The organism is Pseudomonas sp. AFG_SD02_1510_Pfu_092 (assembly GCF_003331055.1).
Taxonomy (GTDB): Bacteria; Pseudomonadota; Gammaproteobacteria; order Pseudomonadales; family Pseudomonadaceae; genus Aquipseudomonas.
In genome coordinates this window covers 57,672-115,342 of record NZ_PUQD01000006.1, presented here as the reverse complement: position 1 = coordinate 115,342, position 57,671 = coordinate 57,672, and the positions used below count along the sequence as shown (strand labels likewise).

At 60.2% G+C, this 57,671-nt stretch carries 45 protein-coding genes, 1 tRNA gene and 2 pseudogenes (1 of these 48 only partly in view); 12 read left to right on the top strand and 36 right to left on the bottom strand.

Going from position 1 to position 57,671, the window contains the following annotated elements:
* Together treS and C6A77_RS04830 are read right to left on the bottom strand one after the other, a co-directional pair.
* A protein-coding gene (treS, locus tag C6A77_RS04835) for a maltose alpha-D-glucosyltransferase (protein ID WP_114168253.1) crosses the window boundary here: on the bottom strand, positions 1-916 show its beginning. It extends 2,405 nt beyond the left edge of the window; 916 of the gene's 3,321 nt are visible here — the first part of the coding sequence; it begins with the start codon at positions 914-916; its stop codon lies beyond the left edge, outside the window.
* Positions 917-1,061: 145 nt separating this feature from the next.
* Entirely contained in the window at positions 1,062-3,080 is a 2,019-nt protein-coding gene (locus C6A77_RS04830) for an alpha-1,4-glucan--maltose-1-phosphate maltosyltransferase (protein ID WP_114168252.1), read from the bottom strand.
* 141 nt (positions 3,081-3,221) lie between these two features.
* Here C6A77_RS04830 and C6A77_RS25655 point away from each other — a divergent pair, with 141 nt between their 5' ends.
* Positions 3,222-3,383 carry a hypothetical protein gene (locus tag C6A77_RS25655; protein ID WP_164497650.1) on the top strand — a complete coding sequence of 54 codons (162 nt, stop codon included), beginning with the start codon at positions 3,222-3,224 and terminating at the stop codon, positions 3,381-3,383.
* Positions 3,384-3,523: 140 nt separating this feature from the next.
* On the opposite strand, the gene C6A77_RS04825 is transcribed toward C6A77_RS25655, so the two are convergent.
* Positions 3,524-5,206 (bottom strand): AMP-binding protein, encoded by a 1,683-nt coding sequence (locus tag C6A77_RS04825; protein ID WP_114168251.1) that lies wholly within the window; start codon positions 5,204-5,206, stop codon positions 3,524-3,526.
* Between the two features lie 319 nt (positions 5,207-5,525).
* Here C6A77_RS04825 and C6A77_RS04815 point away from each other — a divergent pair, with 319 nt between their 5' ends.
* Genes C6A77_RS04815 through C6A77_RS04800 form a run of 4 tightly spaced genes read left to right on the top strand, consistent with a single transcriptional unit; the run spans position 5,526 to position 11,084 of the window.
* Positions 5,526-6,689, top strand: coding sequence for an isovaleryl-CoA dehydrogenase (locus tag C6A77_RS04815; RefSeq protein ID WP_114168250.1), 1,164 nt, complete (start codon positions 5,526-5,528; stop codon positions 6,687-6,689).
* A gap of 19 nt (positions 6,690-6,708) precedes the next feature.
* Positions 6,709-8,316 (top strand): carboxyl transferase domain-containing protein, encoded by a 1,608-nt coding sequence (locus tag C6A77_RS04810; RefSeq protein WP_114168249.1) that lies wholly within the window; start codon positions 6,709-6,711, stop codon positions 8,314-8,316.
* A gap of 3 nt (positions 8,317-8,319) precedes the next feature.
* Entirely contained in the window at positions 8,320-9,135 is an 816-nt protein-coding gene (locus C6A77_RS04805) for a gamma-carboxygeranoyl-CoA hydratase (protein WP_114168248.1), read from the top strand.
* The gene (locus tag C6A77_RS04800) at positions 9,132-11,084 is read left to right on the top strand and encodes an acetyl/propionyl/methylcrotonyl-CoA carboxylase subunit alpha (protein WP_114168247.1); all 1,953 of its coding nucleotides are present in this window, start codon (positions 9,132-9,134) and stop codon (positions 11,082-11,084) included. The genes C6A77_RS04805 and C6A77_RS04800 overlap by 4 nt, the downstream gene beginning before the upstream one ends.
* Positions 11,085-11,311: 227 nt before the next feature.
* Here C6A77_RS04800 and C6A77_RS04795 read toward each other — a convergent pair whose 3' ends face one another.
* Positions 11,312-11,965, bottom strand: a complete 654-nt coding sequence (locus C6A77_RS04795; RefSeq protein WP_114168246.1) for a S24 family peptidase — start codon at positions 11,963-11,965, stop codon at positions 11,312-11,314.
* A 130-nt stretch (positions 11,966-12,095) separates the two neighbouring features.
* Between C6A77_RS04795 and C6A77_RS04790 the strand changes: the two genes are divergently transcribed.
* Both C6A77_RS04790 and C6A77_RS04785 read left to right on the top strand, forming a co-directional pair.
* Positions 12,096-12,404, top strand: a complete 309-nt coding sequence (locus C6A77_RS04790) for a hypothetical protein (RefSeq protein ID WP_114168245.1) — start codon at positions 12,096-12,098, stop codon at positions 12,402-12,404.
* A gap of 437 nt (positions 12,405-12,841) precedes the next feature.
* Complete coding sequence (locus C6A77_RS04785) at positions 12,842-13,357, top strand: DUF4880 domain-containing protein (protein ID WP_114168244.1); 516 nt, start codon at positions 12,842-12,844, stop codon at positions 13,355-13,357.
* A 7-nt stretch (positions 13,358-13,364) separates the two neighbouring features.
* Here the strand turns inward: C6A77_RS04785 and C6A77_RS25885 are convergent.
* Together C6A77_RS25885 and C6A77_RS25880 are read right to left on the bottom strand one after the other, a co-directional pair.
* Positions 13,365-13,616 (bottom strand): annotated as a pseudogene (locus C6A77_RS25885) (multidrug transporter CflA); the annotation flags it as partial.
* Between the two features lie 82 nt (positions 13,617-13,698).
* Positions 13,699-14,094, bottom strand: a pseudogene (locus C6A77_RS25880) (SagB family peptide dehydrogenase); the annotation flags it as partial.
* A 1,416-nt stretch (positions 14,095-15,510) separates the two neighbouring features.
* On the opposite strand from C6A77_RS25880, the gene C6A77_RS04770 reads away from it, so the two are divergent.
* The 3 genes from C6A77_RS04770 to C6A77_RS04760 all read left to right on the top strand — a co-directional run bounded on the left by C6A77_RS04770 (position 15,511) and on the right by C6A77_RS04760 (position 19,824).
* Positions 15,511-15,822 (top strand): hypothetical protein, encoded by a 312-nt coding sequence (locus C6A77_RS04770; protein ID WP_114168243.1) that lies wholly within the window; start codon positions 15,511-15,513, stop codon positions 15,820-15,822.
* A 169-nt stretch (positions 15,823-15,991) separates the two neighbouring features.
* Positions 15,992-18,238 (top strand): EAL domain-containing protein, encoded by a 2,247-nt coding sequence (locus C6A77_RS04765; RefSeq protein ID WP_114168242.1) that lies wholly within the window; start codon positions 15,992-15,994, stop codon positions 18,236-18,238.
* On the top strand, positions 18,235-19,824 hold the full coding sequence (locus tag C6A77_RS04760) for a PAS domain-containing methyl-accepting chemotaxis protein (protein ID WP_114168241.1): 1,590 nt from the start codon (positions 18,235-18,237) through the stop codon (positions 19,822-19,824). Before C6A77_RS04765 ends, C6A77_RS04760 begins: the two co-directional genes overlap by 4 nt.
* Before the next feature lie 50 nt (positions 19,825-19,874).
* Here the strand turns inward: C6A77_RS04760 and C6A77_RS04755 are convergent, their stop codons facing one another.
* The 28 genes from C6A77_RS04755 to C6A77_RS04620 all read right to left on the bottom strand — a co-directional run bounded on the left by C6A77_RS04755 (position 19,875) and on the right by C6A77_RS04620 (position 52,648).
* Positions 19,875-21,032: an OmpA family protein gene (locus C6A77_RS04755; protein ID WP_114168240.1), complete on the bottom strand. Its 1,158-nt coding sequence runs from the start codon at positions 21,030-21,032 to the stop codon at positions 19,875-19,877.
* 17 nt (positions 21,033-21,049) lie between these two features.
* Complete coding sequence (tssE, locus tag C6A77_RS04750; protein WP_114168239.1) at positions 21,050-21,490, bottom strand: type VI secretion system baseplate subunit TssE; 441 nt, start codon at positions 21,488-21,490, stop codon at positions 21,050-21,052.
* 3 nt (positions 21,491-21,493) lie between these two features.
* Positions 21,494-22,030: a type VI secretion system lipoprotein TssJ gene (gene tssJ / locus C6A77_RS04745; RefSeq protein ID WP_114168238.1), complete on the bottom strand. Its 537-nt coding sequence runs from the start codon at positions 22,028-22,030 to the stop codon at positions 21,494-21,496.
* On the bottom strand, positions 22,011-23,108 hold the full coding sequence (gene tssG, locus C6A77_RS04740) for a type VI secretion system baseplate subunit TssG (protein ID WP_114168237.1): 1,098 nt from the start codon (positions 23,106-23,108) through the stop codon (positions 22,011-22,013). The genes tssJ and tssG overlap by 20 nt, the downstream gene beginning before the upstream one ends.
* Positions 23,072-24,841: a type VI secretion system baseplate subunit TssF gene (gene tssF, locus C6A77_RS04735; protein ID WP_114168236.1), complete on the bottom strand. Its 1,770-nt coding sequence runs from the start codon at positions 24,839-24,841 to the stop codon at positions 23,072-23,074. Before tssF ends, tssG begins: the two co-directional genes overlap by 37 nt.
* A 23-nt stretch (positions 24,842-24,864) precedes the next feature.
* Entirely contained in the window at positions 24,865-26,451 is a 1,587-nt protein-coding gene (tssA, locus tag C6A77_RS04730) for a type VI secretion system protein TssA (RefSeq protein ID WP_114168235.1), read from the bottom strand.
* Positions 26,448-29,633 carry an ImcF-related family protein gene (locus C6A77_RS04725; protein WP_114168234.1) on the bottom strand — a complete coding sequence of 1,062 codons (3,186 nt, stop codon included), beginning with the start codon at positions 29,631-29,633 and terminating at the stop codon, positions 26,448-26,450. The genes tssA and C6A77_RS04725 overlap by 4 nt, the downstream gene beginning before the upstream one ends.
* A gap of 124 nt (positions 29,634-29,757) precedes the next feature.
* Positions 29,758-30,810 (bottom strand): hypothetical protein, encoded by a 1,053-nt coding sequence (locus C6A77_RS04720; RefSeq protein ID WP_241507386.1) that lies wholly within the window; start codon positions 30,808-30,810, stop codon positions 29,758-29,760.
* 77 nt (positions 30,811-30,887) lie between these two features.
* A complete protein-coding gene (locus C6A77_RS04715; RefSeq protein WP_114168232.1) occupies positions 30,888-31,145 on the bottom strand; it encodes a PAAR domain-containing protein in 258 nt (85 codons plus the stop codon).
* On the bottom strand, positions 31,145-31,687 hold the full coding sequence (locus C6A77_RS04710) for a DUF3304 domain-containing protein (protein ID WP_114168231.1): 543 nt from the start codon (positions 31,685-31,687) through the stop codon (positions 31,145-31,147). The genes C6A77_RS04715 and C6A77_RS04710 overlap by 1 nt, the downstream gene beginning before the upstream one ends.
* The gene (locus C6A77_RS04705) at positions 31,675-32,142 is read right to left on the bottom strand and encodes a DUF3304 domain-containing protein (protein WP_114168268.1); all 468 of its coding nucleotides are present in this window, start codon (positions 32,140-32,142) and stop codon (positions 31,675-31,677) included. Before C6A77_RS04705 ends, C6A77_RS04710 begins: the two co-directional genes overlap by 13 nt.
* 85 nt (positions 32,143-32,227) lie before the next feature.
* On the bottom strand, positions 32,228-34,573 hold the full coding sequence (locus C6A77_RS04700) for a DUF2235 domain-containing protein (protein ID WP_114168230.1): 2,346 nt from the start codon (positions 34,571-34,573) through the stop codon (positions 32,228-32,230).
* Between the two features lie 48 nt (positions 34,574-34,621).
* On the bottom strand, positions 34,622-35,494 hold the full coding sequence (locus C6A77_RS04695; RefSeq protein ID WP_114168229.1) for a DUF4123 domain-containing protein: 873 nt from the start codon (positions 35,492-35,494) through the stop codon (positions 34,622-34,624).
* Positions 35,491-37,872 (bottom strand): type VI secretion system Vgr family protein, encoded by a 2,382-nt coding sequence (gene vgrG / locus C6A77_RS04690; protein ID WP_114168228.1) that lies wholly within the window; start codon positions 37,870-37,872, stop codon positions 35,491-35,493. Before vgrG ends, C6A77_RS04695 begins: the two co-directional genes overlap by 4 nt.
* 2 nt (positions 37,873-37,874) lie before the next feature.
* The gene (gene tssH / locus C6A77_RS04685) at positions 37,875-40,529 is read right to left on the bottom strand and encodes a type VI secretion system ATPase TssH (protein WP_114168227.1); all 2,655 of its coding nucleotides are present in this window, start codon (positions 40,527-40,529) and stop codon (positions 37,875-37,877) included.
* A gap of 149 nt (positions 40,530-40,678) precedes the next feature.
* The gene (locus C6A77_RS04680) at positions 40,679-41,182 is read right to left on the bottom strand and encodes an Hcp family type VI secretion system effector (protein WP_114168226.1); all 504 of its coding nucleotides are present in this window, start codon (positions 41,180-41,182) and stop codon (positions 40,679-40,681) included.
* Positions 41,183-41,198: 16 nt separating this feature from the next.
* Positions 41,199-42,926: an OmpA family protein gene (locus tag C6A77_RS04675; RefSeq protein ID WP_114168225.1), complete on the bottom strand. Its 1,728-nt coding sequence runs from the start codon at positions 42,924-42,926 to the stop codon at positions 41,199-41,201.
* A 5-nt stretch (positions 42,927-42,931) separates the two neighbouring features.
* On the bottom strand, positions 42,932-43,612 hold the full coding sequence (gene tssL, locus C6A77_RS04670) for a type VI secretion system protein TssL, short form (RefSeq protein WP_114168224.1): 681 nt from the start codon (positions 43,610-43,612) through the stop codon (positions 42,932-42,934).
* Positions 43,609-44,964, bottom strand: a complete 1,356-nt coding sequence (gene tssK / locus C6A77_RS04665; RefSeq protein WP_114168267.1) for a type VI secretion system baseplate subunit TssK — start codon at positions 44,962-44,964, stop codon at positions 43,609-43,611. Before tssK ends, tssL begins: the two co-directional genes overlap by 4 nt.
* A 23-nt stretch (positions 44,965-44,987) precedes the next feature.
* On the bottom strand, positions 44,988-46,526 hold the full coding sequence (gene tssC / locus C6A77_RS04660; protein WP_114168223.1) for a type VI secretion system contractile sheath large subunit: 1,539 nt from the start codon (positions 46,524-46,526) through the stop codon (positions 44,988-44,990).
* Positions 46,527-46,560: 34 nt separating this feature from the next.
* Positions 46,561-47,064, bottom strand: coding sequence for a type VI secretion system contractile sheath small subunit (gene tssB / locus C6A77_RS04655; RefSeq protein ID WP_114168222.1), 504 nt, complete (start codon positions 47,062-47,064; stop codon positions 46,561-46,563).
* Between the two features lie 856 nt (positions 47,065-47,920).
* A tRNA-Gly gene (locus C6A77_RS04650) sits at positions 47,921-47,996 on the bottom strand.
* Positions 47,997-48,059: 63 nt separating this feature from the next.
* Entirely contained in the window at positions 48,060-48,620 is a 561-nt protein-coding gene (pgsA, locus tag C6A77_RS04645) for a CDP-diacylglycerol--glycerol-3-phosphate 3-phosphatidyltransferase (RefSeq protein ID WP_013973364.1), read from the bottom strand.
* Positions 48,621-48,652: 32 nt separating this feature from the next.
* On the bottom strand, positions 48,653-50,476 hold the full coding sequence (gene uvrC / locus C6A77_RS04640) for an excinuclease ABC subunit UvrC (protein ID WP_114168221.1): 1,824 nt from the start codon (positions 50,474-50,476) through the stop codon (positions 48,653-48,655).
* Positions 50,477-50,481: 5 nt separating this feature from the next.
* A complete protein-coding gene (uvrY, locus tag C6A77_RS04635; RefSeq protein ID WP_027916239.1) occupies positions 50,482-51,120 on the bottom strand; it encodes a UvrY/SirA/GacA family response regulator transcription factor in 639 nt (212 codons plus the stop codon).
* A 63-nt stretch (positions 51,121-51,183) separates the two neighbouring features.
* The gene (locus C6A77_RS04630) at positions 51,184-51,573 is read right to left on the bottom strand and encodes a helix-turn-helix transcriptional regulator (protein WP_114168220.1); all 390 of its coding nucleotides are present in this window, start codon (positions 51,571-51,573) and stop codon (positions 51,184-51,186) included.
* Between the two features lie 69 nt (positions 51,574-51,642).
* A complete protein-coding gene (locus tag C6A77_RS04625; protein ID WP_114168219.1) occupies positions 51,643-52,074 on the bottom strand; it encodes a GNAT family N-acetyltransferase in 432 nt (143 codons plus the stop codon).
* 187 nt (positions 52,075-52,261) lie between these two features.
* A complete protein-coding gene (locus C6A77_RS04620; RefSeq protein WP_114168218.1) occupies positions 52,262-52,648 on the bottom strand; it encodes a DUF488 family protein in 387 nt (128 codons plus the stop codon).
* 127 nt (positions 52,649-52,775) lie between these two features.
* Here C6A77_RS04620 and C6A77_RS04615 point away from each other — a divergent pair, with 127 nt between their 5' ends.
* Positions 52,776-54,392, top strand: a complete 1,617-nt coding sequence (locus tag C6A77_RS04615) for an inorganic phosphate transporter (protein ID WP_114168217.1) — start codon at positions 52,776-52,778, stop codon at positions 54,390-54,392.
* 29 nt (positions 54,393-54,421) lie between these two features.
* Here C6A77_RS04615 and C6A77_RS04610 read toward each other — a convergent pair whose 3' ends face one another.
* Both C6A77_RS04610 and C6A77_RS04605 read right to left on the bottom strand, forming a co-directional pair.
* The gene (locus C6A77_RS04610; RefSeq protein WP_114168216.1) at positions 54,422-54,928 is read right to left on the bottom strand and encodes a hotdog domain-containing protein; all 507 of its coding nucleotides are present in this window, start codon (positions 54,926-54,928) and stop codon (positions 54,422-54,424) included.
* Between the two features lie 57 nt (positions 54,929-54,985).
* On the bottom strand, positions 54,986-56,368 hold the full coding sequence (locus tag C6A77_RS04605) for an amino acid permease (RefSeq protein ID WP_114168215.1): 1,383 nt from the start codon (positions 56,366-56,368) through the stop codon (positions 54,986-54,988).
* A gap of 255 nt (positions 56,369-56,623) precedes the next feature.
* Here C6A77_RS04605 and gcvA point away from each other — a divergent pair, with 255 nt between their 5' ends.
* On the top strand, positions 56,624-57,520 hold the full coding sequence (gene gcvA, locus C6A77_RS04600; protein WP_114168214.1) for a transcriptional regulator GcvA: 897 nt from the start codon (positions 56,624-56,626) through the stop codon (positions 57,518-57,520).
* The last annotated feature ends 151 nt before the right edge of the window (positions 57,521-57,671 follow it).

Genomic DNA, 57,671 nt, shown 5'->3' with positions numbered 1-57,671 from the left:
GGGTCTGGCGCAGGATGTCGGTGATCGGGAAACGGTCCTCCATGGCCAGGGCCATGTACATGCGCGGCATCAGCGGGAAGTGGAAGGCCATGTGGCATTCGTCGCCCTCGCCTTCGCCGAAGTATGGGCGGGTGTCTTCGGGCCACTGGTTGGCTTCGGCCAGCAGCATGCGGTCGGGGTAGTTGGCGTCGATTTCGGCGCGGATCGCCTTGAGCACCTGGTGGGTTTCGGCAAGGTTCTCGTTGTTGGTGCCGTCGCGCTCGATCAGGTACGGGATGGCGTCCAGGCGCAGGCCATCGACCCCCAGGTCGAGCCAGAAACGCATGACCCCGATCACCGCCTTGAGCACTTGCGGGTTGTCGAAGTTGAGGTCGGGCTGGTGCGAGTAGAAGCGGTGCCAGAAGTATTGGCCGGCGACCGGGTCCCAGGTCCAGTTGGATTTCTCGGTGTCGAGGAAGATGATGCGCGTGCCGTCGTACTTCTGGTCGTCATCCGACCACACGTAGAAGTCGCGGGCCTTGCTGCCGCGCTTGGCATGGCGGGCGCGCTGGAACCACGGGTGCTGGTCGCTGGTGTGGTTGATGACCAGCTCGGTGATCACCCGCAGGCCGCGCTTGTGCGCCTCGGCGATGAAGCGGCGGGCATCGGCGAGGTTGCCGTAGTCGCTGTGCACCGCCTTGTATTCGGCGATGTCATAGCCGTCGTCACGCCGTGGCGAAGGGTAGAAAGGCAGCAGCCACAGGGTGTTGACGCCCAGCTCGGCGATGTAGTCGAGCTTGCTGATCAGGCCGGCGAAATCGCCGATGCCGTCGTTGTTCGAATCGAAGAACGACTTGACGTGCAACTGGTAGATGACGGCGTCCTTGTACCACAGCGGGTCATCGATGAAGGCTGTCGGGCGGGAACGCTTGGCCATGTGCGACTCCTTTCAAAGCATTCTGGGGCTAGCGTGCTGTCCTGTGGGAGCGGGTTTACCCGCGAAGCAGGCAACTCGTTGTATGGCACCGGCTTCGCCGGTGTTCGCGGGTAAACCCGCTCCCACAGGGAACAGCGTGCGACTGTTAATGCGCCTTTTCGATGCGCCAGATCCCGAACGGCTGGTGCCAGGGTTCGATACGCATGAACTGGGTTTTGCCATACCACGACCAGCGATGGCCGTTCATCAGGTCTTCGCCGTGGGTCTCGGCGTTGTCGTCCAGCCCCAGCTCCCACAGCGGCAACTCGAAATGCGCCTCCTGGGCGTTGTGCGGGTCGAGGCTGATCGCCACCAGGATGTAGTTGTCGCGCTCGGGCGTGCGCTTGGCGAAGTACAGGATGTTGTCGTTCCAGCAGTTGAAGAACGCCACGCCCAGATGCGTCTGCAAGGCCGGGTTCTGCCGGCGAATGCGGTTGAGCTGGGCGATCTCGGCGACGATGTTGCCCGGCTGGCTGTAGTCGCGCGGGCGAATCTCGTACTTCTCCGAATCCAGGTATTCCTCCTTGCCCGGCAGGCCCGCCGCTTCGCACAGTTCGAAGCCCGAATACATGCCCCACAGGCCCGAGCCCATGGTCGCCAGCGCTGCGCGAATGAGAAAGCCGGCACGCCCGGAGTGCTGCAGGAAGAACGGGTTGATATCCGGCGTGTTGACGAAGAAGTTGGGCCGGTAGCACTGGCTCCACGGCGGCTGGTTGAGCTGCTCGAAGTACTCGCGCAGCTCCTGCTTGGTATTGCGCCAGGTGAAGTAGGTATAGCTCTGGGCATAGCCGACCTTGCCCAGGCGCGCCATCATCGCCGGCTTGGTGAAGGCCTCGGCGAGGAAGATCACGTCCGGGTACTGGCTGCGCACATTGGCGATCAGCCATTGCCAGAACGGCAGCGGCTTAGTGTGCGGGTTGTCGACGCGGAAGGTTTTCACGCCCTCCTCGACCCAGCCGATCACCACATCGCGCAGGGCCAGCCACAGGCCTGGCACCGCATCGGGGGCGTAGAAATCGACGTTGACGATGTCCTGGTACTTTTTCGGCGGGTTCTCGGCATAGCGGATGGTGCCGTCCGGGCGCCAGCTGAACCAGCCGGGGTGTTCCTTCAACCAGGGGTGGTCCTGGGAGCACTGGATGGCGAAGTCCAGGGCGATTTCCAGGCCATGCTGGGCGGCAGCCGACACCAGCCGGCGGAAATCCTCACGGCTGCCGAGCTGCGGGTGAATGGCCTCGTGGCCGCCCTCCGGGCTGCCAATGGCGTACGGGCTGCCGGGGTCGCCAGGCTGCGCTTGCAAGGCGTTGTTGCGGCCCTTGCGGTGCTGGGTGCCAATCGGGTGGATGGGTGGGAAATACAGCACGTCGAAGCCCATGTCGCGGATCATCGGCAAGCGCTGATGCACATCGTTGAAGGTGCCGTGGCGCTCGGGGCGGTCGGTGACAGAGCGTGGGAACAGCTCGTACCAGCTGGCGAACTGGGCCGCCGGGCGGTCCACATCCAGCGGGTACTCGATGCTGCGTGTGAGGTAGCTGCGGTGCTCGGCCTCGCCCATCAGCCGCGTGGCCTCGGCGCCCAGCAACAGGGCCACCTGGTCGTCGTCATCGAGCGTGGGCAGGCGCTCGGCAAGTGCCTGCAACTGGTCGCGCAGGGCGCCGCCGCTCAGCTCGATGCCCTTGCCCAGCAGCAGCCGGCCTTCTTCGAGCTCGAGCCTGGTATCGACGCCGGCCTGGTATTTTTTTTCCAGGTCGTAGCAATAGGTGGCGTAGGGGTCGATCCAGGCCTCGATGCTGAACAGGTGCGGGCCGATTTCGGTGGGGGTGAACTCGGCCAGCCACAGGTCATTGCCTGCCGAGGTCATGGGCACGCAGTGCACGCGCCGGCTACCGGCCTGCCGCCAGTTCAGCACCACCGCCATGCGGTCGTGGCCGTCGCTGAACACCTTGCTGCTGACTGCAACGGGCTGGTTGCTGATGGCCTTGGCCGCGAACAGGCCGCCGTCGAGCACCGGCTGGGTGTCCTCGATGGCAATGCGCGGCGCCAGCAAGGCCTGGGACAGGCTGATGCCCTGGTCCGGGTGGTCATTGGCCATAGGCACGCTTTCGAAGGGCTCGTTCAAAGACATCAGGCCTTGCTCCCTTGGGCTGGTGGCGGTAAGGGTTCAGAGCCATGCGCAGGCGCGGGGGTTCAAAAAAATTGAGCGAACGGCCGCTGGCAGCGGTCGAAGCCTGCAGCACCTCTTCAATTACCCACGCGAGGTCAGGCCATGAACATTCCCATTCCACCGGAAACACCCGATCCCAACATCGACGACCCGAGCCTGCCGCCACCCGTGCCGGAGCAAGACCCGGACGAGTTGCCGATCAAGCCGACCGTGCCGCCGACGGTGGGCGACCCGCCGAACCAGGAGCCACCGGTGAAGGCTTAAGGGTAGACCAGGATCCAGCGCTGGACGGGCCGGCCTCTTCGCGGGTAAACCCGCTCCCACAGGTACAGCGCCGCGTTCGAGGTTGGCGCGGCCCCTGTGGGAGCGGGTTTACCCGCGAAAGGGCCGGTAGACCAAACCAATCAACCGTCAGATACAGCCGAAAGCTCCGCCACACTGATTTCGCGCATGCGGAACTTCTGCACCTTGCCGGTCACCGTCATCGGGTACTCGTCAACGAAACGGATATGCCGCGGCACCTTGTAGTGCGCAATGCGCGCCTTGCACCACGCCTGCAACTCCTCGGCCGTGGCGCTGTGCCCCGGGTGCAGCTTGATCCAGGCCACGATCTCTTCGCCATATCGGCTGCACGGAATGCCGATCACCTGCGCATCGGCCACCGCCGGGTGGGTATAGAAGAACTCTTCCAGCTCCCGCGGGTAAATGTTCTCGCCCCCACGAATGATCATGTCCTTGTTGCGCCCGACGATGCGCACGTAGCCGTGCTCGTCCATCACCGCCAGGTCGCCCGAATGCATCCAGCCGGCCGGGTCGATGGTATCCGCCGTGGCCTGGGGGTTGTCCCAGTAGCCGAGCATCACGCTGTAGCCGCGGGTGCACAACTCGCCGATCTCGCCGCGCGGCACGATGCAGCCGTCGGTGTCCACCAGCTTGTTCTCCAGCTGCGGCTGGGTGCGGCCGACGGTGGTCACGCGCAGTTCCAGTTCGTCGTCCGGGCCGGTCTGCAGCGACACCGGGCTGGTTTCGGTCATGCCGTAGGCGATCTGCACTTCGGCCATGTGCAACTGCTGGATGACCCGGCGCATCACCTCGATCGGGCAGGTGGCGCCGGCCATGATGCCGCTGCGCAGGGTCGACAGGTCCATGTGCGGGCGCGCCGGGTGGTCGAGCATGGCGATGAACATGGTCGGCACGCCGTAGAGAATGCTGGCGCGCTCTTCGGCCACCGCGCGCAGGGTGAGTTCGGCGTCGAAGGCGTCGTTGGGGTAGACCATGGTGCTGCCGTGGGTGATGCAGCCGAGGTTGGCCATGACCATGCCGAAACAATGGTACAGCGGCACCGGGATCACCATGCGGTCGCGCGCGGTCAGGCCCAGGCTTTCGCCGACCATGTAGCCGTTGTTGAGGATGTTGTAGTGGCTGAGCGTGGCGCCCTTTGGCGCACCGGTGGTGCCGGAGGTGTACTGGATGTTCACCGGCTGGTCGAACTGCAGGCTGTGCTGGCGTTTCGCGCAGGCCTCGACGGAGGTCTGCCCTGCCCACTCGGCCAGCGCCTGCCAGGGCAGGAAGCCAGCCGGCGGATTGGCGGCCAGGCTGACCACACCGCGCAGGTCGGGCAGGCGCTCACTGGCCATTTCACCGGGGCTGGCGCTGGCCAGTTCCGGCACCAGTTGCTGGACCATGGCGTGGTAGTCAGACGTCTTGAAAGCATCGGCACACACCAGCCAGCGACAGCCGGACTGGCGCAGTACGTACTCCAGCTCGCCCACGCGGTAGGCCGGGTTGATGTTGACCAGGATGGCACCGACCTTGGCACTGGCAATCTGCAGGATGCACCACTCGGCGCAGTTGGGCGACCAGATGCCAACCCGGTCGCCGGTGTTCACGCCCAGGGCCATCAGCGCGCGGGCCTGCACCTCGACCTGCTCGGCCAACTGCCGCCAGCTGTAGCGCAGGCCTTGGTGGCGCGACACCAGGGCCTCGCCATCGGCACAGCGGGCCACGGTGGCATCGAAGGCCTGGCCGATGGTCTGGGTCAGCAGGGGCTTGTCCTGGCGACCGCGGGTATAGCTTGGTTGACTCATGAGTGTCCCTTCTTGTGGTTGTTCTGGGCACGGCTGAAGCAAGCGGGAATACTCTGGCGCAGATTTACGTTTACGTAAAGGTGATGAGTCGATTGACAGCGACTGCATGCAGGCTTACGTTAACGTAAAGGTGAAAACGACATCAGGTTTGTCGGCGTACCACCGCCCCTGTGGGAGCGGGTTCACCCGCGAATGCGGTCATCCAGGCAATGACGGTGGCCCTGCTGACGCATTCGCGGGTAAACCCGCTCCCACAGGGCTGGTGATAGCCCTTGAGCTACGGTGTTACCCAATTTCAAGAACAACAAGGTGCCCCAGCATGCATTACCCCTCCCTGAACTTCGCCCTGGGCGAAACCATCGACATGCTCCGTGACCAGGTGCGCACCTTCGTCGCCGCCGAACTGGCGCCACGCGCCGCGCAAATCGACCACGACAACCTGTTCCCCGCCGACATGTGGCGCAAATTCGGTGACATGGGCCTGCTCGGCATCACCGTGCCGGAAGAGTACGGCGGCGCCGGCCTGGGCTACCTGGCCCACGTGGTGTCGATGGAAGAAATCAGCCGTGGCTCGGCCTCGGTGGCGCTGTCCTACGGGGCCCACTCCAACCTCTGCGTCAACCAGATCAACCGCAACGGCAGCCACGAGCAGAAGCTCAAGTACCTGCCCAAGCTGATCAGCGGGGAGCACATCGGCGCCCTGGCCATGAGCGAGCCGAATGCCGGCTCCGATGTGGTGTCGATGAAGCTGCGCGCCGAGCAACGCGGCGATCATTACGTGCTCAACGGCAGCAAGACCTGGATCACCAACGGCCCAGACGCCAACACCTACGTGATCTACGCCAAGACCGACCTGGACAGGGGCGCCCACGGCATCACCGCGTTCATCGTCGAACGCGACTGGAAAGGCTTCAGCCGCAGCAACAAGTTCGACAAGCTGGGCATGCGCGGCTCCAATACCTGCGAGCTGTTCTTCGACGACGTCGAAGTGCCGCAGGAAAACATCCTCGGCCAGCTCAACGGCGGCGTACGCGTGCTGATGAGCGGCCTGGACTACGAGCGTGTGGTGCTGTCCGGCGGCCCGACCGGCATCATGCAAAGCTGCATGGACCTGGTGGTGCCGTACATCCACGACCGCAAGCAATTCGGCCAGAGCATCGGCGAGTTCCAGCTGATCCAGGGCAAGATCGCCGACATGTATACCCAGCTCAACGCCAGCCGCGCCTACCTGTATGCCGTGGCCCAGGCCTGCGACCGTGGCGAGACCACCCGCAAGGACGCCGCCGGGGTGATCCTGTACACCGCCGAACGCGCCACCCAGATGGCCCTGGAGGCCATCCAGATTCTCGGCGGCAACGGCTATATCAACGAATTCCCGGCAGGCCGCCTGCTGCGCGACGCCAAGCTGTACGAGATCGGTGCCGGCACCAGCGAAATCCGCCGGATGCTGATCGGCCGCGAACTGTTCAACGAAACCCGCTGAACATAAAGGACGGGCGCACATGGCTACCTTGCATACCCAGATCAACCCGCGTTCGGCGGAGTTCGCCGACAACCGCGCGGCCATGCTCGAACAGGTCCAGGCCCTGCGCGGCCTGCTCGCCCAGGTGGCCCAGGGCGGCGGGCCCAAGGCCCAGGAGCGGCACACCTCGCGCGGCAAGCTGCTGCCACGCGAACGCATCGACCGACTGCTGGACCCGGGCTCGCCGTTCCTCGAAATCGGCCAGTTGGCCGCCCATGAGGTGTATGGCGAAGACGTACCCGCTGCGGGCGTGATCGCCGGCATCGGCCGGGTCGAAGGCGTGGAATGCATGATCGTGGCCAACGACGCCACGGTCAAAGGCGGTTCGTACTACCCGCTGACGGTGAAAAAGCACCTGCGTGCGCAGACCATCGCCCTGCAGAACCGCCTGCCGTGCATCTACCTGGTGGATTCCGGCGGTGCCAACCTGCCGCGCCAGGATGAAGTGTTCCCCGACCGCGAGCATTTCGGGCGGATCTTCTTCAACCAGGCCAACATGAGCGCCCAGGGCATTCCGCAGATCGCCGTGGTGATGGGCTCGTGCACCGCTGGCGGCGCCTACGTGCCGGCGATGGCCGACGAAGCGATCATGGTGCGCCAGCAGGCGACCATCTTCCTTGCCGGCCCGCCGCTGGTCAAAGCCGCCACCGGTGAAGTAGTCAGCGCCGAGGACCTTGGCGGCGCCGATGTGCACTGCCGCACCAGCGGCGTGGCCGACCACTATGCCGACAACGACGAGCATGCCCTGGCCCTGGCCCGGCGCAGCGTGGCCAACCTCAACTGGCACAAACTGGGCAAGCTGCAGCGCCTGGCGCCAGTCGCGCCGCTGTATGCCGCCGACGAGCTGTACGGCGTGGTGCCGGCCGATGCCAAGCAACCGTTCGATGTGCGCGAGGTGATCGCGCGCCTGGTGGACGGTTCGCTGTTCGATGAATTCAAGGCGTTGTTCGGCACCACCCTGGTGTGCGGTTTCGCCCATCTGCACGGCTACCCGGTGGCGATCCTGGCCAACAACGGCATCCTGTTCGCCGAGGCCGCGCAAAAAGGTGCGCACTTCATCGAGCTGGCCTGCCAGCGCGGCATCCCCCTGCTGTTCCTGCAAAACATCACCGGCTTCATGGTGGGCAAGAAGTACGAAGAAGGCGGCATCGCCAAGCACGGCGCCAAGCTGGTCACCGCCGTGGCCTGCGCCCAGGTGCCGAAGTTCACGGTGATCATCGGCGGCAGCTTTGGTGCCGGCAACTATGGCATGTGCGGCCGGGCCTACGACCCGCGCTTCCTGTGGATGTGGCCCAACGCGCGGATCGGCGTGATGGGCGCCGAGCAGGCCGCCGGCGTGCTGGCCCAGGTCAAGCGCGAGCAGAGCGAACGCAGCGGCCAGCCGTTCAGCGCGGAAGACGAAGCCAGGCTCAAGCAGCCGATCCTCGACCAGTACGAGCATCAGGGCCACCCGTACTACTCCAGCGCGCGCCTGTGGGACGACGGTGTCATCGACCCGGCACAGACCCGCGACGTGCTCGGCCTGGCGTTGTCTGCCGCGTTGAACGCGCCGATCGAACAGAGCCGCTTCGGCATTTTCCGGATGTGACCCATGAGCGATTTCAGCACCCTCGAAGTGACCCGCGACCCGCGCGGCTTTGCCACCCTGTGGCTGAGCCGCGAGGACAAGAACAACGCCTTCAACGCCTTGATGATCCGCGAACTGATCGTCGCCCTCGACCAGCTGGCCGAGGAAGCCAGCCTGCGCTTCCTGCTGCTGCGCGGGCGTGGCCGGCATTTCAGCGCCGGCGCCGACCTGGCCTGGATGCAGCAATCGGCGCAGCTGGACTTCAACACCAACCTGGATGATGCCCGCGAGCTGGGCGAACTGATGTACGCCCTGCACCGCTTCAAGGCGCCGACCCTGGCGGTGGTGCAAGGCGCGGCCTTTGGCGGCGCACTGGGCCTGATCAGCTGCTGCGATATGGCGATCGGCGCCGAAGACGCCCAGCTGTGCCTGTCGGAAGTGCGCATCGGCCTCGCCCCGGCGGTGATCAGCCCGTTCGTGGTCAAGGCCATCGGTGAGCGCGCCGCGCGCCGCTATGCGCTCAGCGCCGAGCGTTTCAGCGGCGTACGCGCCCGCGACCTGGGCCTGCTGGCCGAGGTCTACCCGGCCAGCGAACTGGACGCCCAGGTCGAAGCCTGGGTCGACAACCTGCTGCAGAACAGCCCGCAAGCGCTGCGCGCCACCAAGGACCTGCTGCGCGAAGTGGACGACGGCGAACTCAGCCCGGCCCTGCGCCGCTACTGCGAAAACACCATCGCCCGCATCCGCGTCAGCGCCGAAGGCCAGGAGGGCCTGCGCGCCTTCCTGGAAAAACGCCGCCCCGCCTGGCAAACCGATGACAAGAAGGAGCCGCGCCCATGAGCCGCCCCGCTTTGACCACCCTGCTGGTTGCCAACCGCGGCGAAATCGCCTGCCGGGTGATGCGCACCGCCAAGGCCATGGGCCTGACCACCGTCGCCGTGCACAGCGCCACCGACCGTGACGCGCGGCACAGCCGCGAAGCCGATATCTGCGTCGACCTCGGCGGCACCAAGGCCGCCGACAGCTACCTGCTGATCGACAAGCTGCTGGCCGCGGCCAAGGCCAGCGGCGCCCAGGCCATCCACCCGGGCTATGGTTTCCTGTCCGAGAACGCCGGTTTTGCCCGCGCCATCGAACAGGCCGGGCTGATCTTCCTCGGCCCGCCGGCCAGCGCCATCGACGCCATGGGCAGCAAGTCGGCCGCCAAGGCATTGATGGAAGCCGCTGGCGTGCCGCTGGTGCCGGGTTACCACGGCGAAGCCCAGGACCTGGACACCTTCCGCGCCGCCGCTGAACGCATCGGTTACCCGGTGCTGCTCAAGGCCAGCGCCGGCGGCGGTGGCAAGGGCATGAAAGTGGTCGAAGAGGAAAGCCAGCTGGCTGACGCCCTGGCCTCTGCCCAGCGTGAAGCGCAGGCGTCGTTCGGCGATGCCCGCATGCTGGTGGAAAAGTACGTGCTCAAGCCGCGCCACGTGGAGATCCAGGTGTTTGCCGACCAGCACGGCAACTGCCTGTACCTGAACGAGCGCGACTGCTCGATCCAGCGTCGGCACCAGAAAGTGGTCGAAGAAGCCCCCGCCCCGGGTCTGTCACCGGAACTGCGCCAGGCCATGGGCGAGGCGGCGGTACGCGCGGCCCAGGCCATCGGCTACGTGGGCGCCGGCACCGTGGAGTTTCTGCTCGATGCCCGCGGCGAGTTCTTCTTCATGGAGATGAACACGCGCTTGCAGGTGGAGCACCCGGTTACCGAGGCCATCACCGGGCTCGACCTGGTGGCCTGGCAGATCCGCGTGGCCTGCGGCGAGGCGCTGCCGATCACCCAGGCGCAGGTGCCACTGATCGGCCATGCCATCGAAGTGCGCCTGTATGCCGAGGACCCGGCCAATGAATTCCTGCCCGCGACCGGCAGGCTGACGCTGTACCGTGAGTCGGCGCCTGGCGACGGCCGGCGGGTGGACAGCGGGGTCAGCGAAGGCGATGTGGTGTCGCCGTTCTACGACCCGATGCTGGGCAAGCTGATCGCCTGGGGCGAAGACCGCGAACAGGCACGCCTGCGCTTGCTGGCGATGCTGGACGAATTTGCCATTGGCGGGCTGAAGACCAACATCGCCTTCCTGCGGCGCATTCTGGCGCATCCCGCATTTGCTGCTGCAGAGCTGGATACCGGCTTCATTCCGCGTCACCAGCAGGTTCTGCTGCCAGCGCCACACGTGTTGCCCGCCAGCTTCTGGGAAGCGGCCGCCGAGGCCTGGCTGCAAGGCCAGGGCGGGCAACAGCGCGAGGACGACCGTGACTCCCCCTGGGCCGAGCGCAACGGCCTGCGCCTGGGCTTGCCTGCGCGCAGCAGCCTGCATCTGCTGAGCGCCGGCCAGGACCAGGCGGTTGCCCTGGAGCGCAGCGCCGCGTCTACCTGGCAATTGCGCGGCGAGCAGCTGGTGCATGAGCACGATGGTGTGCGGCGCCAGCACCTGGCGATGCGCCGGGGTGGCACGCTGTACCTGCAGTGGGAGGGCGAGATGCATGCTATCGAAGCCTTCGACCCGATTGCCGAAGCCGAGGCCAGCCACAGCCACCAGGGCGGCCTGGGTGCCCCCATGAACGGCAGCATCGTGCGGGTGCTGGTGGCGCCCGGGCAGCTGGTGGAAGCAGGTACGCCGCTGGTGGTGCTGGAAGCCATGAAAATGGAGCACAGCATCCGTGCGCCGCATGCCGGGACAGTGAAGGCACTGTTCTGCCAGGAAGGGGATATGGTCAGCGAAGGGACGGTGCTGGTCGAGTTGGCGGAATAGCCGTAGCGGGGCCGCTCCGACCGGGAAAAATGCCGGTCGGGCTTACGCTGTACCTGTGGGAGCGGCTTCAGCCGCGAACACCGGCGAAGCCGGTGCCAGATACCGCGTTGCATTCTTCGCGGGTAAACCCGCTCCCACAGGGTAAGCGACTCGCTCTCGGGCTGGGTTGCAAGCTGTCGTGGGAGCGGCCTTGCGTCGCGAAAGGGCTGCACAGCAGCCCCGGCCATCTAGAAGGCCCCGTGCACCCGCACGACAACGCCCAGGAACTCGCAGCCTTCTTCACAAAGAACAGTCGGATAACGCGTATTCAGCGGTTTGAGCATCTTGTCACCGCCCTCCTCGACCAACTGCCGTAACACTGCCGGCCGCCCAGGCTGCCGTGCAATCACCAGCCTGCCTGGCTCGGCAGGCAGGCCTGTATCCACCAGCACCCGCATCCCCTCAGGCACACTCCTGCCACTGGAAGCGTTCATCGAGTCGTTTTCCACCACCAGCCAGAACGCATTACCTGCGGGCATATAGTCAGTCTGTTCGTGGCTCTTGTTTTTTTCTGGCAGAGGTCCCTGCAAGTCAGCCCAGCTAAGCACCGGGAAGCGAAAGCTTGCGTAAAGCAGCGCTTCGGCAGACACCGGCTGCTCGGCGGCATAGTGACCAGGAGATTCACGTACTACATCGCGCTCCACCACCATGACTTGAGCTTCCAGAAACACCAGCCCAAGCTTTTCGAGCTTTTCGTTGATGGTTTCCAGCGTCGGCCGCCGCGTACCGCGCAACCAATGACCTACTCCGCCCTGAGTCATGCCCAATCGTTCGGCCAGCTTGAGCTGACTGAGATTGTGTTCGCGCTTGTAGCGCTTGAGAAATGCGTTCCAGTTTTCCATGAGCGGCAACAATACGGACTGTATTGATCACAGCAATACACAATCTGAATTATTTATTTGTCAATAGAAAGTACAGATTGACCTATCCTGCAATTCCAGTGTGCTTGAAGGGAAATCAGAAGGTACTGCGATGAAACAACCGAAAAACGACGAAACAGATCTCGACAGCGAAGCAGCCCGCCGCGCCCTCGATTACTACCTCAACCCCAACCCGCCGCGCCCTACCCTGGATAACCAGATCTGGACCCTGCACGATGGCGTGACCAGCGCGCAGGCCCAGGAGCACGCAATCGCCCTACTGCGCTGCGCCGCCGCTACTGCCCAGGAAACCGCCACCCACCAGCACGGCAGCCAGCGCGAACTGACCTTCGCCCTGATGCACATGATGGACATGGCGCGCGCGCTGCTGGAGCACAAACGCATCGGGGAGGCGGGTTAGCGGAAAAGAAGGGAGAGAACGTGATGGCCGGGTAACGGCAAAGGCCCCGATTGCCGGGACAAGGAAGCGCAGCGGTAATATTTTTTTACCGGAGCAACGAAAATTCATTTGACTGGCAAATGATAACGATTATTATTGCACTCAGCTGATCGCAAGATCCGCTGGATAACCTGGAGCTTAGGTCGCTCTCAGATTATCTCCTCATCAGGCTAATCACGGTTTTTGACCCAGCTTTTTGCTGGGTCTTTTTTTTGGCTCTTCAGGCTAATGAAGATCGTGAATGGCGCGCATGATAGCAAAGGTGTTTCAGGCCGTGAATGTTCATTACAAAATTTTGCGCAATCAGCACTTGAGAATCAATCTCGTTTCACCTACGCTGATCACGCATCACGGAAGATGCCCCCACCTTCCTCCCCTGATAGAACAAGGAGCTGTTCATGGCCCGTCTGCTGCTGCCCCTTGAACACCCGGCCGCTGCTGCCGAACACCTTGCCGACGATGCCTTGCTGCATGCGCTGAAGCGCCTGCCGCGACGGGTACAGCAAGTGTTCCTGCTCAACCGCCTCGACCAGCTGGACTTCGCCAGCATCGCCACCCGCCTCGACCTGCCATTGGCAAGCATCGAGCGGCATATGGCGCAGGCACTGCAGGCCGGCCACTCGCGCCACGATGTGCTGGCCAGTGTTGCCGAGCAATGGTATATGCGGTTGCAAAGCCCACGGGTGACCGCCTGCGAGCGCATCGACTTCCGCCGCTGGCTGGATGCAGCCCCGGCCAACCTGCAGGCGTTTCAGCAAACGGAACTGCGCTGGCGCAGCCTGTTGCCAGCGGCAAGGCAACTGGGCCATGACGGCTGGTACCGACAAGGTCGGGCGGCGCTGTCGTTGGGCGGCTGTTCGGTTGCGGTCGGGCTAGGCGTGGCGGCGTTGCTACTGTTCGGTTACTGGGCCTGATCAACGGTCAGCAACGCTGCAGCTCATTGTCCTTGATGCAGGCAAGCAACAGCCATCCACATGAACTGACGCTCAGAAACAGCAGCCCCAAGCTCAGCGGCAGCCCACTTTCGATACCCGCAACAACGCTGCCAGCCAAACCACCGCCCGCAAACAGCAAGGTCGTGTTGAGCGAAGCTGCTGCGCCAGCCTGCTGCGGGTAACGCGCCAAGGCTTGGGTCGTTGCAGCAGGACGCACCAGCGTTGTCCCGGTCGTGCATCGGAATTGTTGAGCCATCGCTATAACCGCATCCGACAAAAAAAATTACCTGTTCATTAGGATTTTCAAACTTGAGTAACGGTTCGATTAAGGATTCATTCAGCGCGCCAGTCAACCATGTTTTCATTCTACGGGCAGTGGCCGCCAACTGGAACGTCTGAGCTACATGGCCAATCTCTATCAATGCCATCCGATAAGCGCGCGAATGTTGGTATTTCCACCACAACTTATCGAACCTGGAGGTCAAAAACAGTCCCATCGGTATATCGTTAGCGAAATGCTGCCCTGAAATCAAATCGCCGAGCCTAGTTGCCAACTGGCTGCGCCAATGCAACTGATGATGTTGAGGGTCATAGTAATATATTCCCGGCTCCAACCCTTGGACATTAGCTACATATACATAGCCTCCAGTAGAGTTTAGGCCACCGGCTGAGGGACTACTCCGACGCTCGGAGAACTGCTCAACGCCTCCTTCCAAGCTAGAAAATTTTCGACCCTCAACAAAGCCTATGTATGATGTAAGATCCGCCCCAACTCAGCCAAGGGAATTGATAACTGATGAAATGCTCTTACAGTTGCACGCTGTGCGAACAGTTCATCCAACTCATCAGTAGCGCACAAATCAGGTAATCGGATACCACTTCCGGCACCGCAAAATTGTTCAACAGGTGACGTTTCATCCAGGACTTCATTACAATGCTGCAAGTATTGAGCAGCCCATTACTGCTCGCTGGCTGGCTGATTTTCCAGCACAATATCTTTGGTCCCAAAATGAAAAATCCTTGAAAGAATATCCCACCCCCAGGCGGCATCACCTTCATCAGAATCCAAAATCACCTTACAGCGCTTTAAATCTTGAGCCACAGCGTCATTTGAATCATTGAACGCCTGATTATAAATTATTGAAACCAACCGATGCGCATGCTCCGCCGAAAGTTGATATTGCTTATGCCGCTTGAAATCCCAACAAATCAGCGCATTACCTAAAGAAAAAAAAGCAGTCCTTACTTATCATATACCCCTCCTAACCAAAGCGCAGGCCGGCACTGCGCTTCGGTGTTTTCTGATTAAAGCTTATTTAGCCCTCTTCACCAGAAGAGCCAGGTTTGCCAGCTTTACAGATTCCATCTTGATAGGTTTCATATCTTAGTCTATATACAAATGCCGCGAAATTGCGACACGCCTAATAATAGCGAGATCCGGAAGAAGCACAAGCCGACGAAGGCAGCGATATTTCTGATGATGTTGTAGGGAATTTTACCGCAACACTTACAGATGACGTATCTAATTGCTCGCGAGGCGTCTAACACGCGCCAAACCAACGATTAAAACGCAAACTCGCTCGATTGAGTGATTCAATTTTAAAGCAACATTGGGTCGCGGCACTCGAGCAGGAGGTCAGATTTTCTTCAAGCGGATCCCTTTCATAGATGTTGGCCACTGGTGCGATTGCTTCAGCATCTTTGTTCCGGGCGCAGCCAACGTCAGCCACGATCCACGGTGTCGACTGTTCATCACTTGCGGGCCGGGCTCCTGAGGTTGGGTTAGCTGCAGCTTTTCCTCGCTTCGCCGAAGGCCAGCATGCGTCTCAGGTCTGGAGCCACTCAGTCATGATTATTGGACCCACGCTGCGCCCCGACTTGCTTGGCTGAATGCAATCAGGGCCTGGCCCATTGATTTCGGGCAGACAGGCTTGCCGTGTGCCCTACAGCTTGTCTTGAACGGCAGCCACGAAGCATGGGCATTGATCAGCCCTCGCGAAGGGCATATCAGTAGGCTATCGGAGTCACCTCGGACAGAGGGCAACTTGAAAGCTTTCAGCACTGATTTGCATCAATAAAAAACCGCAGACCCTGCTGTAAACAGCACACCAAACATTGGGGAATGCCGTTTGATGAGCGAGTCCAACCAGGCCACCAGAATTATCTGCAACGATCTTGAACTGGCCGATCAACTGCGCCACGTGTTGGCGCCTATCGCACCTGATTGCGAAGTGTTAAGCGCACCTGGCACATGCCGGGCCGTACCGCTCTGCCGCTGGTTCGGCGCAGCACAAATGGGCACGGCTGGGCAGGTACAGGCCGCATTGCTGGATGCAACCGAAGTACTCGAACAGACCCGCCACGCGTTCAAGTCCCGCGAGCTGGGGCTGCTACGTCGGCGCTTGGTTGCATTGCTGGATAAATTGTCGGAAGATCCGCAATGATGTGAATACGCCACCATCCGGTTCCGCCCTGCGGGAACCCGCTTTGCCGAGCAGGATATCAGGCCTGAAAGACGAAGCGCCGTGGCAACACGTTCTTGACCGGAACGTGTTGCCACGGCGCTTTTTTTTGTTCTGCAGAAAGCAATCTTCATCAATATCGGGGATGCGAATGAAGGTGACAAAAGACCTCGAGGAACTCATCAAGCGAATCCGTCTCGACCCGGCGGAGATCGTCGAACGCTTTCGCTTCCTCGAATGGAGCACCGACGATGCCGAGCGACTGGCCGCAGCTGCGCCGTGCATGGCCACGGCGCAGCAGGCCTTCGTCGATCGCCTGTACCGTCATCTTGCGCAGTTCGCCACGCCGTCGGCGCTGCTGCGCACGCCGGAAGTCACCGCCCGCCTGAAACAGAGCCAGGCTGAGTATTACCAGTGTCTGTGGGGCGGCCCCTACGACGAAACCTACGTCAACGGCCGCCTGCGCATCGGGGTGATCCACCAGCAGATCGGCCTGGAGCTGAAGTGGTACCTCGGCAGCTATCGCCTGTACCTCGAAGCCATGCTGGAAAGCGTGTTTGGCGACAGCACGGCAGCCACGCTTTATTCAAGCCTGTTGAAGGCCGTGTTCTTCGACATGACGCTGGCCATCGATACCTACAGTGCGGCCCAGCACAAGGCGCTGGAGGACAGCGAGGCGCGCTTCGCCCGTGCGCTGCGCGGGGCCAACGACGGGCTGTGGGACTGGCATGTCGACCAGGATCGGCTTTACGTTTCGGAGCGCTGGGCAAGCATGCTCGGCCTCAGCCGCGACAGCATCGGCGAGAGCAGTTCCAGTTGGTTCCTGCGCGTGCACCCGGACGACCTGCCGGACTTTCGCCATGCCATCGACGCCCATCTGCAAGGGCTGACATCCTCCGTTCACCATGAATACCGCATCCGCAAGAACAACGGTGACTACCTCTGGGTGCTGGCGCGAGGGGTCGCTGAGGTGACCACACCTGGCGAGCTGCGCATGGCCGGTTCGCAGACCGATATCAGTGCGCGCAAGGATGCCGAGCAACGCCTTAAACATACCGCCCAGCATGACCCGTTGACCGGCCTGGCCAACCGCATCCGGCTCGATGAGCAGATGCAGAAAACCATCATGAAGCCGCGCCAGGGCGGTGACTACGAGGCGCTGCTGTTCATCGACCTGGACCGCTTCAAGCTGATCAACGACAGCCTCGGCCACAACGTCGGTGATCGGGTGCTGGTGGAAGTGGCCTTGCGCCTGAAGGACTCGCTGCGCCCCACCGATCAGCTGTTCCGCTTCGGCGGCGACGAATTCATCGTCCTGCTGCATGATTTGACCTGCGACCGCGACGCCGAGCAGGTTTCCCAGCGCATCCTCGACAACCTCCATCGGCCGCTGCAGGTAGACGGTCGCACCCTGGTGGTCAGTGCCAGCATCGGCATCGCGCCATTGCATGACCATGGCAAAGCCCTGGATGTTCTGCAGGCCGCCGACCTTGCCCTTTACCGGGCCAAGTCTGCCGGCAAGGCGCGGTTCGCCCATTACGACGAAACCCTGCAGGACACCGCACAGCAGCATCTGGAACTGGAGTCGGCGCTAGGCCAGGCCTTGCAACGCAACGAATTCGAACTGTATTACCAACCGATCTATCGCCTTGCGCAAGGTACGCCGCAGGTGACCGGGGTCGAAGCCCTGCTGCGCTGGCGCCATGGCGAACGGCTGATCTCGCCACTGGAGTTCATCCCGGCGCTGGAAGAATCGGGGGAGATCATTCGCGTCGGCGAATGGGTACTGCGCCAGGCCTGCCAGCAGACCCGGCTGTGGCAACTGGCCGGGCATGAGCGCCTGCGCTGCTCGGTGAACATTTCCAGTACCCAGCTGCAACAAGCCGATTTCACCCTTCGGCTGATCGACATCCTGCAGGAAAGCGGCCTGCCGCCAGCCAGCCTGATCCTGGAAATCACCGAAAGCCAGATGATGCATGACGACATGGACACCCTGGCCTGCCTGCATGAATTGTCCAGCCTGGGCGTGTTGCTGGCGCTGGACGATTTCGGCACGGGTTACTCCTCGCTTGGCTACCTCACGCGCTTTCCGCTGCACATCCTCAAACTGGACAAAAGCTTCGTCAACGGCGTGCCGTGCGATAACAAACAGCGCGCGATCAGCCAGGCGATCATTGGCCTGGGCCGCAGCCTTGGCCTGGAGGTCGTGGCCGAAGGCATCGAGACGCCGACGCAACTGGAATTCGTCATGGGCGAAGGCTGCCATTACGCCCAGGGCTACTGGTTCAGCCGGCCGCAACCCGCCGCCCGAATACACCCTCTGCTCAGCGCGGAACACTGTTTCGAAGGGAGCGCAGTGGCCCAATGGGTGCCCTTCAGCTCAGGAGAAAAACAATGAAAATCAATCTTCCGGTCAGTGGTCGTGCAGTCGAGTTCAGTGCCAATGCGAACATTCTTTCAACGACCGACCCCAAGGGCGCCATTACCTACGTCAACCCGGACTTCATCAACATCAGCGGCTTCAGTGAGAGCGAGTTGCTTGGCGTCAACCACAATATCGTGCGTCACCCGGACATGCCGCCGGAGGCCTTCGCGCACCTGTGGCAGACACTCAAGGCCGGGCGCTCGTGGATGGGGTTGGTAAAGAATCGCTGCAAGAATGGTGACCACTACTGGGTCAGCGCCTACGTCACGCCGATGCAGCGCAATGGCGAAACCGTAGAATACCAATCGGTCCGCACGCTGCCGGCGAAAGCCCTGGTGGATGTTGCCGAACAGCTCTATACGCAGCTGCGCAGTGGTAAAAAGGCCCGCTGCCTGCGCCTGTCACGGCTGCCTGTCGGCATGCGCCTGGCGCTGCTCGGCAGCGGCATCAACCTGCTGGGCTTCACTGCCTTGGTCCTGCTGGGCGCGTTACCCTGGGGCCATGCCGCGCTCGGCACGCTGTTACTGAGCGTGTCGCTCGGCGCTGTGTTGCGCTACAACCTGCGCCCGCTCGACGCCCTTGCCCGCAAAGCCGCGAACATCGCCGACAACCCACTGAGCCAGATACTTTACAGCGGCCGCCGCGATCAGTTCGGCCAGGTCGATTTCGCCCTGCAGATGCTCGAAGCCGAAACCCGGGCAATCGTCGGGCGCATTGCCGACTCGTCCCGCCAGTTGAGCCAGGAAGCCGAAGCGCTGGTCGCTGCGGTGGACAGCAACAATGACGCGGCCCTGCGCCAGCAGGGGGACACCGCCCAGGTGGCCAGCGCGGTAAGCCAGATGGCCAGCAGCGTGCAGGAAGTGGCGCGCAACGCGCAGCTCACCGCCAGCGCGGCGAACCTGGCCAATCAGGCGTCGGACCGCGGCCAGCAACTGGTCGAACAAACCCGCCAGCACATCGATAGCCTCGCCAGCGAGGTGCAACAGACCAGCGCGGTGATTCATCAGCTGGAACAGCACGGCAATGAAATCGACCGGGTCCTCGAGGTCATTCAAAGCATCGCCGAACAGACCAACTTGCTCGCCCTCAACGCCGCCATCGAGGCGGCTCGCGCCGGCGAGGCCGGCCGGGGTTTCGCCGTGGTCGCCGACGAGGTGCGCGGGCTGGCTTCGCGCACCCAGCAATCGACCGCGCACATCCAGGGCACCATCGACACCTTGCGCCGCTCCACGGGTGATGCCGTGCTTGCGATGCAGCGCAGCCACAGCCAGGCCGAGGTCAGTGTCGAACAGGCGCAGCTGGCCGCCCGGGCGCTGGACGGGATCACCCAGCGCGTCGACGAGATCAGCGGCATGAGCGTGCAGATCGCAGCGGCAGTGGAACAGCAAAGCGCGGTGGGTGACAGCATCCAGTGCAGCCTGGCGGATATCAGCCAGACCACTCACAAAAGTGTGCAGGCCAGCAGCCAGAGCCGCAGCACGGCGGCGCATGTCGCCAGCCAGGCCGAACGCTTGCAACTGCTGTCGGCGCAACTTTGGGGGCGGCAATGCAGTGAGTGAGGGGGACGTGCGGGCGGGTGATTGCTGGCGATCAGCTCACGGGGCCATCATCACGCAGTCTCATTTTTTCGAAGCGAACGGTCTCCAGCGTCCAGCTCGCCGCATGCACGACTTTCAGGCACCAACCGAATGTCCACCCGACGATTTTCTGCTCGCCCTACCAAGGTATCGTTGCTGTTAACCGGTTGACTGGCAGCAACACCTTGAACGGCAAAGCAACTGTCCGGAATATCGCCCATGCGTTGCATCCAGTCGCGAACAGCAGAAGCACGGGCACGAGAAAGCTCGAGATTCTTGACGGCATCCCCTTGCGAATCCGCATGTCCGGAAATAACGATCAGCCAGCCAGGCTGGGCTTTGATACCAACCAGAGCATTGATCAATAGTTTGGTTGAGCCGGGCTTAAGGTCGGCACTGCCCGGATCGAACAGGTTCAGGCTGTCGAGCTGGACTGGCTCGGGCGTCAAAGAGTCGTGGGTTTGTCTTGATTCCCACGCTTGCCATCCCAACCATCCTGTGAAAGCGATCGTGACCAGTAACGTCAGCAGCCACGGTAATACAGCACGCTTCTGCAGCGAAGGCCGGACTACAAATCTGTAAGTAGAAAGCGGAGCCGCTACAGCGGCAAATCGAGGAGTGACAGATGGCTCAGTTGCCGTCGTCCCTGACTGCAGCGCAAGCGGCATCGATACAGCACAGCCTCCGGTCATTCGTTGCAGGGCACTGGTGATCTGATTCCGGAAGACCTGAAGTGAATACACTGGCGCATGACCCAAGCGCTGCTCAAGACGGTTCAACTCGACAATCAGTTCGCTCAGCGCCGCCGAACTTGACCTGCCCCACTCCACCATACGAACCATTGGATGCAACTGAGTAAACAACCATGCGATGAGATCGATGCGAGCTGACGCCTGCACTGGCCATACGCGCGACCACTCTTCGGTGAGTGACGAAAGCAGTGCCAACCCTTCCGTCAAGCCCGCCAGCCCGGTGCGGTAGCTACGCGCGAGTACGAACGCGACAGCGGTCTGCAGCTCAACCCCGTTCTGCTCGAAAAGTCGCAAGGACAGTCCCTCAATGCTTGCCCAGTCCACATCTGGGCAGGCTGGGTGATTGAGCTTCGCCAACTCATCGAGCAACATCCTGTATTCATCAAAGTTGCCCGGATTCCCACCCAAGCGAACACGCATTTCAAAACGCGCCGTCATCTGGCCCCCTGTTAGTTCTATTGCATGGGAAGGTAGCGTTCCTGCTTGAGGTGTCGCACCACTACCCTGCCGTCAATGCCAAGCGTGGTTCCAAAAGACGCCTTGCCGCCGCCCTTGATGAGCACGTCAAGGGCGTATTCAAGGTGCCCAGGACGAGACTGAGGTAACAGCTGAACGCTCACCTGGGCCAGCCGTGGCTCATAGCGGCGCAACGTTCGTGCGATGTCGTTCATCAAGCCATGGGCTGAAGCCGGTAGCCCTTGCAGCACCGTGCCCATGTCCGGCAAGCCATAGTCGGGCAGATGCGAGAGTGAACCTGCTCGGCTATTGAGAATGCGCTGAATGTTGTCCAGCACCGAGAGGGTCAGCCGGTCATCTTCATTCACCTGGTCCAGCGCTAGCTCACCGCGGAAGTTCTGCAACAGGATTTCGTAAAGAGAAGGGCTGGCTTCAGGCATGCGTCAGCCCTCCACGCGCTGTCGGAGCGTCAATCGGTTATTGCCCAATTCGAGCACTCTGGCCTGATCCGGTTCGAGGTCATCCCGCTGCAAGACAACGCGCCACGTATTTTCGATAACGTCTGGACTTCGGAACAGAGCAACCACCGCAACGTACCGAGCGTCGCTTTGCAGGGGGGTACTCAGCTGCGCCGCCTCACCGGGCTTGATCACCACCACGCGTTCATCGAGCAGGTCATCGCGAAGCACACGCTCCCCCTGGCTTAGCAGATCGTCATAGCGGGCGTTCTCCAACACCTTGTTGTCCTTCAACTGGTAGACCCGCACCAGCACTGGCACCGACAATCCGCTCATCTCTGCGTCATCGGTATTTATCGCTGACCGGCCGTTGAGATCCAGATGAAGCGTTTTGACTTGCTTGTAGAAGATCGCCTGGGCAGTAGACGCCGTACCGTCTGCCACCGTTTGTGCAAGGCCACACCCACTCAGAACAGTAATCAGCGTTGATGCCATGAAGCAGTTAAAAACGGTACGCCACATGCTGTACCTCCTTCCTGCAAGGGTTCGGCTGCAGACCTTGATATCGGCCCAGGTTGATCGTGATCGTGTCGTCTTGGGGCGATGCGAGCACGCCCTCCGCCCGCCTCAGTACAGCGGTCATGCCAAGCATTGACCGAGTGCGTCCTAGTACAGGAGCCGGCACCATCTCGCGTGGAATCGAGAGCTGCAGCAGCGCTGTGCAACGCCACCCCAGGTACACCTCAAGCAACACCCGCAAATCGGCTATCAGCTGGCCACCCGGAAGCCACTCACGCGCTTCATCTTCGTCCTCGGTATACAGCCGCAGGCGCAGTTGGCTGTTCGCGTCGTGCCCGACAGCACCCAATGGCATGCCCTGTCCCAACCTCACCGGACGCTCGGGTGCAAGGCTGGCAGGTTGCTCAAGCACAACTCTCTGCGGCCAATGTCCGGTCACGTGCGTATCCGTATGCGGTGCCAGCAACTTCACCAAGGCACCGATCCCCTCCGCGTTGCGCGTGGGCAGGCGCATCACACTGAGCAGAGCCAGAAAACGTGACATCGGTGTGGCGATGCGCTCTGCCGTACCGGGAATGCCCAGCCCTATCAAGCCCAACAGACACTGTGAAGTGGCATCGCGTCCGCCCGGCTCGAACGTTGCCGGGTAGGAGTACTTGCGCCAGATCCGGTAGAACTGGGTGAATAACCGATGGTTGAAGATATCGAGGAAGTGCTCCAGCGCCTCATGGCCTTCGCGTCGCTGGGCGATATCATCCAGATAGCCCGTGGGCAAGGGAGAGTCGACGCCATACAAACCCAGCAGCCGGGTTCGCACTGTCAGCGGTCGGTGTGGAGCAGACTCGTCGATTTCAATGGCCTTCAACTCGCCTGCTGGAAATCCCATACCAGGGTCTGGCCGGAACCTCACCCGGTCATCGCCGGGATGTGCAGTGCTGCCCAACGGTGGTTGTTCAGCCAACACCTGCTCCAGCACCTGGCAGAAGCGGTAGACGTTAGCGGTTGATACCTGTTCAGCCAGCACGTGCAGAATGCCTTCGGCCTTTAACCGGGAATACGCTGACTGTGATGTTCGTTCCATCGCAGGCACCTCCCTGTCGGTTGCAGAATCATCGTCAGTTGAGTGCACAAATGAATGTCCGCATACAGCGCGAAGAACCGACTGAGCATTTCACCAAATAGGCAGATGTCCCCCTCGCCTGAAAAGCCGTTGCCATCGACCGTCACCTCGATATCCACACCTCGCAGCAAGAAGCCTTTTTCGAAGCGCTGAATCAGGTGATGCTTGACGTCGACAATGGCCTCCAGACGGCGGCGGTTGGTTTCGCTGCCCGTCCACTCGTACAAGGCCAACGTGCCACGCAGTACTTCAGCACTGTTGAGCATCGGTAGAAAATTCGATCCCAGGTGACTGAGTACTCGCCAGTGAAAACGGTCGCGATTGGGTGGGTAGCACGGTAGTGTCGGCGCGGTCAGGTTGCGGATTCGCAAACCTGCCTGGGTGGATTGCGCCGCAGCATCGAGCAACGTACTGCGCAATGCTTTGCGCGGCAGCTGGCCATTGGTACCAGTCAGGCGCAATGACAGGCTTTTGCGGTTGAGCAATACATCGTTGTCAAAGCCCTCCCCGCCAAGAATCAGCCAGGTGTCATGCAAACCATTGGCGCCGCGCCTCAAGCGGGTATGGAAGTAGCGCTCGGGGGCCTCATCGCGGAGCATCCCCCCTTTGTGGCGAAAGCTGCTGAAAGGCACATAGTCCTGACGCACGCTGTCCTTCGTTCCAGAAACCTTGTCTACCGAGTAGATCTCTGTATGGCCGTCCTGCAAGCGCATTGGGCGAAGCAGGTATTCATTCTGCAACGGGTCCAGGGTGAGCGGGTCCGCCTCCAGTGCAAACAGGTTGATCACGGGAACCGCGTGCAGACGAATGTGCTCTTGTGTGGGCGTGAACGTATGCGACCAAGTCTCACTGAGCACGACTTCAAGCTCGAACCATGGGGCGTCTGGGGGCAACGCGAGCGAATCGAGGCCACAGAGCGTGACGAACATGAATTTCTCACGGAATGTGAAGTACTCCAGCAACAGCTGATAACCACTGAAAGCGCTGTCGCCCTTAGGCCAAAGGCGATCATCGTCGGCAAAACCCTTTGGCTTGAAATGCCCCGCAAATGCCTTGCGCTGCGCCGCGCCTGGCAAGCGCACATGCAGCGCCTGCACGTTCAATGTCAGCGCCTGGTGCAGCACACTGGCAAGCGCCGCGTCGGCATTCAGATACAACGGGATATGCGCGAGGTCGAGTTGATCCCAGTTGGCCAGTGCTCCGCGCGCGAAGCGCAGGCGCAGAACTGCACATCCATCTGGCTCATGGTCAAGTCGCACGGTTTCCAGATTGAGCGGCCGTAGCGTCAAACCCTGCGTGGTCGAGTAGCGGCAGCGGGTACGGTGTTGCCCCACCGGCTGTGACAGCACTTGAAAGTCTCTTGCAACCGCCTCGCAGCCTTTCATCTGACTGACATCTGGCATCAGTTCGACGATGGCCAGTGACGGGATGGTGCGCAAGTAGTGGGGCCATAACAGGCTAACCAGCCCCTCCGTCAGCTCGGGCAGGTCGTCGTCCAATTTCTCGCGCAAACGCCCCATCAGGAACGCAAAACCTTCGAACAAGCGCTCCACAAAGGGGTCTTCAGCGCCGGGTTTATCCAGGTTGAGCTGCGCCGCACGGTCCGGAAAAGCCTGGGCAAACTCCTTGCCCGCTTCGCGCAGGTAGCGCATTTCAGCATCGAAGTAACGCAGGGTTAGGTTGTCCGTAGTCAAAACAGATTCCTGATCAAAGTGAATTAGCTGCACAGCACTGCAGCACGTACCGGGTCAATGGATACGAGTGCTGCCAGCTGCTGTTCCATTTGCCGCGCCAACGCAGGCCGGTCAGCGTCGTTGCGCTGGGCCTTCAAACGCAGCAGCTTGAGTAAGCGCGCCTTGACCTCGAAGAGCAGGTCAGGCTCCCAATCGGCAAAGGTGTGGCGTTGCGCGGCAGCGTCCAGCTCAGTGAACAAATGAATGGCCAGCTCGGCCTTGCCGCACTGCTCGGCCACTCGCGCCATCAGCAAACGCAGTAACCAACGCTGTCGCCCGGTCTGCACATCGGGCCGGCTCGCCAGCCAGGCCAGCGCCTGTTCCACACCGTCAGCATCCGCTTGCGCCAGTGCCTCGGGTTCCAAGGCGAGTATTTCGCATGCGGCCGCCGACGGTGCGGGGGCCGCTGCGGGCAGCCATTGCTCTGGGCGGTTACCGCTGACCTGCTGGTTGATCCACTCACGCGTGGGTTCATCAGCGAATGACGAGCCATCGCTCCAACACAGCAGCTCCACGCCCGGCAGACGGTGCAGCAGCATGGCCAGATCGTGTTTGACGATATCCGCCCAGCTTTTGTAGGGATCAGCCGATTTGCTCAAGGCCTGATGGAGGTACCATTGCAAATCCAACCAGAAGTGATTGACGCCTTCGGCATACATCTGCTCGACCTGATCAATCAACTCGCTCCAGCTTTGCTGCAGGTGCAAGCGCTTGAGCTGAGCGCGATATTCGCCGCGTGGCGGCGCCAGGCGGGTAATCCCCTGGGCATTTTGCGGCGGTACCTGATGCACGGTGTCCCAACGTAGGCTCTTCATCAGCCGATGCGCCGCCAACCACCCTTCGGGCTGATCACGTAGATAGCTGGCTAGCCCTCGACCACTGTCCAGCAGATCTCGACCGGACGTTATGCGTGTCGGGCTTGGGCCAGCCGCCCAACTGTCTCCAGGTGAATCACTCCCAGTCTGCGGGACGATTGCATCAACACCTCCCGACACAGCGAGTCGAGTGCTGAGGGCGCCATACAAGGCGTCCAGTCGTGGTTTTTGGTCTTCTGGCCACCGGCTGAAGCCGTGCTCCAACCACACCAACGCAGCCACCGTTCGCTCGGTTTCAGCCTTGACCACTTGAGGGTACAGCGACAGGCTTCCCAGGACCCTGCTGCCGGCAAGCCACTCCAAGGCCATCTTGCGGCTATTGGGACGCACCGGCAGGATGTCGTAGGCATAGCGTTCCATCAGCGCAGCCAGCAAACTCAGGCCATCTGCCAAACCGGCCTCACCGTCCCGGTGCAAGCGAGCCCACAGGTAGTAGGTGGCAACGCGAAGGTCTTTGCAGGACTGCTGGAGCAGCTTCTGCGCCAGTTGCGCCACAAGGTCCACATCCGCTCCGGAGAGTTTGTTGACCTCTTCGCGCATGCGCTGGAAATCATCGTCGTAGCCCGGATCCTCTCCCACCGGTGCACCACCGCTGATGGGTGTTAGCCAAGGCTCCCAGGATTCGCTGTGTTTGCGGGCTATGACCAGTGGCTCGCTGGCGGGCAAACAGCTTTCGACCAGGCTTTTCAGGCTCATTCGAAGCCCCCATTCCGCGTGTACTGCGGGGTAGCCCGGCCCTCTACCAAAAAGATCTCTCGCGGCAAGCTGAACCCGCGCAACTTGAGCAGTGCCAACGGGCCTTCGCCCAACTCAGTGCGCAAGTGCCAGGTCAGGCCCAGGCCATCCGGCGCACTCAGCACGACCCTAAAGCGACTGTCGCCATCGTCCAGCGCCGTGGCATCGGCCTGCTCCAGCAGACGAATCAGCCCCCAGGTGCCCTGGTAGTCCGCAAACAGACGTTCGCCGGTGTGAACGCTGCTCCACGTCAGGCTGATGCCCGGATGGTCACCCTGCCCAGGCCAGCGAAAGCGTTGCCAGCTTTCTCGCTGGTTGAAGTAATGGTGCTTTTCACCGTTGAGCACGAAGGTGGTCTGCACCACATCACGCACAGGTTTGCCTTGCAGCTCGAAGCTCAAGCCCATGCCGCCATCGGTGTACAGCACATCGGCCAGCTGACTGAGCTGATTGATCGCTGTCAGAAAGTCCGGGTTGAAACGTAGCCCCTGACCTTGCCGCGAGTCTGCTACCCAGCGGCTGCCCTCCTTGCGCAGAAGCCCTGTGAGCTGCTGTGCTAGAAACTGCTCGATCCGCCCGGAGTCGGCTCGGATCATCTGTCCCAGCATGGGCAAGGAAGCGTCACTGCTGGTGGCGGCGAAGGGATACCGGCCGCTGAAAGCGCCCTGCCACTCATCGACGATCGCGCGCTGCCACGCCCTGTTGAGGCCTGCCGACGACGGCTGCAAAATCTGTTGCCAGGCCTGATCCAGCGGCTGCACGAACAGTGTGTTGGCCGCTGGACCCCAGTCGGCGCCCAGGCTGGCGGCGATCAGGTTGCCATAGGCCTGGGTGTCGGTCAGGTCCGCGCCCTTGCCTTGGAATACCGTCTGCGCCAGTGCCTGGATCATTGCCTCTGGATCAGGTGCATTAACCACCTGCTGCAGCTTCAAGCGCACGGCGGTGACCCGCGTGAGGAAGGTTTGCAGGCTCAGACGGTCATCACCCGCTCGGCCTTCAGCCTCCTTTCCCAGAAGCGACAGCAAGGGGCCGAAGGTACTGTCGAGCGGGCCGCTGGGTGTTTGGGGAAGTTGATCGACTATCGGCGCTGCTTTTTGCCCTACCAACTTCTGCGCTGATTCGATCAGGGAATCGGCCAGGGCCTGGCCACGAACGCCGGCCTGACCCTGGTAACTCAACGTGTTCATCAGGGCAATCAATGGCGACTGGCGCACATCACTCATCAGCGTCAATTGTGCAATCACATCGCTCAGGCCATGGCTCTGCCGCCAGCGCAGGCTGTTGAGGAAGCCCAGCCAGGCACTGCTGTAATCCTGGAAGTAGCGGGTGGTCAGCCGCTCCCTGAGTTGCTCGGGGCTCAGCGCCTTGGCGATGTCGTTAGGGTGGTCGCTGAGTACCCAGTCGATCTCTTCGCGCCGCGCCTGCGCCGCGTCTTCAATGGCTGCGCGGACCTGCCCTTCCCAGGCTTGACGGGTGAATACACCTGGGACCTGTTCAGCACTTGTGAACAAGGCGCTTGCATCAGTGTCGCCGACCATCTGCTGCAAGCCCAACGCAGGGTAATGGTTCGCCGCGTTGTCGAGGACCTGCTGGTACAGGCTGCTTTCAGCATTTCGTTGCCCCAGCTCGCGCAGCAGCACCTGGCGCGTTTGGGCGATCAACCTGAGGTCGGCCTTGATCGCCCAGTCAGGGTGCTCGGGCAGATGCTCGCCGTAGAACGTCCACAATGCCGGTTCGGCTGCGCCCAGGGTCTGAGCCAGGAACGCGGCATCGGCCTTCTCCGGGCGCGCCAGCATCAGATAGGCTTTGAGGTAGTCGTACGTCTGCTGTGCCTGCTTGGCGCGCTGAGGGCTCACCGGAGGCAAGTTGACCAACGCTTTGAGCCGTTTTTCCAGCTCAGCGACGGCTGGGTTACGGAGCTGCTGGTTATTGGCCTGCGTATAGAGCGGCCACACCGCTTCACGCAGCTCGTGCGACCGGTTCAGGCCAAAGCGCTGGTACCACGGTGCGCCGTGTTCTGATCGGTAGTCCAGGCGGGAGAGTTCACGTACCAGCTCGCCCAGTGCCTGTTTGGTGTCGGTGCCTGCTACGGGCTGCTGCAACGCGCTGTACGCCGCCGCGATCTGACCGACCTCGGCACGGTTGCTGGCAAAGGACAACAACAAGCCGATGCCCCAGATGGAGGCCAGGCCCAGTGCAGAAACGTAGGCGACTCTGGCGGGGTGCCAGCCCAGTCGTCGGGCTCGTGCGGACCGGTCGCTGAGGATCCCTGACCAGGCAGGGTCTTCGGGCCAGTGATGATCGATTACCGGCGCAGATCCAGACCTATGAACTGGCAAGCTGAACCACACGCCACGGATCTGGATGCCACGTGTGGCCCTTCCTGAAAGGGACTCAATCAGGCGATACCATCGAGCAGCACCGTCAACCTGGAGGTCACGCGCAAGCCGCAGAAGAAAGTCGTGCGCTATCTGGACCTGCATCTGCGCCAAACCCTGTTCGCGCAGCGGCTGTTGCAAGTTACGCAGACGCTCAGCTAACTGGTCTGGAGAAAATCGCGATGGCAATAGGCAGCCTACCGCCCGCACGTCGCGGGCTGGCTGTGACCATTCGCTCTGGCAGATCTGCCATACATGGACGGGTACCTTCCAACCTGAGAGCCGGGCAAGTCCCTGCAACCGATTGAAAGCAAAGCCCAAAGACTCGCTATCGCTACATTGAGCTTTGTTCACCACCCAGAGAGTGCCATGCAGCCCTCCTCTGTGGCCTAGCGTGCACCATTGCTCTATCAACGTTTGATCAAGAGCGGTCTGTACACTGCCACCCCAGAGCAGAACCGTATCCTTTCCCGTCAACCACAGCTGATGCGTCAGACCGGGCGCGACCGCTTCGACTTCGGCCGGCTCACCTATGACTACATACAACCGGACCCGACGCCGCCAGAATTGACCATGATGCTCACGCAAATGCTGCTGGATTTGCGCACTCATATCTGGAGGCCCAGTTTCGACCTTCAGATCAGACGATTGCACCCAGGGACGATGCACAAGGCCTCGGATACCGTGCAGCACTGCCTGCCATACGAGCACCGCGGTCACGAAAAGCAGTCCCCAAAAGATCAGACCTTTGAAAATATGGTCCATGAGTGAAGCCCGACTGCTGGGGTGCCCAGCCCAGAACCACCAAGCCGCCCCACAGGCGGTGACAATTAAAGCCATCGTTACAGCGAGTAAAATAACCGTTCGCCAAGCAGATACTTTTTGTGATTCAGCTACCTGATTCATGGGGCCGCACAATTCCAAGGGTCAAGGTGAAATGAGGGTCTGAAGCCAGCCATGCGCAGGGCACGCCATGCTGCTGGACGTACCAAGCGGCAAGGGTCTGCACGACCATAGCTTCCAGTTGTTCCAACGCGCCAAAGTTGGCGTCCTGAGCGTTGGTTTTGGCATCCCAGCCGATTGCGGCCAGATCAGGCACATGAGGCTGAGAAAACGCTATACAGATCTGCGCCGGTGCCTCTAGCAGGCTTTGCTCGACAGCCCGCTCGGCAACAGTCGCCAGATCCTCGTCTGCCTGCGAGAACCACTCGCCACGAAAAAAGGCCACGTCTCCTTCAGCGCCAAGTAGCCATAGCACTGCGGCCTCACCTGCCGGCAAAGAACTTGCACGATCAGGTGGGGAACTCCGACAACCGGCACAGAGCACACGCGCACCATCAGGAGCCCCTTGCATCTGATCGATGATCGCCTCAAGGCTAAGAATCCCATCCCATGTCTGAGGATATTCAGGCAGGTGCACGTCTGGACAGCACTGCGCCATCTGCTCGACGAATGCACGCCATGCTGCCTGCGAGCCATGCCAGTAACAGCTTGATGGAGTCAGGCCCTGATCGGTGTCACGCTGTGCTCCCCACTTCAGTGCGAGCAGCGTTGCCAGTTCTTGCTCGCGCTGCTTCGCGTCGCGTCCAAACACCTGGAGCAAACGAAGCGCCAAGCCTTCACCCGTCTCCCGTGCCACGGGTGACTGTTTCGAAGGGTCCAGCAAGCCATCCAGATCCTCCGGGCTACCGCACGAAGCGCTCAGCAGAACCGACTCGACCAGCGCAGCTTTCTGGCGATGCTGTGCCCACCAAGCCTGCTCTTCCCGCTCCACCGCTTCGCCATAGCACTGGGCGTTGTGGCGGTTGAAGCGGAAATAGAGCACATGAAGCAAGAATGCCAATAAACCAGCGAGCAACAGCCCCCCCACCGCAAAGGCGACAAGGTGCGGTGCAACCAGGGAAGGCGGTAGGACACTTCCAATACCGAGCAATGCCAACAACCCGATTGCTCCTGCAAACCAGCGCGAATAGCGAGGCTCACGTGCCAATGGATAGGGTGCAAACACCGGAAATCTCTTCATGAAGCAGCCAAGGCATCGGGTATGGAACTGACCAGGCTACAGCCGCAAGCACAGCGGTGAGCGTGCAGTGCCACCGGGCAACCATCGATCTCAATGAGGTCACTGCCTTCGGCAATCACCGTCAGCCCATGCAGGTTGCACCGCACAGCGTCCCCCTTGCAGGCAATCGGCTCGCCGTCACACAGATAGTGCCCTTCGAGCACCTCGCCGCCTGCCTCCCGTACGCTGTCACCCTTTCTAATGAACGCGCGCATTACTGTTGCTCCTGTTGGTCAGAGCTTTTGGCAGGACATGACTGCGGCTCCGGCAATTGCAGCGGGGTCTTAATCGGGTACTCGGGGTTGCCGTAGGCGTAGCAGGAGGTGGTGACCTGAATGTCATCACAGGGCAGGAAATGCACGGTGATGCCACAGACTTTCTGATCGGTGTAATCCGGGACGGGGACGACTTTGCTATGTCTGCGCTTCTGCGCGAGGATCTTTTCTCTCCAAGCCTCAAACTTCAGCCGATCTCCAAATCCAGGAAAGTCAATTGTGCTTCCAGCACCCGTTTCCCAGTCAACCCGTACCGTCAGGCCTGGATACCAAGGTGCTGGTGCGACGTAACAGCACCCACCACCTCCGCCTTGATATGGACCAATAATGTCAACGGCTGAACGGCCATCGACACTGAACCGGTTGATCGCCCAATGGGTATGGTTGACGCCATAGATCGCGCTGGCATCAACAGGCCGGGCGAGCATGAGCAGAGACAGGCCGGCATAGATGGCAAGGACAATGCGATTCAACGAAGGCATGACTGCGGCTCCGGCAATTGCAGCGGGATTTTGATCGGGTACTCAGGGCTGCCGTAGGCGTAACAGGAGGTAGTGACCTGAATGTCATCACAGGGCAGGAAATGCACGGTAATGCCGCAGACTCTCTGGTCGGAGTAGTCGGGCACAGGGACAAATTTCTGGTGCCTGCGCTTTTGTGCCTCGATTTGTTGCAACCAGGCGTCATACTTCGCCTCATCGGCAAATCCAGGGAATCCTTTTGTGCCCCCTACTCCGGTTTCCCAATTGACCCGTACCGTCATCCCTGACCGCCACTGCGGTGGAACGGTGTAGCAGCACCCTCCACCGCCGCCTTGGTATGGCCCAATAACGTCAACGGCTGAACGGCCATCGACACTGAACTGGTTGATTGCCCAATGAGTGTGGTTGACCCCATAAATGGTGCTCGCACTGGCTACCGTAACGCCCACAACCATCGCCACAGTGCCGAGAGCAACGTCCAATACATGGCGCCGCATGAACTTGACTGCACGTTTTGCTTTGACTTGCTGCACTCCCCTGTCAGCCAAGCCCATTGCTCACCTCGTTCACCGTAGCGTAATGGGCATCCCAGACTGCAGTGATGCGTTGCTGGCGCTCAGCCCTTTGCTGAGCTTCCTCCACTGGCATCGTCTGAATATGCCCTGAGGTCGCGGCAATGCTGAGCGCAGGCGCTGACTCCCCGTCAGGCTCGACCCTCAACGCCAGATCCCTTCGGTCAGACTCACCGAAAAACACCATGCGTTCGTTGAAGTAACTGCCCCAAGGTTCACGTCCCGCCGACAAACTTACACCTAGGTAGCGATTGTTGAGCAAGGCGTGCAGAAACCAGGCACGCGAGTCATGTACCTGGTCATCGAACAAGGCCCGCAAAAGCCCTTCTGGCTTCTGGCTATTGCGGTGCTCGTCGACACTACCGCGTGAGGCCTCTGTAGTATGGTTGCGCTCACCTGGTGGTGCAGGGAAGAGCTGACTGACTTTTTCACGCCCAGCTGCCTTGAGGCGTTCTCGTTCGGCTCGGGTTTCGGCACTGTTGTGGTAAGTCAACCTTGCAATGGGATTCACTTGCTTCGCTATGCGCAAGAACGTTAGGTAGGGGTCGCTATCAAGGTTTCGATAAATTTTTCCAAACTCTTCAGCAGCTTCACGCAATTGAGTTTGTGCTCTATCGGGATCGAAATCGGGGATGCCAGGTTCCAGCGGCATACTTGGAGCACCTTTGCGCTCGCGGGCTTTTTGCTGCAGGCGACGGGCCTCGACCTTCGCCTGCCGTTGCTCCCGCTCTGCTTCTGCGCGCCTGAGGGCGTCCTCCGTGCCATGCGTATCACTGGCATTACGGTAAAACTGTGTGGTCTTGAGGCTGGCAAAGGCGTAACGATCGATGCGCCATGCAGTGATCCAAGCAAGTTGGACACGAATTGCCTCTTCCAGCGAGACTGCTGCCAGCGAAGGTTGGTATTGTTCAACTTGGTCAAACGAAAGTGAACCTTTTGTAGGTATTAGATTAAGCGTCGCGTGCCGCCAGGCATTGAAACGATCAACCAGCGTCCCAGAAATACTAAATTCTTTCACTACATCAGCACCCATAACTCTCCAGCGCTGATTACTTAGACCTATAGGTAAAGTCTCTTCCGGCACCTTCAGCGGTGCTCCATGGGTCAACGCGTCAGCATACATATCATTCAGCGCGATCTGCGAAAGCAGCAAGCGATCATCCTGAGCAACTGCCTTTCCCTGATCACCACGTGGATATCCCCCTCCTTGATCCGAATGCACTCCGGGATAGATTACCTCCACGCTATTTTTTGGATACTCACCATCCTCCCTGCGGATCGATTCCAACGGAAAACTCAAACGTTGCTCGTGACTCGCAACAATATGCAGACATCTGGCTATTAGTTTCCCTGCCGGCAGTACTTGGCTTCGATCGCCCCAACTCATATGCCCCGTCGCCCCTGGCGAGATATCGGCAAACCCCACCGATACTACAGTATCCAGCAGCCCTAAATATTTCACAGTGACCGGTAGCTTGATGTCATAAAGCGTAAGTGTTGGTTCGGCCTCGCGGCGAGACAACAGCAAGTTCAGCCAGTTGACAAAGGCCCGTGCCGCCGCTGCCCCACGAGAGAATCCATAGACATAGAGTTTGAGCCCGAGCAACTTGGACTTCCCAGACGGGGGCTTTTCATCTAAGACAAGACGCAAGTCCGGCGCAATGGCTTTGAGTTGCTTACGGAACTCTAGATTTCGGTTCTGATCGCCCTTCCACTCACTCACCCCCATCCAGGTACTCATGGCGTTGACAGATTTTTGCAAGTCTGTATTGGTTAACCCGGATAGTCCCAAGGCACGCCGTAGTGCATCAATCAGCATCAGTAACCCCCAATTGATACGCTCTTCACCACGGCGCGCAAAAGCGAGGCCTTCACTGCTGTAATCCAAGTCATCCACTTCCGGAAACGGTGTGCCCACACCCGGTATGTAGTACTTAAAGTACTGACCGCTATCAATACCCGCTGCGTCAGTCAAACTCTGCGCGCGGCCGTGATGGCTAGCACCGTCCACGTGACCGGCGCCGATGCTCGCGCGAAACAGCCGTGCGATATTAGTGGGGTGAGCAACCTTGGACTCGAACAGGTCGTTATTGAGGTTGTTGCCCGTACCGTCGAAAAACAGGCTGATGTGAACAGTCTTGCAACAGGGAGGCGACTGACGGTAACCGGAAGCCAGGCAAAGTAAATCATGATAGCCACGCTCTTGCTCACACTGCTGTAGGATGTTCGCCTGAACCTGCTCCATACGCTGAGGCAACCGGCCCTGCTGAGGGAACTGCGGGGGATAACTAACAGGCGTCTTTCTCTGAGACATGAATTTGGCTCCTGGCTATGCAGTGGTTTCTTGGTAGAAAGTGCGGGATCAATCACTTTGGCGGGCAGCAAGTTGGCCAGCAACATCCCCCCTTTGCCAGTCAGCGAAAGCCATGTCATCCGTCCTTCCCACCATTGCAGGTTCACTTCCCCAAATCTGGCGCAAGTGTTCGAAGGTATAAGCCTCTCGCTGAGCGCTTGTCAGCAGACCGGCCGCGCTGGCAGCCAACATCCCGCTATAGCAACCGCGGAAACGCTGTTCCGCACCCCATTCGCCGGGAAGTTCCGCAGCTAGGCTTGCCATTGCTGCGGTAGCATCGCTGGCACAACAGAGCACGTCGATCTGACTGTCACTGAGTTCAAGTGGCGTGAACGAGTCGTCGATCACTGGACTTTCGGCTGCTCCAAGCAGGTGCTGGGGCAAGCCATCGCGGTCAAGCCAACTCCAGAACAAAGCGGGCTGTAACCATGCTTGGTGCTGTTCGGGCGCCAGTACGTGACTGAACAGCAGGGGAAACAGCCGCGGATCGTAGTAGCGCAGTATGCCCAGGCATCCTCCGTTGAGTGCCTCAATGCAGCGACCAAGGTGCTCTGCGAGCATCGGAAAGGGCCAATCAGATGCCAGGGCCATTAACACTGGCAGGCCTTGGGTGGCGTTCAGCAAACCGAGAAACCATTGCCTCTGCAGTGGCTGCGTCAAATCAACCCGCACCAGCAGGGGGGCCAGATCCTCGGCACCTTCCTCAGGCAGCCCAGTGAACAGGGAGTAGCAATCCAGCGGCGGGTCGACGCTAAGCACACTGGGGCGCATCGGTGACTCGCAACCAGCCTGGTCGATGATCACGTGCAGATAGGTGGTCTGTGCCTCCTCGCACGCGCACAGCAGAAGACTGAGCCACGTGGTGGCCGATTGTGTGCTCATGCCTGTGCCTCCCTGAGTACGAAGCCCTGTGCAGCGGCTTGCGCCCTCTTCAAGCATTCCTTACATACAGCCCCCGGCAACTCAGGCAGTTCGAAGGCCTCACCCGCCGGGGGGTTAAATCGATGTTTGCCCTTGAGACTGATCAGTCCCGGGCTATGAATCTGAATTTCACCTTGATCTGTAATACGGATGTAACCGCCGCCACAGCCGAGCGTAATGCCCTTCTTTGCGGTCAATTGAATGTGCCCCCCCACAGACTGGACAGTAATGTCTTGCTGAGCAATCAGATTGAGCAAGTCGCCATGCGACTCGATTTCCAAGGGGCCTTTGCCGGAGACCAGACGCATACCTTGCAGTTGCGCTAACAACGAGATGCCCTGGCCGGAGTGGGCAAACAGCCGCTTGCCTGCAGTCAAGTTGAGTTCTTCGTCAGTTTGAACACTGAGTGCTTCACCGCTTTTCAAGAGCAAACTTGCCGGCGTCACTGCACCAATACCATCAGGTGCACTAAGAAGAATTGCGGAGCCTTTGAGGTTTTTTGCCTCAGCCTTGAACCGGCTAAACGCCTCGACATCAGGCTGGCGGCTGCGATGGGTCTGAGCAATTTGGCTCCACTGGGCCAGTTGTTGCTTCGCGCTCTCTAACTGGGTGTTGGCGCCGTCCATGGTGAGCACGCCGCCCGCAGCATTAGCCTGTTTGTCAGCACTAATGAATACGCCCTTGCCGCCACGAATCGCCCCCCAAGCATCGGTTCGCAACTCAAAGCCTTCTCCTCGTTTCTGATTGTCCGAATCCACCAAATGTCCCAAGTTGAGCTGGCTCTTGCCACTGTGCTCGGTACTGAGCTTGATGTGCTCCTGCCCACGCGTATCGTCCAGGCGCAACTTGTTGTTCGCCGGGGTTCGAAGCACATTGCGCTTGTAGTTGCGCAGCGTCACGTGGTCGGGATGTTCACTGTCGTGCAAGGCATGGGCGATGTAGGGCCGGTCTGGATCACCTTGCGCGAACGCCACCGCCACTTCAGTACCGCAGATCAACGGCAAATGCAGGCCATGGGTGTCACCGGCGTAGGGGCGTGCCAGACGTAGCCAGACGCTTTCCTCGCCTGCTCGCCAGGTGTCCCGGTCGAACAGGAAATTGACCCGGTAGCGTCCCTCCATATCGATATGGCCATAAGGATCGTTCTTTTGCGTACTGGTGACCCGCGCCGGCACCGTACCGGCAATCTGTGGTTTGCCCAGCAATTTTGGCCGAAATCCTATCGTCTCCGAGTAGGGGATCGCTTCGAACTTGGCTTCCAAGCTCCGGTCGCGTGCTGCCTCGACGGTCAGATGGGTGATGACCACGCCAGGCTCAAAGACCTGCGGCGCCCCGTCAGTGACCGTCAGCACTTGCCCTGGGGCCAGCGTCACGCTGCTGCTGACACCGTTGCAACGGGTCTGGTCGTTGAGAAAGCGTTCATGATTCAGGCGCGCATAGAAGTAGCCGCTTTCGCTGAGCAGGTCTTCATCCCGGTCAATTGCGTCACCCAGCGCGGTATAGGGTTCGCCGTAGTGATAGCCTTCGCCGTAAGTAGTGGTAGCACCCCGGCTGTGATCAACCTCGCCATCCAGGAAGGCGGCTGCGTCCCGGTGGTGATAGGCACGCACATTGATGTGTTGCTCCACCACCTGATGCTGAACTTGCAGCGCCCATACGCCGTCCTGACCATTGCTGGTCAAACCCGACAGGGGGCGATGCGGCAGCTTGATGCCGAACTGGTAGTGCCGTTGATGGTCGTGAAACTCGACCACATCAATGTACAGCCGATCGTTGTGGGTGAAGCGATACCAGATGCCGACTTCCGCCAGCAGACGGCTGATGAAGGCCAGATCGCTCTCGCCGTACTGCATGACCTGTTCACGCTTGGGGTATTCGCGTGCCAGGTCGAACACGAAGTGCTGCCCTTCCAGCTGGTGGCGACTGCGCAGGATGCTTTCGACGATCTCCGGTACCGACTGATGCTGATAGATCCGGTACTGCTTGCCACGTCCGAGCAATGCCAGGTGCGCTTCAAGGGTGACTTGGTAGCGGGCTTCATCCCGGGAGCCGGAGACACGCTTGAAACCCGTGATCACGCCATGCACTGTGCGTGACGCCCCGTCAGGCATTGGAAGCTGAGTGATCAGTTCAGACTTGCCCAGATGGAAGCTGGCATCCTTACCAAGGATCTGCGCCGCCTCGATATCCTGCTCTTGGGAAGTGAACGCAATGGTGTACTTGAATGGCTGGCTTAGCCATTCCTCGCCTTTGAATGACAGTACATCGAGTTCGGCCGTGAGGTCTTCAACTTCTAACTGATAGCGGTTGTGGGTGGAACCCATTATTGGCTTCGCCATGATCAGGTCCTCTCGGTAGCCAGCAGCGCTGGGTCGTGTTCATCCGAAAAGCTCAAACTGATACCAGCGTCTTCGCAGTACCCGAGCGTCACAGCTTGTGTTGGCTGACCGAGGGCTTGGCGCTGCAGCAACTGTTGGCTGAGGACCGGCAGGATCTGCTGGTTGAGCAAGCTATCGATATTGCGAGCGCCGGTATCGGGCAAAAGGCAGGCGGCGACCAGCGCTTCGTAGAGCGAGTCATCAACCTCACATTGCAGGCCGTAATGGCGTAGCAAGCGTTTGGCCACTTGATCAAGCTTGATGGCGACTATGCGCTTGAGTGCATCGCTCCCCAGCGGGCGGAAGATCAAGGTCTGGAAGCGCGCCAACAGCGCAGGCTGGAAGTGCTCGCGCAACACGGGACGCAGTAGTTCGTGCAGTACCGCTTCCCCAATGTCTGGCTGCTGCTCGACACTGCCTTGCAGCAGGTCGCTACCCAGGTTGGAAGTCATCAAGATGACCGTGTTGCGAAAATCGATCTCCCTTCCTTCTCCATCACGCATGAAGCCGCGGTCGAACACCTGATAGAACAGGTTGAGCACGTCACGGTGGGCCTTCTCGACTTCATCCAGCAACACGACGCTGTAGGGGCGCTGGCGAACGGCTTCGGTGAGCACCCCGCCCTGACCGTAGCCCACATAGCCGGGCGGCGAACCTTTGAGTTGGCTGACGGTATGCGCCTCCTGGTACTCCGACATGTTCAGCGTGATCAACGATTTCTCACCACCGAACAGGCTGCTGGCCAATGCATGGGCCGTCTCTGTCTTGCCGATACCACTGGTCCCGACCAGCAGGAACACGCCCATCGGTGCTTTGTCATCAGTGAGGCCCGTTCGGGCGGCACGCAACCGTTGGGCAAGCGCAAGCAGCGCGAGGTCTTGACCAACAACACGCTCGGCCAACTGATCTTCCAGGTTCAACAAGCTGGCATGTTCGTCCTTCAGCAAGCTGCCGAGAGGCACGCCCGTCCAGTCGGCGATCACTTCAGCCACACTGCGTGCGCACACGTCGAGTGACAGCAGTGGCCGACTCCCCTGCACATAGCTGAGTTGATCTTGAAGCCGAGCGCAGACAGTTGTATCGACCTGCTCGGCCTGGCGAGCATTGAGCAGCTGGTGGGTGAGATCGAGCTCTTGTTGGTACTGCAACTCCAACGCGGCTTGCTGACTCTCCAGCTGCACCAGTTGGGCAGTGATCTTCGCCAAGCGAGATTCATCCGAATTACCGGTAAGCTGTGCGTCGTCTTCCAGCGCCATCCGCTCTGCCGTGAAAGCCATCTTCTGCGACTTCAGCTGGACCAGAGCCTGAGGTTCGCAGTCCAAGCTCATGCGAACCCGCGCACAGGCGGTATCAATCAGATCCACCGCTTTGTCCGGTAAACGTCGCCCCGTCAAAAAACGGCGAGACAAGCTAACCGCTGCCTGCACCGCAGCGTCTTGGACATGCACGCCGTGGTAGCTGGCATAACGCGCTTTGAGCCCTCGCAGCATCACACAGGCATTGGCATCATCTGGCTCATCGACCTTGATCATCTGGAAGCGCCGCTCCAGCGCCGCATCGCGCTCGAAGTACTGCTTGTATTCACTCCAGGTGGTGGCAGCGATGGTGCGCAGCTCCCCACGTGCCAAGGCAGGCTTCAACAGATTCGCGGCGTCTGCGCCCCCTGCCTGGTTACCAGCCCCGATCAATGTGTGAGCTTCATCGATGAACAGCAGCACCGGAGTCTCTGACCGCTGAACAGCGTCGATCACATTTTTCAGCCGTTGCTCAAACTCGCCTTTGACCCCGGCGCCCGCCTGGAACAACCCCAGGTCCAGCGTACGGATGCACACCGGTTTCAGGCTATCGGGGACATCGCCGCTGGCGATGCGTAAAGCCAGCCCCTCGACCAGCGCGGTTTTGCCGACACCTGGATCGCCTACCAGAATGGGGTTGTTCTTGCGCCGACGGCTCAGCACATCGATCATCTGACGGATCTCATCGTCGCGGCCGAAGACCGGATCAATCTGCCCTGCTGCAGCCTTGGCAGTAACGTCATGGCTGAACTGATCCAAGATGGCGAGTAGTGCCGAATCACCGCCTGTACCGACCACAGCCTCAGCCTTTCCTGGCACTTCTGGCTTGAACAATGACCTCTGCTCTGATTGATGTTCTTCCGAGTCAAATTCGAGCAGCGTTTTCATTTGCTCCGATTGCATAGGACCGATGCTCAATACAGGCCAAGCGGCTGAACACTTAAGCAGGTTTGGAGCTTCAAATAACGCCCCCAGCAGGTGAACGGATCGCAACTGCTCACAGTCACGATCCAGCGATGCTAACAACCAGGCATTGGTGATCAGCTGCCGCACTTCACCGCTCAGCTGAGGTTTGCTGAGAACGCTGCGCGGCAATGTGTTGAAGTGGTCGAGCAGTCCCCGCCAGATGGCATCCATATCCCACTCGTATCGGCGGGCGATGACCACGAGATCACCCTCGCCTTGTTCAAACAATTTCAACAGCCAGTGTTCAACGGTGATATGACTGTGCCCACGTGCCTGGCAAAGTGAAGCTGCTGCCGTGAGTGCCTGGGTACAATAGGCGTTTAGCCGGCGAAGCAGGCGTGTAGGATCGTGTGCCATACAGGGCATCCTTGTCGTCAATGATCAACATGTCGCCACAAGTGCGAGCGCATCTGACTATCTGAGGTGTATTTGGCTGAACGTCCGCGCACGGACGCTCAACCCAAGACACTGGGGGCCGTCAACCAACTTGGGCTGACAGCCAGTCTTTATCCAGCGGCAGCGGCGCTAGGGCGTTCATTCCAAGAATCCGAATGGATGATGTTTCCATCCTTGAAAGCCCAAGTGATCTTCTCGTAGCGCAACTCGACCAATTCCAAGTGATTGTGTTTCTCTTTCGCTGGGTCTTTGACGTCGTGCATCTTTGGTGCAACTTTCACGACCTTGACGTTTTCCAGTTTGGTGTTGAAATACTCCACCTCCTGCCCGGCATCATTGATTTTGTACCATTTGAACTCCGCTTCTTTAAGCGTCTGCCCGGTCGTCACAGCCTTGTAGAGGTAAGGAGAAGAGGCGTCTATCTCCTTGGTGAAAACAAAAGGTGTATGGATACGCGTACCGGTTAATTTGCCGGTGTTGTTATCGGTTGGGATATACAGATCATGATCTTGACCGACCACTTCAATACTACCTTCGCGGCCCTTTACATCCACCGAGCCTTTGATATCGGCCCCGCCATCGTCTTTCAGCCACAGGTAAACAGGGATAGCCATTTAGAAGTTCCTCATTTCAAGCGTTGGGCGTCGCGGAGTGCGACAGGGGTTGCAATCCCGAGGCCGTAGTCGAGGACTGACAAGCCCCCGCCTCGGGCACCAGGCGAATTTCAACTCGGCGATTGGCCGACCGTCCTTGTTCCGTGTCATTGCTTGCAACGGGCTCACTCGCCCCCAAGCCTTGTACTGCGAAGCAATTGCTGGGTATGTCACCCATGTGTTGAATCCAGTCGTGAACCGCAGCGGCGCGTGCTCGCGACAAGCGCAGGTTCTGTTCGTCACTACCCGTCGTATCCGTGTGACCCGTGATCACGATCAACCAACCTGGCTGGGCCTTGATGCCCGCAAACGCATTCACCAGGAACTTGGTCGACTCTGGCTTCAACTGCGCGCTGCCACTGTTGAACAGCGACAAGCTGTCCAGGCGAACCGTGCGTGGCTTTTCAGGCACGCCTTGAGGCACGGTCGGTATGCGGTGGCCGTTGATCGCAGCCAACAGTGACGGACGTAATCTTTCGCCTTGATACAGCCCGATACCAAGTGACCACGGCTCCCCCTGGCGGTAGTAGTGATCCAGGCGCTGCGCATCCTGGCGAAGCACCATCAGTGCCTCCTGGCGTTGCGACACTTTGTCCGCATCGGGGATCAGCGAAACAGTGCTGTAGCGTCGCAAGTCATCGGTGACCTGGCGTATCAGGAGCGTGTTTTGCCTGGCAGAGCTGATCAGTGCGACGCAAGCCGTCAGCACGAACAACCAGACCCCTATCACCAGGGCCCCGCTTCGCCGACTGTGTTGAGCCCTGCCGGGCAGCAGATGTAGCAGCGCATCAGGAAAGGGCAATGACGCGTTGGCCTGATTAGCCACACCACTGAAGGAAAGGCCTGTCCGCTCCTGCAGCCAACGGTGCCAGAGGTTGCTGTCACGCGCCCCCTCAGACCTGGGAACAAATGCAACCGCAACGGCGAACGCAGATGCCATTTCTGCGCGAGAATCGCGCCTGCCCATTTCGGGCAAGCACGCTCCGTTCAGCCAACCAACGGCTGCGTTCAACTGCACCGTGGCTCGTAGTCGATCGGCTTGGCTTCCAGGTTCTGTGCCCCTGTGCTGCCATTCGGTAAGTGTCAGGCACTCACACGCCTCACGCACTCGCACAGTTGATACTTCAGCCTCCCAGCTGAACCAGGGCGACGCCCCAAATGCGCTCGGGAAGTAGCCCACAATCAGCAGCGGCAGCGAAGTACCTCGCTTGCGCACTATCACGACCTGATGGCACAAGCTTTGTATCTGGTTCGCAAGCACTGCGCCGTCAGTATGGGCACTGGGGGTTACGACCCACATGACGCTGAGCTGCCCACCCCACTCTGGCCGCTCCAGCAAGAGATCGGCGACGGTTACGGGCAACTTCGAAAGGTCGGGCACTGGCACATAACACCCCTCCCCTGTTACTCGTGGAGCCAACTGCTCAGCAGACGAGGCCTCAAACAGCTCAGCCAGGCAATCACCTACCACCAGAACAACGGGATGACGATACGATCCAGCAGGCAGGCTGACACCGCTGCTCCACTGCAGCTGTGTACGTTTTCCGGTAGCACGTAATATCCGGCGCCAACCCACCGCCACCAAAGCACTGACTAGCAGAGCCGCGATGGCTTGAACCCCTGCAGCCAGCGGCAACGTGGCAATCAACAACAAGGACAGCGCACCGGCCCATAGCCAAAGCCCTTGTCTGTGTATCCCCGGCATTACGCTCACTCCTGCACCGGCAAGAGTGAGGCCACTGCCTCACCTAACGCGTTATCAAGCCCCCACCAGGCGCCTACCAACAGCGCAGCGGCCATCACGATGTGAACCAGAGGAGCGCGCAGCCATCCCCAGATCGGCATCCGTGGACCAGTGTCTAGCGGGATGACCAGTGACTGGCTTGTGACCAGAGGTGGCACCTCGGCAGAGATGGCAGTCAACAACTGCTGCCGCTCCGGGTGATTGGCATCTCGATAGCGGCCCAAGAAGCCAAGCATCAGCACCCGCTGAAAGACCGTGAGTACGTGAGGGTGCACAGAGGCCTCGCGCAGCGCAGTACGCATATCTTCGTAGAGCGACTCACCCGCCTGGTGGCTGCTGAAGAACTTTGCCTGCAAGGTCTCCATCGCCCAATCCTCATGGGCTCGACCCTCGGCGCAAGCAAGCACTGTCTCGTCCAGAAGGGCACATTGCGCATGACTGATCAGCTCGATACTACGATGATCCAGGCCGCCCTCTTGAAGCGTGGCGCGTACATGCTCGACATCAGCAACGCAACGTGACCACAGCTCTGGACTGGTGTGCGCCCCAGTACCGTGTCGCAACTCGACCACCAACAGATAGGTATCCTGTAGCAGCGCGTCGATATCCACCTTGGCTGTGGCGTTCTTTTGTGTCGCACGATTCATGAGTGAAGCACCGCAAACAATTCGAGCTGGATATCCTGAAACATACTCGGGACATAGACCGCACAGACCCCATTAGCCAACATCGCACGCCCTTTTGCATGGCCGAGGTCGAGTGCGAAGTACTGATTCTCCAGCCGCAACGGTATTGCCGCCGGCACATGGCTCAAAGGTTTCAGAGGAACGCCATCGAGCGCCGCATTGACGAGATGGTCCACGTCATCGGGAGAACCGATCTTGCACAGCCGGGGGAACTGGCTTTGAATCTGAACGGCCGGAAGCCGGCAGCGAACCGAGAGATAGAAGTCAGCACCATCTGGCTCAAGCAGACGCGGATCGCTCAGAGAAACCTGCCAACGGTTTGCGCTGCGTGCCTCCAGTGACAAGGCCAGCACACGTGACGGCAGGCTCGCCTCCAGCAATGTAGAAAGGGTACGCATCAACGGCGGAAAAACCGCCTCAAGATCTGCGTGCTGGTAGGCAGGTATGTCCTCTATGTGCTGGTCTAACGAGAAGGTCAGCAGACCACCTGCAAGCTTCACCAATTCTTGATACACCTGTTCCGGATGCCTAGCAGGTTGCGCTTTCAGGTCTGCCAACACAGGCTGATAGGTGTTCAGTGCGTTGAGCAACCAGAACAACGTGACATCCGCAACAGCAAAGTCCGCCATGCGCTGGTTGCTCTCCCGGCGCATCCCCATCAAACGCTCACGCTTGGCGGACAGCTGAGTCAGCAAGTTGTCGAGTTGTCGCAACAACCCAGCATGAGCATCAAACCTCAGCAACGGCGGGATGTAGGTATCATCAATGGCCCACCCATCCTTGCCATCACGCAGCAAACGAGCCACGGGGCAGGTCACGTAATCCGCATTATCGTCATCAGCCAGACGCAAGCTCAGTGCATGTTCGAGCACGCTGATGGACTGCATTTCATCGGTGTAGAGATCCTTGGTATCACGCCATGCCTGGTGATATCTGACGGGCCGCTCGGAGCTGTTGCCCTCAAACAGGCAGTTGTTACCATTGGCCTGTTCCAGTGGCAAAGCGAGCACAACCGTTGCCGCCTGGACATCACCGGGCAATACCCGAGAGAGCTCAAGAGCACTGGGTAGTCGATCCAACCGCTCGGTATCGATCAAAGTACCGTCTGGCAGGCACAACTGAAGCCGAGTGGTTATCAGCTTACCCAACCTCAGCGCATCTGCATCAAACGCTATATTTCGGATGCCCCAAAGATGGACCAAGCCCAGTGAGGCAATACTCTGATTGGTCCACGATTCAAAGCGGGCCTGCTGTTGAAACTGCTGCGCAGACAACACCACTCCGGATGCCCATAAAGGCCGATCGATTTTCACGACATACACTCCCGCAACCGCAATCAAGATTTTGCTTTGGGCATCTGCGAAACTAATGAGAGGTTGATGTCCATGCCCTCAACCTGGAAATGCGGCACAGCGAACAACTTGACCCTGAAGAAGCCCGGATTGTCATCAATGTCCTCGACAATCACTTTTGCCTCCCTCAGCGGATGAGAAGCTTGCAAGTCATCTCCTGGATCCGTCATCTCGGTGACCAAGCCACTGACCCACCTATTGAGTTCCAGCTCCAGTAAACGACGGTCTTTCGTTGTGCCAATGTTCTCCCGCTGTATCAGTTTCAGATAGTGTGCAATGCGGGAAAGCAGGAACACGTAAGGCAACCTAGAGTTAATGCGGCTATTCGCGGTGGCCTCCGCCGTGTCATAGATCGCCGGCTTATGAGCCGAGTTAGCCGAAAAAAAACAGGCGTAGTCACGATTCTTGTAGTAAGAGAGCGGAATCAAACCTAAATTAGCAAACTCGAATTCTCGGGTTTCCGGAATCATCACTTCCGAAGGAATCTTGACTTGACTGCCTGTTCCCATGTCATACAAATGAATCGGCAGGTCGGTCACCGCGCCACCCGACTGTGGACCTCGAATCTGCACGCACCAGCCATTGGCAATAAAACTCTTGACCATGTTCGCCGCAAAAGCGAATGTCGAGCTTACCCACAAGTATTTGCTGTGATCCGGCCCCTTGACTCGCTCCTCATAGTTGAAAGACCGCACAGGGTTTGTGTCAGGCCCATAAGGCAGACGACCCAATGTGCGTGGTGTTGTCCCACCCACATAACGCGCATCGTCACTTTGCCTAAAGCCGTGCCACTTAATGTATTCCGCACGATCCATGTAGTTGCCAATATCCTTGATCGCGGCAACTTCCTCCATGGTACTTTTGCCGAAGAAGGCCGGACCAACCGCGTACAAAAACGGCATATGGGAGGCAGCCGCTACCTTCGAAACATTGCGCAATAATGCGATATCTTGCGCCCCTCGCCCAAACTCATAATTCGAAACTGCCGCCGCGATGGGCTCCCCACCAGGCGTATCGTATTCCTGGGTATAGGTGTGCAGATACAAACCGCTTTGCGAGATCTCCGGTGCATCCTCAAAGTCCTGCGCCAGATGCTCCTTACTGACATCAAGCAGCTCGATCCGGACGTTTTGACGGAAATCCGTTTGGTCAATCAATGACTTCGCGCCGCGCCAGATTGATTCGACCCGCTGGAAATCCGGATGATGCATTATCGCATCCAGCTGGCTGCTGATCTGGGCATCGATCGAGGCGATTTGCTCATCCAGCAACGCCCTGTCCAGCCGCTCCACCTTCGGCGAGACTTGCCTGAGCCGATCCAGGAAAACACTTACCGACGCGGTAACGCGTTCATTAGCCGTCGCCTCCGATAAAGCCTCCAGGCTTTGGAACGCCTCAATGCCTCCCATTTGATCAAGTGGCTCAAGGTGTATTCTTTCGAACAGCGCGTGATAGACGCTTTGACTTTCTTCCACCTGCACGGTGGCGCCACGCGATTGCGCAGAAGATTGCTCTTCGGACATTGATTAGCTTCCCGTCAATCGATATGAAAATTTTCTAGCGTTGATCCAGAGGCGCCAGAGCCGCTAGTTCCTTGCGCAGTTCTTCACTCAGCGCCTCATCTTTAAGTATCCGCTCCAACTCAGCTCTGAACGTTGCATTGTCCAAAAGATTGGCCTTCAGTTCACGCAGTAAATTCCGCATCGCTAACAGCGCACGCAACTGCGGAATTTGTCGGGCAACCTGTTCTGGTTCGAAGTCTTTCATGCACTGAAAGCTGAGTTCGACTGGCGTCTCCCCACCCTCATCCGATAGCGTATCCTCGACAATAAGCTTGAGACTCGGAGAAAGATCGGAGAGCACATGGTCAAAATTATTCTTGTTGATATTCAACTTAGGCCGTTCTGACAGCGGACGTTGCTCTTCTCCGTTGCTGTAGTCCCCCATCAGCATCAGCTTTAGCGGAAGCTCAACCTTGCGCTGAGCACCGCCAGTGTGAAGATCAAGCTTGATGTTGACCCGCGCCTTGGGCACCTCGTTCTGAAAACTGTTTGACGCCATGGTTCCTCCTGAATAGCCAGCAGTGCACTTGAAAAAGAGCAGTTCGCAGCACAGGATTCGACAATCCGGCGATGCCCCACCCCGATCCAACCGAGAAATGCTTCCCTGACTAATGTGAACCACGTTTTTGCTTTTCGCTACCCCTTGCGCAAAACTAGGACGTTTCCTACAAACTGTGCTGGGCCCAACGACTAACAATACACCTTGCGCACTTTATTTATTCAGCAAGCCACGCCTTGACCCATATCAATACATCTACCAATATCTGCAGAATGGCAGAAAATTGGAAGTCATCGGCTCAGGCCACTCCTCAAAAAATAAAATTTAAGTTAACACGCACAGCGCATCCCGACGCACCCGTCGAACATGACCATTACTCCCAGAAAGCGCAGGAATGTACCTACTTCGAACAGCAGTAATTAAACCAATCAAATACACAAACCCACCTGAAAATTCGTCAGCACTTGCGTCGCACATGATCGATCTTCAGGCTTCATTCAGCCAATGACCGAGCAAGACATGTCTCTTCTCGCCGAATACCGGGCGCTCGAACACCTTCTCGCCGTCAAGCAATCCCAGCTGAAAGATACAGCTGGATGCTCATTTGAAACGCAATTTATGAATTTGAGCGAAAGCTTCGCAAGCTTCTTGCCGAGTATCGCTTCGGGGTATCCGAGGTTTAGCCATTCTGGGAAGGGAAGATTTGGCCGCTGAAGAGCCATTTTCAGCACAAAAAAAAGCCCCGAACAAGGCGGGGCGTTTTTTCTATGGCCTGCCAGTGTGCTTTCACACAGCCTGAAAGGTCTTTTTTTCTCACGACTGCAGACCCTGATGGAAATCTGCAGATCTTTAATTTTGGAGCGGGAAACGAGACTCGAACTCGCGACCCCGACCTTGGCAAGGTCGTGCTCTACCAACTGAGCTATTCCCGCGTCGTGATGGGTGCCATTCTAGCGATTTCCAAAACGGCGTCAACCCCTTGATTCAAAAAAGTTTTATTTCTGCTCGGAGCCTTCGCGCAGGTGCGGCCAGGCGGCCAGCAGGTAGTGCACCATCGACCACAAGGTCAGCCCCGCCGCCACCAGCAGCAGCGCGTAGCCGAGAATGACCCAGAAGGTCACTGCCGGCGGGTTGGCCAGTAGAATCACCAATGCCAGCATCTGTGCCGCGGTTTTCCATTTGCCGAGGTTGGACACTGCCACATGCGCCCGTGCGCCCAGTTCGGCCATCCACTCACGCAGCGCCGACACCACGATCTCGCGGCCGATGATCACCGCCGCCGGCAGGGTCAGCCAGAAATTGGCGTGGGTCTGCACCAGCAGCACCAGCGCCACCGCCACCATCAGCTTGTCGGCCACCGGGTCGAGGAACGCACCGAACGGCGTGCTCTGCTGCAGGCGACGCGCCAGGTAGCCGTCCAGCCAGTCGGTGGCGGCGGCAACGGCGAATACGCTGCTGGCGGCCATGTAGCTCCAATGGTAGGGCACATAGAACAGCAGGATGAAGATCGGGATGAGCAGGACGCGTAGAACGGTGAGCAGGTTTGGAATATTCATCGGTACGACTGGCTGCAAGGTGAGCCCGCATTCTACTCGCTATGCAGGCTGGCATAAATCGACTCGGCAAGCTTTTTACTGATGCCGGGGGCTTTGGCGATTTCATCGATACTGGCGCGGTTGAGCTCCTGCAGGCCGCCGAAATGTTTCAGCAGGTCGCGGCGGCGCTTGGGCCCTACCCCGGCCACATCCTCCAGGCTCGACACCCGGCGGGCCTTGCCACGCCGGGCACGGTGGCCGGTGATGGCAAACCGGTGGGCTTCGTCGCGAATCTGTTGGATAAGGTGCAGGGCCGGCGAGTCACCCTTGAGGGTGAACTCATGGTGCACATCGTTCAGGTACAGGGTTTCGAAACCGGCCTTGCGGGTAACGCCCTTGGCCACGCCCAGCAGGGTCAGTTCGCTGAAGCCCAGTTCCTGCATCACGTCACGGGCCATGTTCAACTGGCCTTTGCCACCGTCTACCAACAGCACATCGGGCAGCTTGCCCTCGCCGTCCTTGATCCGCCCGTAGCGGCGGGTCAGGGCCTGGTGCATGGCGGCGTAGTCGTCGCCGCCGGTGACACCTTCGATGTTGAAACGACGGTAGTCGGACTTGAGCGGGCCTTCAGGGCCGAACACCACGCAGCTGGCCACCGTGGCTTCACCGCTGGAATGGCTGATGTCGTAGCACTCCAGGCGCTGCGGCACTTCGTCCAGGCCCAGCACCTCGGCCAGGGCCTCGAAACGCGCCGCCATGTGCTGGCGGTTGGCCAGGCGGGCGTTGAGCGCCTGTTCGGCGTTGGTCACTGCCAACTGCTGCCAGCGCGCGCGGGTGCCACGTACCCGGTGGCTGATGCTCAGTTCGCGGCCACGCAGGGTTTGCAGCGCTTCGCTGATGGCGGCGAAGTCTTCGTGCACCACGTTGACGATCAGCTCGCCGGGCAATTCGCGTTCGGCATTGCCCAGGTAGTACTGCGACAGGAACGCGGCCATCACTTCGGCCACCTCCTCCTCGATGCCGACCTGGGGGAAGAAGTTCTTGCTGCCCAGCACCCGCCCACCGCGCACGCTGATCAGGTGCACGCAGGCGCCACCGGGGTTGACGAAGGCGGCGATGACATCGACGTCGCCGCTGCCGCCTTCGATGTACTGCTGGTCCTGCACGCGGCGCAGCAGGGCGATCTGGTCACGCAGCTCGGCGGCCTTCTCGAAATCGAGCGCCATGGCGGCCTTTTCCATCTCGGCATTCAGCTCGTTGCCCAATTGCTGGCTGCGCCCTTCGAGGAACATCACCGAGTGGCGCACGTCCTCGGCATATTCCTCGGCGCTGACCAAGCCGGTGCACGGCCCCTTGCAGCGCTTGATCTGATACTGCAGGCACGGCCGGGTGCGGTTGGCGTAGTAGCTGTCCTCGCACTGGCGCACCGAAAAGGTCTTTTGCAGCAGGCTGAGGCTTTCACGAATGGCCCCGGCGCTGGGGTACGGGCCAAAGTAACGGCCCTTGGCCTTCTTCGCCCCCCGGTGAATGCCCAGCCGCGGGAATTCGCCGTCGGAAAGGAAAACGTAGGGGTAGGATTTGTCGTCGCGCAGGAGGATGTTGTACGGCGGCCGCCATTCCTTGATCAGGTTCTGTTCCAGCAGCAGCGCCTCGGTTTCGTTGGCGGTGATGGTGGTTTCGACCTGGGCGATGCGCGCCACCAGCGCGGCGGTCTTGGGCGCCAGGCCGGACTTGCGGAAATAGCTGGCCAGACGCTTCTTGAGGTTCTTGGCCTTGCCGACGTAAAGCAGCCGGGCTTCGCCGTCGAACATCCGGTAGACACCCGGGCGACCACTGCAGGTCGCCAGGAAGGCGCTGGCATCAAACACTTGAGACATGAGGTTTACAGGCTTGCGTCGACCATACCGTGGCGAACGGCCAGCAAGGTCAGTTCGACGTCGCTGGTGACCGAGAGTTTTTCAAAGATCCGATAACGGTAAGTATTGACGGTCTTGGGCGAGAGGCACAACTTGTCGGAGATGATCTGCACTTTCTGGCAGCCGACGATCATCAGGGCGATCTGGATTTCCCGCTCCGACAAGGCATCGAACGGCGAGCCCTGTGGCTGGAATGACTTCAACGCCAACTGCTGGGCGATCTGTGGGCTGATGTAGCGCTGGCCGGCAAAGGCCAGGCGAATGGCCTGGACCATTTCGTCGAGGCCGGCGCCCTTGGTCAGGTAGCCGGCGGCCCCGGCCTGCAGCAGGCGCGTGGGGAACGGGTCTTCCTCGCACACCGTCACCGCAACCACCTTGATGTCCGGGTGGCTGCGCAGCAGCTTGCGGGTGGCCTCGAGGCCGCCGATGCCGGGCATTTTCACATCCATCAGCACCACATCGGGCTTCAGCTCGCGGGCCAGCTTGAGCGCCGACTCGCCCGAATCGCCCTCACCCACAACCTGCAGGCCATCGATGTCGGCCAGCATGCGTGTAATACCGGTTCGTACCAGATCGTGATCGTCGACCACTAAGACCCTAATCAAGCACACACCTCGTCAGCAGGGCGATTGGATCCCGCCACCTTAACAAAATTTTTCACGGCGGGCCTAACGCATTCCTTCTGTCAGAAACGACTGATGTGCAACCGTGAGCGGCCGCACTGTCTGACGGGGTTTGTCGCTATTGGCCAAACGCCGCAGCAGGTGCCAAAGTGCCGCCTGATCGTCGAGCGTCAGCTGGCGTAAAGCCGCGAGCAAACCGGACTCGTCGGTGCTCAAGCCGTCGAGCGGTGCGGGGGTGCGGATGCCGCTGAGCACGTACTGGGCATCCACGCCCCGGGCCGCCAATGCCGCCAGATAATCAACCCGTGGCGTGCGCTCGCCGCTTTCGTATTTGCCCTGCGCGTTGGGCTCGACCCCACCGATATCGCCAAATACGCGCTGGGTCATGCCCAGCCGTTCACGTTCTTCGCGCAAGCGCAGACCGATTCCATTCATAGGGTTTCTCCTTTCACCAACGGTCACTATGCCCATGCGCTCCAGCCACGACAAGCCATCATTGAGCCATTAGCCGATCGTGCGCTGCATGCGTACGAAACAGTCGTCCTCGCCCATTTCGACAAAGCCATGACGCTGATACAGCAGGCGCGCCGGGTTGCTGCGAAACACCATCAAGCGCAGCAGCGGCAGGCGGCGTTGCCTGGCCCACAACGCCAACTGTTCCAACACCCAGCTGCCGACGCCCCGGCCACGGTGCTCGGGCAACAGGTGCAGTTCGCGAATGAACAGCGCCTGCCGGTCCTGGCTGAGGCTGCAGAAGCCCAGCAGGGTGTCGTCCTCGGTCACCTGCCATTGTTCGCGCCAGCCCCAGGCCTCGTCGAAGGCTTGCTCGATCCACAGCAGATCGAACTCGCGGTAGTAAGGCAGCATCGCGCGGCGCGTGAGGTCGCGGGCGAAGGTGCGGTGGGTGTCGTTGGCGGGGATCAGTTGCAGAGGCATCACATTTCGGACTCTTCGGTTTGCCAGGCCCGGCCCTATCGCCGGCAAGCCAGCTCCCACAGGGAACGCGTCAGCTTCTCGAAATTGAACAAGCAGTTGCTTCCACAGGTATAGCAATAACCTTGAACGCAGCGCTGTACCTGGGAGCTGGCTTGCCGGCGATAGGGCCAGCACAACAACTATCAAATCATGGGGCATAACACACCGGCGAACTGCCAGGCCCGCGCTTGTCCAGTTCATCCTCGAGCCATTCGGCCAGCACCCGGGCATTGTTGTGCTCGGTGTCCTTGCCGGCATAAAGCAATGTCAGCGTGCCCTTTCCGGCCAGGTCCAGCAGCGGGTACCAGTGCTCGGGATGGGCTGCCAGCTCCTGCTGGTAACGCTGGGTGAAGCCGGCAAAATCCACTTCACCCTGGTGAAATGCCTTGCGCAACGCAGCCGAGGGTGCAACTTCGCGCAACCACTGCCCCTGCAGGTCTTGCTTGCGCTTGTTGCGCGGCCACAGGCGGTCGACCAGCACGCGCTGGCCGTCCTCTTCGGCGACCGCAGCGTAGACACGCTTGCAGCGGATCATGGCGTTCTCCTGTCATTACCGTCCGTCTTGAGCCTAGATAAATCATTGATCGAGGTCACGGCCGGTTCACCAATTGTTTCTATGCTCAAGGCCTTTGGCACCCTCGCCAACGCCAACCGGAGCCCCCATGGCAACCCCGTCACTGGCCAGCCAGCCGCAGCTGGCCCCCTGCGATGCCCGCCCGCAGCTTGCGCACAAGCCTGGGCGCGCCACCTTGGTGTTGTTCTTCGGCCTGCTGCTGGCCGGCATCGCCTACACCGCCTGGAGCCTGAAACAGGATGTGACGGCAAGCGGCACGGTGATCACCACGGTCATGCCGTTCCTGCTCCTGGGCCTGGCCTTGCTGATCGCCCTGGGCTTCGAGTTCGTCAATGGCTTTCACGATACCGCCAATGCAGTGGCCACCGTCATCTACACCCATTCCTTGCCGGCACCGGTGGCGGTGGTGTGGTCCGGGCTGTGCAATTTTCTCGGCGTGCTGTTGTCCAGCGGCGCGGTGGCATTCGGCATCATCGCCCTGCTGCCGGTAGAGCTGCTTCTGCAGGTCGGCTCCTCGGCGGGCTTCGCCATGGTCTTCGCCCTGCTGCTGGCGGCGATCATCTGGAACCTCGGCACCTGGTGGCTGGGCCTGCCGGCATCTTCCTCGCACACGCTGATCGGTTCGATCATCGGCGTGGGCGTGGCCAATGCACTGATGCACGGGCGCGAGGGTACCAGTGGCGTGGATTGGGCCCAGGCCAGCAAGGTCGGTTATGCCCTGTTGTTCTCGCCGCTGATCGGCTTTGTTTGCGCGGCCTTGTTGCTGCTGGCCCTGCGCGCGCTGGTCAAGCGCAAGGCGCTGTACCAGGCGCCGCAAGGTCAGACACCACCACCGTGGTGGATCCGCAGCGTACTGATTCTGACCTGCACCGGGGTGTCGTTTGCCCATGGCTCCAACGACGGCCAGAAAGGCATGGGCCTGATCATGCTGATTCTGGTCGGCACCCTGCCGATGGCCTACGCACTGAACAAGACCATGCCCAATGAGCAGGCTTTGCAGTTTTCCGCAGTGGCCGAAGCGACTCGCCAGGCGCTGGTACGCAACGACCCGCAGGCAGCCCCGGCCGACCCGCGCCAGGTGCTCACCACGTTCATCGGCGAAGCCAAGGCCAGCCCGCAACTGGTCCCGGCACTGGCTGCGCTGACCGGCACCATCGGCGATGAGGTAAAGGGTTACGGTTCGCTCAAGCGCGTACCGGCCGAAGCCATGGCCAACGTGCGTAACGACATGTACCTGGCCAGCGAAGCCATCCGCCTGATCGAGAAGCACCAGCTGGTGGCGTTCGATGCCGACACACGCAGCCAGGTGCTGCTGCTCAAGACCCAGCTGGACGACGCCACCCGCTACATCCCGCTGTGGGTGAAAGTGGCCGTGGCCATCGCCCTGGGGCTGGGGACCATGGTCGGCTGGCGGCGCATCGTCGTGACCGTGGGCGAGAAGATCGGCAAGACCCACCTCAGCTATGCCCAGGGGGCTTCAGCCGAAGTGGTGGCGATGTGCACCATCGGCGCGGCAGACATGTTCGGGCTGCCGGTGTCGACCACCCATGTGTTGAGTTCCGGGGTGGCCGGGACCATGGTGGCCAATGGGTCGGGGATCCAGACACGAACCCTGGTCAACCTGCTGATGGCCTGGGTGCTGACCCTGCCAGCGGCAATGCTGCTGGCCGGCAGCCTGTACTGGCTGTTGCAGCACATTTTCTGAATCTGCACACCGTCCCTGTGGGAGCGGGTTTACCCGCGAATGCGTCGGTCATGCGCCTCGAGCTTGAGCTTTTCTGTGTCCACGCGGACGAACACCGAGTCGGCGGTCACGGTCAGCACATCGTCGGCCCAGACCTCACAGATTACCCGGGTCTTGCGCCCGACCTCACCTTCCACACGCGCCTTGAGCAACAGTTCGACGCCCATGGGGGTGGGCTTGAGGTAATTCAGGCCGAGGCTGCCAGTGACACAGTCGATACGCGGCAAGCTGCCCGCTTCGCGGCCTTCGGCACGGTAGTGGTAAGCCATGGCCGTCCAGTTGGAGTGGCAGTCGACCAGCATCGCCAGCAAACCGCCGTAGACCAGGCCGGGCCAGCCGATGAAGGTGCTGTCTGGTGCATGCCGGCACAACAGATGGACGCCGTCGGCGTCCCAGTGGCTTTGCAGGTGCAGGCCGCTGGGGTGCGAGCAGCCGCAGCCGTAACACGTGCCGTCGGGGGCGGCGAGGGCCTGCAGGGAAAGGCTGTGGTCGTTCATACGCTTCCTGTGCTTATCGAAAGGGGGGCGCGCAACGCCCCCATTAAAGCAGAAAGTTCACGCCGTCTGGGCAACCATCCTGGCGCGCCGTTGGGTCAGCGAAACCAGCAGGATGAACGCGGTCACTCCGGCGGTCATCAGCGTCTCGTAGCGGTAGGCATCGCTGAACAGCATGTAGCCCAGCACCATGACGATGGTGCCGATCACCAGCCAGGTCAGCCACGGGAACAGCCACATCTTCAGCTCCAGCGGCCGTCCTTCACGCTCGGCACGGGCCCGCATGCGCAACTGCGACACGGCAATTACCAGGTACACCAGCAAGGCGATGGCACCAGTGGTAGACAGCAGGAAGCCGAATACCTTGCCCGGGAACACATAGTTGACCAGGCACCCGGCAAAGCCGGCCAGGGTCGAGAAAATCACCGCCACGGTCGGCACGCCAGCGCCAGAGATGCGCTTGGTAACGCTCAGCGCCTGGCCACGGGCCCCCAGCGAATAGAGCATGCGCGACGCGGTGTACAGGCCCGAGTTCATGCAACTGGTCACGGCCACCAGCACCACGATATCCACCAGCAGCTTGGCACCCGGCACGTTCAGCACTTCCAGCACGCGCTGGAACGAACCCACCGCTTTCAGCCCCGGGTCGTTCCAGGCCACCAGCGAAACCACCAGAAAGATCGATGCCAGGTAGAAGATGGCGATGCGGTACACCACCAGGTTGGTGGCGCGGCGGATCTTGTCTTTCGGGTTGGCGGTTTCGTCAGCGGCGATGGTGACGATTTCGGCGCCGAAGAACGAGAAGATGGTGATCAGTACGCCACCCAGCACCGTGCCGAAACCGTTGGGCATGAAGCCGCCGTTGTCCCACAACCGGCTGACCCCGGACACCTCGGCCAGCGGCCAGACGCCGAACACTGCCAAGCTGCAAACCACGATGAAGGCGATGATCGCCACCACCTTGACCAGCGCGAACCAGTACTCGAACGCGCCGAAATTCTTCACGCTGACCAGGTTGGTGGCCGAGAGCACCAGCATGATCAGGAAGGCGAACAGCCAAGACGGCACAGCCGGGAACCAGGCATGCAGGATGTCGGCGCCGGCAATGGCCTCGACCGGAATGATCAGCACCCAGAACCACCAGTACAGCCAGCCGATGGTAAAGCCTGCCCACGGGCCGATGGCTTCGGAGGCGTAGGTGGAAAACGAGCCGCTGTTGGGGTTGGCGATGGCCATTTCACCCAGCATGCGCATTACCAGCAGTACCAGCAGGCCGGTCATGGCGTAGGAGATGAGAATGGCCGGGCCGGCGGTGGCAATGGCGTTGGAGGAACCGATGAACAGGCCGGCGCCGATGATGCCGGCGATGGAGATCATGGAAACCTGACGGGACGTCAGGCCGTGCTGCAGGGAACGCTGTTTGTTGTTGTCTAGCGAAGCCATGAAGAACCCTCGAATGGGTCGGCCGCAGCGGAGCGGCTGAAGACTGGAGCAGAATTCTTGTAAATTTCTGATGTTGTTTTTTTGTTGTTTTGCAGATGCCGGAAGCAGTACTGACCTCCTCTTCGCACGACCGGTTGTAATCGTTGATGCAGGTCAGTATTAATCTATAGAGCGGGGTCAACAAACGACCTTTTCGAACCACATCATTCTTTTCGGGAATGAACTCCTTCCTTTTTTGCTCGGTATTCGCTCGTCATGTCCAAACGCCTGATGCCTTCGACCACCGCCCTTCAGTGCTTCGAAGCGGCCGCCCGCCACCTCAGCTTCACCCGCGCGGCCCAGGAACTGCACCTGACCCAGAGCGCCGTCAGCAAGCAGGTGGCGCAGCTCGAGGACATGCTTGCGCACTCGTTGTTCCAGCGCATTCGCCGGCGCCTGCACCTGACCCCGGCCGGTGCGCTGTACCTCACCGAAGTGAACAAGATCCTCACCCAGATCGACATGTCCAGCCGCTACATCCTCAGCTACGGCGACGAGACCGAAGTGCTGCGCATCGCCACCCAGCCCACCTTCGGCGCGCGCTGGCTGATCCCCCGGCTGAAGGGTTTCGGCGACCGCTACCCGCGCATTCACCTGGACATCCGCAACGAGCTGGAGCCGTTCGACCTGGTGCAGGCCAAGGCCGACATCGCGTTCTTTTTCGGCCAGGGCACCTGGCCCGGGGCAACCTGCATCGAACTGTTCAGCGAAGCAGTGGTGCCGGTGTGCAGCCCGCAGCTGCTGGCCAGCCAGCGTTTCGACAGCGCCCAGGCACTGACCGAACATCGCCTGTTGCAGTGCGTGTCGCGCCCCGAAGCGTGGCACGAATGGTTTTTGGGGCTGGGCTTGCACAGCCAGAACAGCTACCACGGGCCGCGCTTCGATACGTTCTACCTGTGCATCCGCGCCGCTATCGCCGGCTGCGGCATCGCCCTGATTCCGCGCTACCTGGTGGCCGAGGAACTGAGCGAGGGCAAGCTGGTGGTGGCCTGGGACCACCCGGTGGCGAGCAATGGCCGGCACTTCATCGCACATGCCGAACATGCGGCCGAAGTGCCGAAGATTCGGGCTTTTGTGCAGTGGATTCGGGAGCGGGTGGCTGAGGGGGATTGATTCAACCTGTAGCGGCCTCTTCGCGGGTAAACCCGCTCCCACAGGGATCTGCAAATGTTCGAGCGTGCTGCATACCTGTGGAAGCGGGCGAGCCCGCGAAGAGGCCGGCACAGGCGATACAAATCAGCCGCCAGTTCACGAATCCATGGAA

Excerpts from the sequence above, each read along its gene's own strand:
- C6A77_RS04755 (WP_114168240.1), bottom strand. The coding sequence starts at position 21,032 with ATGACGGCGCGTTTTGAAATGCGTGTTCGCTTGGGTGGGAATCCGGGC.
- C6A77_RS04765 (WP_114168242.1), top strand. The coding sequence starts at position 15,992 with ATGAAGGTGACAAAAGACCTCGAGGAACTCATCAAGCGAATCCGTCTC.
- C6A77_RS04770 (WP_114168243.1), top strand. The coding sequence starts at position 15,511 with ATGAGCGAGTCCAACCAGGCCACCAGAATTATCTGCAACGATCTTGAA.
- C6A77_RS04625 (WP_114168219.1), bottom strand. The coding sequence starts at position 52,074 with ATGCCTCTGCAACTGATCCCCGCCAACGACACCCACCGCACCTTCGCC.
- C6A77_RS04630 (WP_114168220.1), bottom strand. The coding sequence starts at position 51,573 with ATGAATGGAATCGGTCTGCGCTTGCGCGAAGAACGTGAACGGCTGGGC.
- C6A77_RS04725 (WP_114168234.1), bottom strand. The coding sequence starts at position 29,633 with ATGGACCATATTTTCAAAGGTCTGATCTTTTGGGGACTGCTTTTCGTG.
- C6A77_RS04605 (WP_114168215.1), bottom strand. The coding sequence starts at position 56,368 with ATGGCTTCGCTAGACAACAACAAACAGCGTTCCCTGCAGCACGGCCTG.
- tssE (WP_114168239.1), bottom strand. The coding sequence starts at position 21,490 with ATGCCTGAAGCCAGCCCTTCTCTTTACGAAATCCTGTTGCAGAACTTC.
- C6A77_RS04620 (WP_114168218.1), bottom strand. The coding sequence starts at position 52,648 with ATGATCCGCTGCAAGCGTGTCTACGCTGCGGTCGCCGAAGAGGACGGC.
- C6A77_RS04830 (WP_114168252.1), bottom strand. The coding sequence starts at position 3,080 with ATGTCTTTGAACGAGCCCTTCGAAAGCGTGCCTATGGCCAATGACCAC.
- C6A77_RS04675 (WP_114168225.1), bottom strand. The coding sequence starts at position 42,926 with ATGCCGGGGATACACAGACAAGGGCTTTGGCTATGGGCCGGTGCGCTG.
- C6A77_RS04810 (WP_114168249.1), top strand. The coding sequence starts at position 6,709 with ATGGCTACCTTGCATACCCAGATCAACCCGCGTTCGGCGGAGTTCGCC.
- C6A77_RS04615 (WP_114168217.1), top strand. The coding sequence starts at position 52,776 with ATGGCAACCCCGTCACTGGCCAGCCAGCCGCAGCTGGCCCCCTGCGAT.
- tssB (WP_114168222.1), bottom strand. The coding sequence starts at position 47,064 with ATGGCGTCAAACAGTTTTCAGAACGAGGTGCCCAAGGCGCGGGTCAAC.
- C6A77_RS04705 (WP_114168268.1), bottom strand. The coding sequence starts at position 32,142 with ATGGTTGTGGGCGTTACGGTAGCCAGTGCGAGCACCATTTATGGGGTC.
- tssL (WP_114168224.1), bottom strand. The coding sequence starts at position 43,612 with ATGAATCGTGCGACACAAAAGAACGCCACAGCCAAGGTGGATATCGAC.
- C6A77_RS04825 (WP_114168251.1), bottom strand. The coding sequence starts at position 5,206 with ATGAGTCAACCAAGCTATACCCGCGGTCGCCAGGACAAGCCCCTGCTG.
- C6A77_RS04680 (WP_114168226.1), bottom strand. The coding sequence starts at position 41,182 with ATGGCTATCCCTGTTTACCTGTGGCTGAAAGACGATGGCGGGGCCGAT.
- C6A77_RS04815 (WP_114168250.1), top strand. The coding sequence starts at position 5,526 with ATGCATTACCCCTCCCTGAACTTCGCCCTGGGCGAAACCATCGACATG.
- C6A77_RS04790 (WP_114168245.1), top strand. The coding sequence starts at position 12,096 with ATGAAACAACCGAAAAACGACGAAACAGATCTCGACAGCGAAGCAGCC.
- tssH (WP_114168227.1), bottom strand. The coding sequence starts at position 40,529 with ATGGCACACGATCCTACACGCCTGCTTCGCCGGCTAAACGCCTATTGT.
- pgsA (WP_013973364.1), bottom strand. The coding sequence starts at position 48,620 with ATGAATATTCCAAACCTGCTCACCGTTCTACGCGTCCTGCTCATCCCG.
- C6A77_RS04795 (WP_114168246.1), bottom strand. The coding sequence starts at position 11,965 with ATGGAAAACTGGAACGCATTTCTCAAGCGCTACAAGCGCGAACACAAT.
- C6A77_RS04760 (WP_114168241.1), top strand. The coding sequence starts at position 18,235 with ATGAAAATCAATCTTCCGGTCAGTGGTCGTGCAGTCGAGTTCAGTGCC.
- gcvA (WP_114168214.1), top strand. The coding sequence starts at position 56,624 with ATGTCCAAACGCCTGATGCCTTCGACCACCGCCCTTCAGTGCTTCGAA.
- tssC (WP_114168223.1), bottom strand. The coding sequence starts at position 46,526 with ATGTCCGAAGAGCAATCTTCTGCGCAATCGCGTGGCGCCACCGTGCAG.
- tssA (WP_114168235.1), bottom strand. The coding sequence starts at position 26,451 with ATGAGCCTGAAAAGCCTGGTCGAAAGCTGTTTGCCCGCCAGCGAGCCA.
- C6A77_RS04805 (WP_114168248.1), top strand. The coding sequence starts at position 8,320 with ATGAGCGATTTCAGCACCCTCGAAGTGACCCGCGACCCGCGCGGCTTT.
- C6A77_RS04785 (WP_114168244.1), top strand. The coding sequence starts at position 12,842 with ATGGCCCGTCTGCTGCTGCCCCTTGAACACCCGGCCGCTGCTGCCGAA.
- C6A77_RS04695 (WP_114168229.1), bottom strand. The coding sequence starts at position 35,494 with ATGAGCACACAATCGGCCACCACGTGGCTCAGTCTTCTGCTGTGCGCG.
- C6A77_RS04610 (WP_114168216.1), bottom strand. The coding sequence starts at position 54,928 with ATGAACGACCACAGCCTTTCCCTGCAGGCCCTCGCCGCCCCCGACGGC.
- C6A77_RS04700 (WP_114168230.1), bottom strand. The coding sequence starts at position 34,573 with ATGTCTCAGAGAAAGACGCCTGTTAGTTATCCCCCGCAGTTCCCTCAG.
- tssJ (WP_114168238.1), bottom strand. The coding sequence starts at position 22,030 with ATGTGGCGTACCGTTTTTAACTGCTTCATGGCATCAACGCTGATTACT.
- C6A77_RS04715 (WP_114168232.1), bottom strand. The coding sequence starts at position 31,145 with ATGCGCGCGTTCATTAGAAAGGGTGACAGCGTACGGGAGGCAGGCGGC.
- tssG (WP_114168237.1), bottom strand. The coding sequence starts at position 23,108 with ATGGAACGAACATCACAGTCAGCGTATTCCCGGTTAAAGGCCGAAGGC.
- C6A77_RS04800 (WP_114168247.1), top strand. The coding sequence starts at position 9,132 with ATGAGCCGCCCCGCTTTGACCACCCTGCTGGTTGCCAACCGCGGCGAA.
- C6A77_RS04710 (WP_114168231.1), bottom strand. The coding sequence starts at position 31,687 with ATGCCTTCGTTGAATCGCATTGTCCTTGCCATCTATGCCGGCCTGTCT.
- vgrG (WP_114168228.1), bottom strand. The coding sequence starts at position 37,872 with ATGGCGAAGCCAATAATGGGTTCCACCCACAACCGCTATCAGTTAGAA.
- uvrC (WP_114168221.1), bottom strand. The coding sequence starts at position 50,476 with ATGTCTCAAGTGTTTGATGCCAGCGCCTTCCTGGCGACCTGCAGTGGT.
- C6A77_RS25655 (WP_164497650.1), top strand. The coding sequence starts at position 3,222 with ATGAACATTCCCATTCCACCGGAAACACCCGATCCCAACATCGACGAC.